Below are 55,451 nucleotides of genomic sequence, written 5' to 3' on the forward strand. Positions count from 1 at the left end.
GCGTGGCCCTGCTGGCCACCTGGGGGGTGGAACGCCGCCTGCCCGCCGCGGGCCCCGCCCCGCGCGAGGTGTCGGACGGCCTGCGCGCCGCCCTCGCCGCCACGTGGTCCGATCCGACCGCGCGGCGGTTCACGGGCTTCGTGTTCCTGTCGATCCTGGCCTTCTACGCCTCCGAGTTGATCCTGGAGCCCTTCGCCGGGCACGTCCACAGCCTGGCCCCCGATGCTTCGACCGCGCTGTCGGGCGCGAAGGACGGGGCCGCGCTTCTGGGCATGGTCTCGGCGGGCGTCCTGGCGACGCTGGGCGTGGGCACCTTGCGCGCCTGGGCCGTGACCGGATGCGCGGTCTCCGCCACGGGACTGATCGCCTTGGCGATGCAGACCCCCATCACGCCCGCCACCCTGACGCTGGGGTTGGGCAACGGCCTGTTCGTCGTGGGCGCCGTGGGCTCCATGATGCGCCTGGCCGCCCGCCGCGCGGGCGCCGCGGGCACCCGCATGGGCGTGTTCGGCGCGGCTCAGGCCGTGGCCGCGGGGCTGGCCGGGCTAATCGCCACCGCCACGGTGGACCTGCTGCGCCTGACGCTGCCCGATGCCACCGCCTACGGCACCGTGTTCGTGGCGGAAGCCGTCCTGTTCCTGGCCGCCGCCGCAATGGCCGCCGCCATCCTGACCCGGTCCGACGACCCGGTCGCCATCCCGGGGGAGTAGAGGGAATGACGCAAGACTACGACGTCGTCGTCGTGGGGGGCGGCCCCTGCGGCGCCACCGCGGCGGAGGATCTGGCCCGCGCGGGACACCGCGTCGCCCTGATCGACAAGGCGGGCCGCATCAAGCCCTGCGGGGGCGCCGTGCCGCCCCGCATGATCCGCGACTTCGCCATCCCCGACGATCAGCTGGTCGCGCGCATCGACACCGCGCGCATGGTGTCACCCACCGGTCGCCACGTCGACATCCCCATCGAGAACGGCTTCGTCGGCATGGTCGACCGGGAGCATTTCGACGAGTTCCTGCGCGCCCGGGCCGCCACCGCCGGCGCCCATCGCCACACCGGCACGTTCCTGCGCGTCGAACGCCCCCAGGGCACGCCCGTCGTCCATTACCGCGACAAGGCCACCGGCGCGGAACGCGCCCTGCCCTGCCGCCTGGTGATCGGGGCCGACGGCGCGCGGTCCGGCGTCGCCCGCGCGGAGGTGCCAGGCGGCAAGGACATCCCCTACGTCATCGCCTACCATGAGATCGTGGCCGCTCCCCCGCGCAGCGCGGACTACGACCCGCATCGCTGCGACGTCGTCTACGACGGGCGCATCAGCCCGGACTTCTACGGCTGGGTGTTCCCGCACGGGGGGCAATGCTCCGTCGGCATGGGCACGGGCCGCGACGGCTTCGACCTGAAGGCCGCCACGGCCGACCTGCGCCGCAACGCCGGCCTGGAGGGGGCGGAGACGATCCGCAGGGAAGGGGCGCCCATCCCGCTGAAGCCGCTGGACCGCTGGGACAACGGCCGCGACGTCGTGCTGGCGGGCGACGCGGCGGGCGTCGTGGCCCCGTCCTCGGGCGAAGGGATCTTCTATGCCATGGCCGGCGGGCGCGTGGCGGCCGAGGCTTGCGACAAGGTCCTGGCCACCGGCCGCGTGGCGCATCTGGCGAAGGCCCGCAAGCGGTTCCTCAAGCAGCACGGCGCGGTGTTCCGCATCCTGGGCGCGATGCAGGACGCGTATTACCGCAGCGACGACCGGCGCGAGCGCTTCGTTACGCTGTGCCACGACGTCGACGTCCAGCGCCTGACCTTCGAAGCGTACATGAACAAGGAACTCGTCCACGCCCGGCCCCTGGCCCACATCAAGATCGGCCTGAAGAACCTGGCGCACCTGTCGGGTCTGGTATCGGCCACCGGACGGGCATGACGACGATCCTCGTCCCGGCCTGGGACGGGGACGCCCTGGTCCCCGTCGAGAAGCTGGAGGTGCATCGCCGCGGCCTGCGCCACAAGGCGGTGTCCGTCTTCGTGCGGGACGGGGCGGGCCGCATCCTGCTGCAGCAGCGGGCCGACGCGAAGTACCATTGCGGCGGCCTGTGGGCCAACACCTGCTGCACCCACCCCGCCTGGAACGAGTCCGGCATCGACTGCGCGCGGCGCCGGCTGGCCGAGGAACTGGGCATCGCCGGCCTGACCCTGCACCCCCGCCCCGCCATCGAGTACCGCGCCCGCGTCGGCCCCGACATGGTCGAGCACGAGGTGGTGGAGGTGTTCACCGCCGAAGCCGCGGCCGACCTGGCACTCGCACCCGACCCGGCGGAGGTGCAGGCCGTTCGGTGGATCGACCTGCCCGCGTTGCACGCCGAACTGTCCGCCTATCCCGACCGCTTCACCCCCTGGATGCGGATCTACATGGCCGACCACGCCCCGGCGATCCTGGGGGAACGGGTCGGCGACCGCCTGACCGGCTGAACCGGGTCAGGCCCCGCGCCGCGTCCATCGGACGCCCGATGCGAGCAGCACGGAACCGGCGATGCAGGCCGCCCCGCCCGACGCCAGGGCCCCGAACCCGGACCCGGCATAGAGCGTGCCCAGACCCAGCGGACCGGCCAGCGCGCCTAGATAGGTGACGGCCGTGTTCAGCCCCAGCACGGCCCCGCGCATCGCCCCGCGATCCGCGCTCAGCCGCAGGACGGTCAGGTTCAACGCGGCGTGGTTCACGAACCCCCACGCGAAGGCCGCGGCGAACGCGCCCACGGGGGCGGTCACGACGAACGGCATCGCGGCATAGACCGCGCCGACGCAGGCCAGCGCCAGGGGCAGCGCGCGTCTCGGATCGATCCGCGTGACGGCGCCGTCCCCCAGCGCGGCCAGGCCGAACCCCACGCCGTAGGCCAGGACGACCGCGCCCGCCGCCGCCGTCGATAGGCCCAGCCCCGTCTGCAGATGATCCCCGAGGAACGCATAGACGCCGTAGAACGCCGCCATGAATAGGAACTGCACCAGCAGCAGGACGGCCACCCCCGGAAGTCGGATGGCCGCGATCGGACCGTCCGCCGCCGCGGCCGACGCGGCGGGACGCGAGCGACGGGGAAGGCGCAGGAAGCCGATCAGGGCGATCGACGCCAGCGCCCCGAGCAGCACGTAGGCCGCGCGCCATCCGAGCTGCGACGCCGCGAAGGCCGACAGCGGCACGCCCGCCACCAGGGACACGGACCATCCCGTCAGGACGCGGCCCAGGATGCGCGCGCCCTCCGCCGGGGTGCCGGTCGTGGTGGCCGACGCGTAGATCGCGGGCAGCATGACGCCCGCCGCCAGTCCGGCCAGGACCTGCCCGGCGGCGAGGATCGTCCAATGCCACGCCGCGGCGCTGCCGAACGTGCCGATCGCCAGAAGGACGGTCCCGCCCGCCAGCGTCGCCCGGACGCCATGACGGTCGACCACGAATCCCAGTGTCGACGCGGACAGGGCCGTCGCCCCGCCATAGGCGGCGATGGCGCGCGCCACGGCCGCGGGCGTCGCATCCAGGGCGGCGGCGACGTCGGGCAGGATGGGGGACAGCACCAACCCGTTCGAACCGATCACGGTCACTCCGAGCATCAGCAGGAGGGTGAGGGAACCATTGGACATCGTTCTCGATACCGGCCTTATGGCATTCGTCGGTGTCGGGATCAGCCGCACGCGGTTCGCTCGCAAGACATGGGGAGCGTCGGAATGTCGGAAACGAACGGGGTTCGACGCAAGGTGGCGCCCGCCCCGGCGCTCGACGACAGGGACCGAACGCTGTTAGCCCTGCTCGCCGAGGACGCGACCCGATCCTACGCAGCGCTCGGCGCCGCCGTCGCCCTGTCGCCGCCCGCGGTGCACGAACGGGTCAAGCGGCTGCGGCGGACCGGCGCCATCGCGGGCACGGTCGCCCGCTTGGACGGACCCGCGATCGGCCGCCCCCTTCTGGCCTTCGTCCATGTCGACACCGCCGGGTGGGGGGCAAAGGGCGCGTTCCTGTCGATGGAGGGGGAGCCCGACGTCGAGGAGGTCCACACCGTGGCGGGCGACGCCTGCATCCTGATGAAGGTGCGCTGCCGCGACGCGCAGGCGCCGGAGGACCTGCTGGCGCGCATCCACGCGATCGAAGGGATCCGCGGTCCTACATCGCGCTCTCGACCTATCTGGAACGCGGCCCCCGGCCCCTGTCCGAGGACTGAGGCGGGGACCGCCGCCCAGCCGGTCGACGCCCCCCGGTCCCGCACGACCTCGCGCCACCGTGAACGCGGCCCCATGCCATATCTGCCGGACGCCACCATATCGGGACCATCGACCCCGTCGCATCCCGCCCATCCGAAAGGACACGCCATGCCCCGACAGACCCGACGCTCGATCCTCGCCACCGGCGCCGCCGCGGTGCTCGCCGCGCCGATGCTGATCCGGCCCGCCGCCGCGCAGACGCTCGCGCCCACGCCGACCATGCGCGGCGGAGCCAACAACTACCGCCCCGGCGCGCCGATTGTGGAGCGCATCGGCGGGGGCGGGTTCTGGACCTCGGGCACCGTGCGCCGCGCGTCCGACGGAGCACCCCTGCCGGGTCGCCGCATCCAGGTCTGGGCGCACACCACCGAAGGTCACGAACGCGACGCCCGCTCCCACGGGGCGACCCGGACCGACGCCGACGGCGTGTTCCGCATCGAGATGCCGCAGATCGTTCCCGCCTTCGGTCAGCCGCACGGGCACCTGGCCTACGACGCCGACTACGACGACGGGGGCTTCCGGACCGTGTTCCTGCGGCCCGTGATGCCGTCGGCCGCCGACACGACCCTGCGGGTCGACTTCGTGCTGGTGCCCGCCTGAACCGGCGCCGCCGCGCTGCCGTGGCGCTGGGCGCGGTCCTGCTGATCGGGGCCGCGCTGTGGCAGGCCGGGACCAGTCCCCTGCTGGCGTGGCGCGATCCGCTCTACGTCGCGGCCGGCCTGGCGGGCGTCGCGGGCCTGGCCCTGCTGCTGGCACAGCCCCTCCTGATCGGCGGGGCCGTGACGCCCCGGCCCGCGCGCCGCCTGCACGCCATGGCGGGTGCGGCGCTGGCCGCGGCCGTGGCGCTGCACGTCGCGGGCCTGTGGGTCACCAGCCCGCCCGACGTGGTGGACGTGCTGCTGTTCCGCTCGCCCACGCCCTTCGGCGCGTGGGGGGCGGTCGCGCTGTGGGCGGCGGTTGCGGCGGCCCTCCTGGCGCTGGCCCGCCACCGCCTGCCCCCGCGCCTGTGGCGGGTGGGGCACGTCGCCTGCGCCGGCGTCCTGGTCGTGGCGACCGTTCTGCACGCCTGGCTGATCCAGGGCACCATGGGCACCGCGTCGAAGGCCCTGCTATGCGTGCTGGCGCCCGCCGCGACGGTGTGGGCGGTGCGCCGCCGGGGCACGTGGCGCCTGCTGATGCGCCCCCGGCGGTCCCGCACCCCCTGACCCCCCGGATGCGAAGCGGCGCGCCCGGTTCCCCGGACGCGCCGCCCCGCGTGCCTCGTCCCGTCGCGTCGACGGCGACCCTACCGGACCACCGCGGCCGTTTCCTCCACCAGGAACGCGGAATAGTCGGGCACCCCCGGCGCCGCCAGCTCCGGCCAGTCGGCGATCGCGTTCAGCCCCTGCATCGGCTTGTGATATCCCTTGTGGCAGGTCTTGCAGGCGGCCTTGGGCGCGTCCGCATAGATCGGGCCCAGACGGACGGGCGGATACACGTCGACCAGCGGTTCGAGATAGATGGTGTTCAGGTCGCGCACCATCTCGATCGCCAGGGACGCGTTGGCCCATTGCGGCGTGTACTGCGACGGGTCGTAGAAGGCACGTGAGTTGTGGCAGAACACGCAGTTCACGCCCAGGCTGTTGGAGAAGTAGTTCATCAGGCTGAACGTCCGCTCCGTGTCCTGCCAGGTCGGGCTGTCGGGATCCGACGGCCAGTCGCCCACGCGGCTCTCCAGGTCGTGCACGCTGATCCGCGCGTCCTCGTAGAGGTAGCGGTACAGCGCGTCCGACGGCAGCGAGGTGAATTGCGACTGCGCGGTGACGCGGTTCTGCACGCCGCCCCACCCTTCCATCACGTCCACGGCCGGGTCGATGCGGAACCAGATCTCCGTCGGCACGGGCTGCCCGCGATGGCAGGAATAGCAGTTCACCCCCACTTCCGCGTTATAGTTCACGTGCCCCGACCACTCGTCGTTGATGGTCTGCGTCATCTGGATCATGCGGCGGCTGACGACCTTCGTGTACAGGTTGTCGTCCGCATAGAGGCCCTCGTCCGCCTGCGCGTGGCAATACGCGCAGCCCTGCTCCGGGCTGACCCACTGGGTGATCGCGTTCATCACGCGAAGGAAGTTGGCCTCCGTCACCGCGCCCAGGACCTGCACGTTCTCGTACACCTCGCCCGCCAGCGGCTCGCCCGGCTCGGGCGGGTACGGCGCTTCGGTGTAGTACTCCGCCAGGGTCGGGTCGGGGCCGCGGAAGTCGAAGTCCGCGACCATCATGCCGATCCCCGGCGGGCCGGTCTGCACCGCCTCCACGCGGTAGGGCGTGCCCCAGCTGACCAGCACCGCGGCCGCGACGACCGCCCCGCCGATGGCCCCGAAGATCACGACCGGCTTGTAGATGTCGACCGGGTTCTCCCGGTTCCACTGGCTGAACCACTTGGGAAACATTCACTCCCCTCCCGCGATCTCGGCACCGCGGAGGTCGAACTCGCCGGTCCCATAGTACTCGTAGCCATAGGGCTCCAGATAGGTCGGCGCGAAGTTGCGCTCCTGGGCCCAGATGAACCAGTTGTCGACGACCGTGCCGGTCAGCAGGATCCCGATGCCGCCCGTGATCGGCGTCAGCACCGCGAACCACCACGCCCAGCGGTGGATCCCCTCCATCGTGGCGTTGAACCCCATGGTCCAGCGCCAGAACAGCGACGCCCGCTCCGTGGCCGTGCCCCGGTCGTAGATCTGCTCCAGCTCCCGGTCGCCGCCATAGCGGGTCACCGCCAGGATCGTGCCGCCGTGCATCGCGAAGAGCAGCACGGAGCCGTACAGGAACACGATCGAAAGGCAGTGGAACGGGTTGTAGTAGAGGTTGCCGTACCGGATCGAGAACGCGGTGGTCCAGTCCAGGTGCGGGAAGATGCCATAGGGCACCATCTCGGACCACGACCCCATCAGGATGGGGCGGAACAGGCCCAGCACCAGGAACAGCCAGATCGCGGCCAGGAACGCCCAGGCGACGTGCTTGCCCATCTTGTGCTGCTTGGCGAGGCTGTAGGACCGCACCCACCAGGACATGACCGACACCAGCAGGAAGAAGGAGGCGATCATGTACCAGCCCCCGTCGTACAGGGGCGGCATCCGCAGCCCGTATTCGGGGCTGGGCGGCTCCAGCGACAGCCAGAACAGCTGGCGGATGAACTCCGGGATCGACCAGTCGACCTGCGCCAGCATGTTGAAGCCGATGATGTTCAGCCACAGCGTGCCCGTGGCCAGGCTGACCACGCCGTAGATCCCCAGATAGATGGGGCCCAGCTGCGCGTTGCCGACCAGGCCGATCAGCGTGCTGATCGACGTGCCGCGCGTGCGGTCGCGGATGTCCATGTCGTCGGGCTGCACGCCCATCTCGGGCGGGCCTGCGACCTGCACCTGGGTGAAGATGTTCTGATATTCGGGCCACCAGCTCATGGCTCAGATCCCCCCTACGGGCAGTTGCTCGCCCGGCCAGATCGGCAGCTGCAGCCACCAGTTCCACCATTCCGGCCAGCCTTCGGCCCACAGGGGCCCGCTGATGATGATGCACACCGCCGACCAGAAGCCCGCGTTGATCGCCAGGAGGAAGCCGAGCCGGTGGATGCCCAGCGTCCCGATCGAGTACCCGATGAAGTCGCGGAAGAACGTGTCCTCCATGTCGGGCAGCTTCGCCTCCTCGCCCTTCTCGGGGTTGGCGGCCGACAGGATCAGCGCGCCGTGCAGCGCCAGCGCCAGCGTGGTGGTGAAGAACAGCGTCACCGCCAGCATGTGCGCCGGGTTGTAGTGGAAGTGCAGGTACGCATAGCCCGTGTTCGACACCCAATCGAGGTGGGAGAAGATGCCATAGGGGAACGCATGCCCCCAGGCCCCCATCAGGATCGGGCGGAACACGTTCAGCGTCACGAAGGCGAAGATCGCCACGCCGAAGGCGAACGGCACGTGATAGCCCATGGCCAGCTTGCGGCAGATCTCCACCTCGCGCAGGGCCCAGGACACGAAGGCGCCGACCGCGCAGATGGTGATGATCTGCCACAGCCCCCCCTCGCGCAGGGGCGCCATGCCCAGCCCGTACGCGATGTCGGGCGCCTGGATGTGGATCAGCCAGGGATTGAACGTGCCCTGCCAGGACGCCCCGATCAGGATCAGGATCGTGCCCAGGGCGGAAAAGAAGATCGTCGTGACCCCGAAGAATCCGACGTAGAAGGGACCGACCCAGAAGTCGAACAGGTCGCCCCCCACCAGGGTCCCGCCGCGGACCCGGTATTTTCTCTCGAAGCTCAGCACCGCCATGGGTGATCCTCCGCTTGGGGACGGCGGGTGGGCCGGCGTTCAGGCGGCGTCCGTCGTCGGGTTGTGATGTCGGATGGTCGCGGGCGGTGCGCCCGCCCGCGACGATGGTCGTGCGGGTGGGTCAGTCCACGATCACGGCTCTCGCACCGGGCAGCGCCCCGTTCGAAAGCTCGAACCAGTTGAAGCCGTCATGCGACAGCAGCACCAGGTGGATCATGACGGCCAGCAGGAACAGGAAGACGCCCTGCGCGACGAAGACGCGGCGCGGGTCGAAGACCAGCCAGATCTTGTAGAATTTTGCCATGATCGATTACCCGAAGCTGAACCAGGGGAACACGATGTACGTCAGGAGGTGCGCGAGCACGGCCACGGCCGTGAACAGCATCGCCCCACTGATGTATACCGCATGCAGTTCCTGGGCCTGCTCATCGGTGAGACCTGTAAAGGACAGGTCGGTTCTGTCAGCCATTGGAATACTCCCATGAAGCCGACGCCGCACACCCTGCGGCCGGGCCCCGACGCGGGCTCATTCCCACGCCGGCCGTCCACCCCCGACGGGGATGAATGTCCGCTCCGCACCGCCCGGCCACGGGGGTGGAGCCTGTCTCGACCCCCGCCGTGTCTGACGTGGCGGGGTATGGGTCACCGCCCCCGCGGGGGACGGATCGGGATCGGCGCGGTCCTCAGACCGAGCAGATGGTCGTCGTCACGTCGCGCGCGCGGGTCCAGGCATCCGCGAGGATGCCGGGGCGCGGGGTCGCGTCGGACCGCACCACCGCCATCGCGGCGCGCAGCGCCGACAGCGGCACGGACACGGCCAGGATGGGCGCGAAGTACATCCAGTATTCCAGACCCGGCTCGCGGCGGTTGCGCGCGAGGGGCGAGTTCGAGGTCATGTCAGACATGGGCGTTCTCCTTCGACTCGGGTGGGGTGGTCGCCCGCGCGTCGGGCGCGGGCGGGGTGCCGCGGGCGGCGGCGGGGTGCAGCCGCGCCATCAGATCCGCGTCCACCGCGTCCGCGCCCGCCGCCAGCGCGGCGCGCTCGGCGGCATCGCGCAACGACTTCGCGGCGGAGATGCGGGTCAGCACGGGGTGGCCGTCCACGATGCGGTCCAGCATCGACTGCGCCGCCGCCGACCAGGGCAGGTCGCGGGTCAGGCGCGCGGGCGTGGCGGCCGCGTCGTCCAGCCGCGTCCCCAGGGGCAGGATGTGGAACAGCGCGTCGAACAGCCCGTTGCAGATCTCCTGCAGCAGATAGGTCGCGCCGGCATAGCCCATGAACGGCGTGCCCGTCGCCCGACGGATCGCGGCGCCGGGGAAGCTGGCGGGGATGAAGGACGGCGCGGGGCCATGCCCGCCTGCCAGCTCGGCCAGGTACATCTTCTCGTTGATCGACCCCAGCACCACGGTCGGCCGGGTCGCGGCCATCGCGTCGCGCACGGCGTCGTTGTCGGTCTTCTTCCCCGCGACGCGCGCGGTGGCGAAGGCGCAGGGCAGGCCCAGGTCGTCCTCCAGGAACATGCGGATCCCGCGGGTGTACGTCTCGTTCGCGACGATGCCGAAGCTCGCCGTGGCGAAGAAGTCCTGCGTCACCGACCGCCACAGGTCCCAGACCGGCTTCAAGGTCGAATGCTTCTCGCGCGCGATGAAGGGCTCCGGGTCCAGGCCCGTCAGCTCGCCCAGCTTGCGCAGGAACAGCGTGGTCGATTCCACCCCGATGGGGGCCTGCAGGTACGGCTTGCCCAGCACCTCGGCCAGGCCGCGCCCGAACTCGCGGTACATCACGACGTTGACGTCCGCGTTCACCAGGTCGCGCATCTCGGCCAGATGGGCGCCCAACGGGAACACCATGTTGACCTCGGCGCCGATGCCTTCGACCAGGCGCCGGATCTCGGCCAGGTCGGAGGGCATGTTGAACGTGCCGTACATCGGTCCCAGGATGTTGACGCGGGGCGGGGCATCCGGGTCGCACTTGGCTTCCCGCGGCATCCGGCCCTTCGTCTGGCCCCATTCCGTGAACAGCCAGGTCATCGCGCGGTCGGCGGCCTGCCACTGATCCTCGTCGATGGTGCGCGGCAGGAAGCGCTGCAGGTTCGTGCCCTGCGGCGTGACGCCCCCTCCGATCATCTCGGCGATGGACCCGGTGACGACGACGGACGGCAGTGCGGGGTCCAGCGTGTTCCAGGCCCGCTTCATGGCGCCTTCGGTCCCGTCGCGGCCCAGCTCCTCCTCGCCAAGGCCGGTCGTGACGATGGGCAGCTCGTGAGGGGGCAGCGCGTCGGTGTAGTGCAGCACGGAGGTGACGGGCAGGTTCTCGCAGCCTACGGGCCCGTCGATGACGACCTGCAATCCCTTCACCGCGCAGAACGCGTACACCGCGCCCCAATAGCCGCCGGCGCGGTCGTGGTCCTGGATCAGCATGGCGCGCCCCCAACCCGTCCGACGGACGTCGCATGCAGGTCGCACGCGGGTCGCGCCGCCGCCGGGGGGCAGACGCGGCGCAGACGGAACGCAGACGCGGTGCAGACACGGGGCCGCACGGGACGGGCGGGCGTCGGACAGCGGGTCATATCATCGCCTCCGCCGCCTTGGCGCGGGCCTGCTTGGCCATCTTCTTGGCGTTCATCGCACGGAAATCCGGCCGCAGGTTCGGGTCGCCCGACCAGATTCCGGCGGTGTCGCCTTCGCCCACGCCTTCGAAGAAGGCGCGCATCCGGCCCATGCGGTCGCGGTTGCCGATGGCGGCGTTCACCACCTGCGCCAGGCTTCCGGCGCCCGCCGCGCCCATCAGGGGGCGGGCGGAAATCAGGTTCGTGAAGTAGAGGCTGGGGATGCCCAGCTCCTTGGCACGTTGGACGACGGGCGTGGTCCCGATGGCCAGGTCCGGCTGCAGCCCTTCCATCGCCGACAGGTCGTCCTCCAGCGAGGCGCGGAACCGCACGGTCGCGCCATGCGCCTCCAACCATTCGGCATCGGCCGTGCTGAACTCGGTCTTCGGGCAGGCGGTGCCGACATACTTGACCCGTGCCCCGCTCTCGATGAGAAGCCGGGCGGTGATCAGTTCGGACCCTTCGTAGCCCGACACCGTGATCACGCCGTCGATCGGCGCGTTGGCCAGAGATTCTTTTATCTGCCGCACCGCAGCATCCTGCGCCGCCGCGACCTGCTTGGCGGGCACGCCGAACGCATCGCCGATCGACGCCAGCCAGGCATGCGTCCCCTCGACGCCCACGGGGGCCGACCCGACCACGTCGCGCCCGGCCGCGCGGAACTCGCGCACGGCGCTCGTGTAGAACGGGTGGATCGCGGCGACGGCGCCGCAATCCAGGGCTGAATATAGCTCGCGCCACTCACGGCAGGGAACGACCGGACCTGCCGCCAGACCGAGTGGCGCGAGCATTCCGGCTATCCCCAAGGGGTCGGCCGGAAACATTTCGCCCAACAGCGTCACCGTCGGGCGATCCGATTTGCCCGCGACGGGGGCGGGCACCGGACCGGCGGCGACCTCCTCGCGGGCGAATTTCAGCATCGCGGCGGCCAGGACGTCCTTGGCCTCCGCGTGGGTGGGGATGCCGAACCCCGGCACGTCGATGCCGATGATGCGCACACCATTGATCTCGTTCGGCAGCAGCCGAAGCGGCACGCCCGACGCGGTGGGCACGCACAGGTTCGTCACGACGATCGCGTCGAACTTCGCCGGATCCGCCATCGCATGGACCGACTCGCGGATGTCCTCGAACAGCTTGCCCGTCACCAGCGTCTCGCTGTCGAAGGGCACGTAGCCCACCGATCGCCGCGCGCCGTAGAAGTGGCTGACGAAGGTCAGGCCATAGACGCAGCAGGCCGACCCCGACAGCACGGTCGCCACGCGGCGCATCCGCAGGCCGGTCCGCAGGCTGCCGAAGGCCGGGCACATGCTCTGCGGCTTGTCGTGGGGACCCACCGGATAATCCTCGCGCAGGCGGTCCATCAACGCGCCCTGCCCCGCGCGACGCGCCGCATCCTCCATCCCGTTGGGATCGGAACAGGCGGCCGCCTCCATATGCGCCAGGTCGTCAGGCATCGTCGTAGACGACCTCCAGGCTGACCTTGGGGGCGGCGTCCTTGCCGCGCATGTCGGCGTCGGTGGCCGGTTCCAGCACGAAGCCCGCACCCGTCTCGGACCCGTCGAACAGAGCCAGCAGCCCGTCCTGGTCCACGGGCGTGGGCCGGACCGGTGGGGCGATGGCGACCGCGTCGCCCAGGCCCGCGAACAGCGCGCCCCACTGCGATTCGGCGGTGCCCACGATCTGGTAGTTCGCCGACTTCTTGCGCAGGTCGTCGTCCTGCGGGATCGACGCCAGGATCGGAATGCCCGCGACTTCCGCGAAGGCCTGCGCCTCGCCCGAGCCGTCGTCCTTGTTCACGACCAGCCCCGCGACGCCGACGTTGCCGCCCAGCTTGCGGAAGTACTCGACCGCGGAACACACGTTGTTCGCGACATACAGCGATTGCAGGTCGTTCGACGCGACCAGGATCACCTTCTGCGCCATGTCCCGCGCGATGGGCAGGCCGAAGCCGCCGCAAACCACGTCGCCCAGGAAGTCGAGCAGGACGTAGTCGAAGTCCCAGTCGTGGAAGCCCAGCTTCTCCAGCAACTCGAAGCCGTGGATGATGCCGCGCCCGCCGCAGCCGCGCCCGACCTCCGGGCCGCCCAGCTCCATGGCAAAGACGCCGCCGCGCTTGAAGCAGACGTCCCCGATGGCGACCTCCTCGCCGGCGAGTTTCTTGCGGGTCGAGGTCTCGATGATGGTGGGGCAGGCCTTGCCGCCGAAGAGCAGCGAGGTCGTGTCGGATTTCGGGTCGCAGCCGATCAGCAGCACGCGCTTGCCCTGCTCGGCCATCATGTGGCTGAGGTTCGCCAAGGTGAACGACTTGCCGATGCCGCCCTTGCCGTAGATCGCGATGATCTGCGTCTTCTTCGTCGCCTCCGTGGGGATGACGTCGGCCAGGTCGGCGTTCGCCTCGTCCCGCAGACGGTCCGAGAAGTCCTTCAGGTCCGGTATGTCCTTCATCGGACGCCCTCCCAGTTCAGGACCATCTTCAGGCAGTCCGGGTCGGTGAACGCGGTCGCATAGGCCGCGCGGGCGTCCGCCGCGGCGCTGCGATGCGTGATCAGGTCGTCCAGCCGCAGAAGGCCCGCCTCGACCAGGTCGCGGGTCGCGCGCAGGTCGTCGCGGGTCCATTCGGCGCTGATGCGCAGCCGTGCCTCGCGCAGGAAGGCGGGCGGGTACGCGAAGGACAGCGGACGGGCGTAGAAGCCGGCCAGCACGATCTCGCCCCCCTTCGTCAGGCGGGGGATCACCGTGTCGAGGATCCCGTCCGCGCCGGAGGCGTCGTAGATGGTGGCATAGGTCGCGTCGTCCGCGCCCGGGTCCCGCACCTCGTAGCCCTGCGCGCCTGCGCGGCGGGCCGGATCGGTGTCCCACACCACGGGGGCGCCCCCGGCGGCGACGGTCAGGCGAGCCAGCAGGCGTCCGAACGCGCCGTGGCCCACGATCAGGTCGGGCAGGGCACGGCCCACGCCCGCGATCGCATGGCGGGCCGTGGCAGCCAGGGCCAGCAGGGCCGCCGATTCGCCGTGTCCCGCGTCGATCCGGACGAGCCGGTCCGCATCCGTCACCGCGGTCGCGGCCGCGGCGCCGAACAGGCCGCGCGCGCCGTCGAACCGATCGGATCCGGGAACGAAGACGGTATCGCCGGCCTTCAGGTCGCCGGCCGCTTCCACGACCTCGCCCACCGCCTCGTAGCCGGGGACCAGGGGATACCCCATTCCGGGGAAGGGCGGCATGTCGCCCGACCAGAGCAGGCGTTCCGTGCCGGCGGAGATGGCGGAATGGCGCATCGCGACCACCGCCTCGTTCGCCCGCGGTGCGTGAAGGCCCACGGTGCGGCGCGCGATGTCATGCGGCCCGGCAAGGATGATCGCTTCGGTCTGCACAGGCGGACCCTTCCTCCCACTCGGCGACGATGTCGCCATCCACCGTCACCTTACCCGGACATCGTATGTTGTCAATCAGGCTGGACACTTATTGTGTAACGCCAGCGGACAGCACGTGGGTGACGAACGGCCTCGCGCTGCCGTGGTCCCGCGGCGCGGCGAACCCCGCCTCCCGCAGCATCGCGGTGATCCGCGACGGCGCGCGTGCACGTCCCGTTCCCATTGCGAGCGTGTAGAACGCGAAGTAAGCGTCGCCCGCCCGGTGCGGCCTGTCCCCCCCGGTCATCGGCTCGGACACGACGACGCGCCCGTCCGGGGGCAATGCCGCGCGGACGGCCTGCAGGAGGGCCATCGCCGTGACGTCGTCGTGGTCGTAGAGGATCCGCACCAGCGTCACCACGTCGGCGCCGGTCGGCAGCGGGTCGTCGCGGAAGCTGCCCGCCGAAACGGTGGCCCGCCCCTCCAGGCCCGCCTCCGCGAAGCGGGCCCGCGCGCCGGGCACCACCGCGGGCAGATCGAACAGGTGGAGCGCGGGTCCCGGATGCGCCCGGCCCAGCGCGATCAGGAACGCGCCCGTCCCACCGCCGACGTCCAGCACGCGGCGGGCCCGGGACAGGTCGACCCGCGCCAGCGTGTCCTGCGCCACGAGGGTCTGGCTGTCGGTCATCAGTTGCGAATAGGTCGCGGCCCGCTGCGGGTCGGCGGCCGCGCCTGCGCCGAACACATAGGGCCAGAAGGCACTCAGTTCGGTATCGGCCCCCTGCAGCAGGGCGACCGGATCCGCCATGTCGCGATAAAGGACGGGGTGGTGCAGGATCATCCCCTCCAGCCCCGGCACGCCCAGAAGCGCCGCGCCGCGCCGGGCGATCGCGTACCCTTTCCTGCGGCGTCGCATCAGGGACAGAGCGCAGGCGGCGTCGCACAGCACGGCCATGCGACGGGCATCGATCCCCGTTCCGTCGGCCAGCGTCGCGGCATCCGCGGGACCATCCATCAACCGATTCAGGAGGCGCAGGCGGACCACGGCCAGGAGGACCTGGCTGTGCACGAACCCCGCCACCAGATCCATCAGGGCGTCCCCGTCCCGCCGCGCGAAGCGGCGCAGGACGGGCACGCGCGCCACCGCGGCCTGGACCCGGGGGTCGGCCACCATGCGCACCCAAGTCGGTCCGCGCGGCGTCCGACGTGGCGGAGGGCCTGCGTCGACGACCGCCACGGCTATTCGGCGGGGGTGCGGCGATGCGCGGGGGTCAGGGCCTGTGCGGTGCGCCGCACCATCGCGGCCAGCGCCGCCTCGCCCGGGCAGGCGGGGATCGACGCGATGGCGCCCGACAGCGTGTCCTCCAACAAGCGGGTGGCGCCGTCGATGCCGTGCTCGACCACAGCCGAGGGGCGGCCCCGACGTTCGTCCTGGCCGGCGGGCTTGCCGGTCTCCGCTTCCGGACGCAGCACGTCCAGCAGGTCGTCGGCGACTTGGAACGCGCGCCCGATGCGGGAACCCAGTTCGGTCCAGGGCTCCGGGTCGTGACCCGCCGCGATGGCCCCCATGCGCGTCGCGGCGATGAACAACGCGCCGGTCTTCGCCTCGTGGTAGGTCGCCAGGTCGATGGCGGGCTCCGATTCCCAGCCCTGGCCCGCGCAGATGCCGCCCGGCATGCCGGTGCGATGCGCCAGCTCCATCACCAGCGGCAGCGCACGGGCAGGCGCCGCGCGGCCCGCCGCCTCGAACCCCGCGACGATAAGGCTGTCGCCGGCCAGCACGGCCAAGGGCTGGCCGAAGGCCACGTGAACGCTGGGCTTGCCGCGACGGACGGAGGCGTCGTCGAAACAAGGCAGGTCGTCGTGGACGAGGGACGCGCAGTGGATCAACTCGATCGCCACGCCAGCGGCGTCGGCATCGGCGCGGTCGGCCCCGCAGGCGGCCGCCACCGACAGGCAGATCGTCGGACGGATCCGCGCGCCGCCGGGCTTAACGGCGTGGATCATCGCCGCCGCGAGACCGGCGGGGGCCCGACGGGCGGTCGCGCGGTCCAACGCGGCGTCGATCGCGCCTTCGATCCGGGTTGACAGGTCGCCTGGAGTCATTCCGTCACCTCCGCCGATATGTCATTGAAAGATGACAGATGGTGTTCCATGATGTTGACACTGGCCTATCCTGTCAACGGGGGTGGACGGCATGACCCGCATCGTCGTCATCGGGGCCGGCATCGGTGGCCTGACCGCCGCCATGCGCCTCGCCCATGCGGGGCTGGACGTCACCGTGCTGGACGCGGCGGAGGCACCGGGCGGCAAGATGCGCACCGTGCCGTCCGCTGCCGGTCCCGTGGATGCGGGACCTACGGTGCTGACGCTACGCGACTACTTCGCGGGGGCCTTCGATGCCTCCGGCGCCTCGTTGGAGGCGGAGGTGTCCCTGACGCCGTTGGACACGCTGGCACGTCACCATTGGAATGACGGATCGCCGCTCGACCTCCATCCGGACGCGGACCGATCGCGCGACGCCATCGGCCTATGGGCCGGCGCGGGGGCGGCCCGCGACTTCGCGCGGTTCGACGCCACCGCCCGCGCCCTGTTCGACGCGTTCGAGGGGCCGATGATGCGCGCGGTGGACCCCGCGCCCCTGCGGGCGGCTTGGCGGTCCGCCGTCCGCCCCGCCACCCTGCCCCCGCTGCGCCCCGGCTTGTCCCTGGCCGCCCTCCTGCGCGCCCGCTTCCGCGACCGGCGATTGCAGCAGTTGTTCGGCCGCTACGCCACTTATGTCGGCGGCGATCCCAGGCAGTCGCCCGCGGTCCTGTCGGTGATCTGGCATGCGGAGTCGCGCGGTGTCTGGGCGGTCGAGGGCGGCATGCACGCCCTGGCCCACGCAATGCGGCGCGTGGCGGAACGGGCGGGGGCGGCGTTCCGCTTCGGCACGAAGGCCGGGCGGATCGTTCTGCGGGACGGTCGCGTGACGGGCGTCCTGACCGACGGGGGCGAGGTGCCGGCCGACGTCGTCGTCCACAACGGCGACCCCAACGCCCTGCGTACCGGCCTGCTGGGGGATGCGGTGGCGGGCGCGGCGCTGGACCGGGGCACGCAGCCGCGCAGCCTGTCGGCCTTCGTGTGGTCCTTCGCCGCGCGCGCGGCGCAGCCCCCCGGACAACGCCATTCCGTGTTCTTCGCCCGCGACCCGGAGGCGGAGTTCGAGGACATCGCCCGCGGCCGCCTGCCGCGGGATCCGACCCTGTACGTCCATGCGCAGGACCACGGACACCCGCCCGGCGCCCGCGCCCGGTACGAGATCATCGTCAACGGGCCGCCCCGCCGCGGCACCACACCCGACCCCGAGGAGGCGACGCAATGCCAGAGGATCACGTTCGACATGCTGGACCGGATGGGGTTGCGCTTCGCGGAACGGCCCGACCCGACCGCGCTGACGGCGCCGGAGGACTTCGGCAGGATGTTCCCGGGGTCTATGGGGTCCCTGTACGGCCGCAGCCCGCACGGAACGCTGGCGCCGTTCCACCGCCCCAGGGCGCGGACGAAGGTGCCGGGGCTGTACCAATGCGGGGGGGGCATCCATCCGGGGCCTGGGATCCCGATGGCCTCCCTGTCCGGCCAGCACGCGGCCGCGGCGATCATGCGGGACCGCGCTTCGACGCGACGGTTCCGCCCGGCGGCTATGGTTGGTGGTACGTCGACGGCCTGAGCGCGGACGGCAGCCGCGCCATATCGGTCATCGCGTTCATCGGGTCCGTCTTCTCGCCCTGGTACGGATGGTCGGGCCGGACGGACCCGACGAACAACGTCTGCGTCAACGTCCTGATGTCCGGCCCCGGCGGGCGGTGGACGATGACGGACCGGGGCCGGGCCGCCCTGCACCAGGCGCCCGAGCGCATCGAGATGGGCCCGTCGTCGCTGCACTGGGACGGGACACGGCTCGCCATCGAGTTGGACGAGGTCGCGACCCCGCACCTGACGCCGATCAAGGGTCGGGTCACGATCACGCCCCGCGGCGTCACGGGGATCGAGGCCGCGCTGAAACCCGATGGCAGCCACGTCTGGCGACCCCTGGCGCCCGCATCGGACATCCGGGTGGAGATCGACCGCCCCGGCTGGACCTGGGACGGCCACGGCTATCTGGACAGCAACTTCGGCACGGCGCCACTGGAGCAGGACTTCGCCTATTGGCATTGGGGCCGGTTCCCCGTGCCCGACGGACGCGTGATCTTCTACGAGTCGGAGCTGCGCGACGGGACCGAGACGCGGATCGCGCTGCACTTCGACGACCACGGCAACGCGCGCGAGATCGAGGCCCCACCGTTGCAAAGGATGCCTCGGTCCGCCTGGGCCCTGCGGCGCGAGACGCGCTGCGACACGGGCCATGCGCCCCGCCCGGTGCAGTCCATGATCTCCGCCCCGTTCTACCAGCGCGCGGTCGTCGATACCGTGATCCACGGGCACCGCACGCAGGGTGTTTGGGAAGCGTTCGACGGCGATCGGTTCCAGGCCTGGTGGATGAAGCCCCTGCTGGCCCTGCGCGTGCCCCGGCGGGCGGGGTGGCGCCGGGACTAGGGCTTCCCATATGGGGTCCTGACGCGAGCGAGGGGCACGACATGGGCGAACACAACGACTTTCCGGGCTGGCACGGGACCACCATCGTCGGGGTGAAGCGCGGGGGCCGGGTCGTGATCGCGGGCGACGGTCAGGTCACGCAGGGCCAGGCCACCGTGATGAAGGGCAACGCCCGCAAGGTGCGTCGCCTGTCACCGGGCGGCCACGACGTCGTGGCGGGCTTCGCCGGATCGACGGCCGATGCCTTCACCCTGCTCGAGAAGCTGGAGGCGAAGCTGGAAGCGCATCCGGGCCAATTGCAGCGCGCCTGCGTGGAGCTGGCGAAGGATTGGCGCACGGACAAGTACCTGCAGAAGCTGGAGGCCATGCTGATCGTGACGGACGGCACCGAGCTTCTGGTCGTGACCGGCGCGGGCGACGTCCTGGCGCCCGAGCACGACGTGGCCGCCATCGGGTCGGGCGGAAACTACGCGCTGGCCGCCGCGCGCGGGCTGATGGCCACCGACCTGGATGCCGAAGCCGTGGCCCGTCGGGCCATGGCGATCGCCGCCGAGATCTGCGTCTATACGAACGGCACCCTGACGATGGAGGCGATCGGCGGATGATCGACCGCGACGACCTGCGTGCCGCCGTGGCCGCGGGCACGATCACGGAAGCGCAGGCCGCCCGCATCGTCGACCTGTCCGCCATGCGGCGCGACGCGCGCGTGGGCGCGTCCGGCGCGGACGAACCCTTCGCGCTGTTCCGTGGGTTCAACGAGATCTTCATCCTGGTGGGACTGGCGATCCTGGGCTTCGGCTGGCTGGGCTTCTGGGCGATCGCGGCGGGCACGTCGAACGGCTTCGGCGCGGTATGGACGATCGGCACGCTCTGCACTTTCGTGGTGGTCGGCCTGCTGTCGGAATACTTCGTACGCCGCCGCCGCATGGTGGCCCCCGCCATAGCACTGTCTATCGCCTGGACCGTCGCGGCCGGCTGGCTGTGGCTGGTGCAGCTCGAGTCCTTCACCATCCTCGGCGGCATCAGGCCGGGACGGGTCGCCCTGGTCGCCGCGCTGACGGGGGCGACGGTATTCGCGTACTGGCTGCGCTACCGCGTGCCCTTCGCGATGGCGCTGATCGCGCTCGCCGCCTTCGCCACGGTGCTGTTCTTGCTGTCCGCCGTCTCGGGCGAGACCATCGCGTCGGCCGAGGTCTTCCTGCTGTCGGGAACGGGACCCTTCGCGTGGGGCACCATCCTGCTGGGGATCGGCCTGTTCGCGATGGCGATGCGGTTCGACATGTCCGACCCCCACCGGATGACCCTGCGTTCGGCCAACGGCTTCTGGCTGCACGTCGTGGCCGCCCCCGCCATCGTGAACACCGTCGCCATCACCCTGCTGGCGGGGGGCGAGGGCGATCCGGCGGCGTGGCGCATGCTGGTCCTGTCGGCGTTCCTCGTGGCGATGGCGCTGATCGCGGTGATCATCGACCGGCGCTCCTCCCTCGTATCGAGCGCGGGCTACATCGTGGTGCTGGCAGGCATCGCGGGATCCGGCATCGGGGTCGTCACGTCCGTGCTGGCGATCGGTGTCGCCCTGTTGATCCTGGGCGCGCAGTGGGTCCGCATCCGCGCCGCCCTGCTGCGGCGGGTGGGGGGCTGGCTGCCTCTCGACCGCCTGCCCCCCGCCCATTTCACGGAATGACGGATCAGCCGCCCAGCTTGGCGACGCCCAAGGGCACGTTGTACTGTTCGCACCAGATCCAGACCTCGTTGTACTCGGAAGGATCGATGCCCGCGGGGATGGTGTAGCTGGACGCGCCCTGGGTGTTCTTCAGCAGGCCCATCAGCGTATTCGGGTCGTAGCCGTCGCGGCCCAGCGCGACCTTCGGGTCCGGCGCGCTGCCGAAGCGAAAGTCGTCAAGCAGGTTCACCTGGTTGCCCGCGACCTCCGCGGTGCCGCCGATGCCGTAGCGCGCGGCCCCGGTGAAGGTGCCCAGGCGCCCATGGCCTCCCGCCATGGCGGGTAAGGTGACGTGGGCGGCGGCCAAGGCCGTGCCGAGGGTGGACATGCGGGTCAGGAAGGTTCTGCGGTCCATCGGGTATCCTCCGAAGCGATGGTTGTGTCTTCCCGACGATGCGCCGCGACGATCCGTCTGGCTACCCGCCGCACGCCGATGTGACGGACGTTGCGTTTCCGTGAACGCCGCTTATCTGCGCCCCATGACCGACCTGACCCCCCGCGAGATCGTCTCCGAACTCGACCGCTTCGTCATCGGACAGGCCGACGCCAAGCGTGCCGTCGCCGTTGCCCTGCGCAATCGTTGGCGGCGCCAGCGGCTGGACGACGACCTGAAGGACGAGGTCTATCCCAAGAACATCCTGATGATCGGCCCGACCGGCGTCGGCAAGACCGAGATTTCGCGCCGGCTGGCCAAGTTGGCGCGCGCACCCTTCCTGAAGGTGGAGGCGACGAAGTTCACGGAGGTCGGCTATGTCGGTCGGGACGTCGAGCAGATCGTCCGCGATTTGGTCGAGGCCGCGATCACGATGGTCCGCGACCGCATGCGCGACGAGGTGAAGACGAAGGCCCACGACGCCGCCGAGGAGCGCGTGATCACGGCCCTGGCCGGACAGGATGCCCGCGACGGGACCCGCGAGGCGTTCCGCCGCAAGTTGCGGACGGGCGAGTTGGACGACAAGGTGATCGAGTTGGAGTTGCAGGACACGTCCAACCCCATGGGCATGGCGATCCCCGGTCAGCCCGGGATGGATCAGATGGCCAATCTGGGCGAGTTGTTCGGAAAGGCGTTCCAGCGCACCATCAAGCGCCGCATGACGGTCGCCGCCAGCTACGAGGCGCTGATCGACGAGGAGGCCGACAAGCTGCTGGACGACGAGACGGTGAAGCGCGAGGCCATCCGTGCGGTGGAGCAGGACGGCATCGTCTTCCTGGACGAGATCGACAAGGTCTGCGCCCGGTCCGATGCGCGGGGCGCGGATGTCAGCCGCGAGGGGGTGCAGCGCGATCTGCTTCCCCTGATCGAAGGCACCAGTGTCAGCACGAAGCACGGCACCGTCAAGACGGACCACATCCTGTTCATCGCATCGGGCGCGTTCCACGTCGCGAAGCCCAGCGACCTGCTGCCCGAGTTGCAGGGCCGCCTGCCGATCCGGGTCGAACTGCGGCCGCTGACCGAGGCCGACTTCGTCCGCATCCTGACGGAAACGGACAACGCCCTGACCCGCCAGTACGCCGCCTTGATGGGCACGGAGGACGTGTCCGTCACCTTCACCGAGGACGGCATCGCCGCCTTGGCCCGCGTGGCCGCGCAGGTGAACCAATCGGTCGAGAACATCGGGGCGCGGCGGCTCTATACCGTGTTGGAGCGGGTGTTCGAGGACCTGTCCTTCGATGCCCCCGACAAGGGCGGAGCGGAGGTGGTGGTGGACGCCGCCTTCGTGGACGGCCAGGTGGCGGAACTCGCGCAATCGGCGGACCTGTCCCGCTACGTCCTGTAAGGAAACGGAACGTCGACCCAGGCGGTTCCTCGGGCAGATCTTCAGGGTGACGGTTCTCCCCGCCTAGCGTCGCAGATAGACGTAGTACGCACCTTCCCCGCCGTGGCTGCGATGCGCCTGCGCGACCTGCAGGATCATCGGCGACAGGGGTGGCATCCGCAGCCATTGCGGGACCTGGTGCTTCAGCACGCCGAACCGCGTCGGGATGGGACCGTCGTCGGCGCGGCGCTTTCCCTTCCCCGTCACGACCAGCAGCAACCGCTTGCCCCGTGCACGGCAAGACTGCACGAAATCGATCAGTTCGGGGTGAGCCACCTCCAGCGTCATCCCGTGCAGGTCCAGCTTCGCCTCCGGGCGCAGCTTGCCCGCCTTCAGGCGATGGAACGCCTTGGCGTCCATCGTCACCGGCTGCGCGGCCAACCGTTGCGCGAGCGGGGCCATGACGTCGTGGGTGGACCGTGTGCCGCCTGCCGCCTGGGCGATGCGGAACCGTGGCACCGTCGCGGGTGCCGGGCGCGGGGCGGGCGCGGGCCGCGCGGGATCGGAGTCCGGATCGGGGCGCACGTCCCGCATGCCCCGGCCCAAGGGATCCGCCGTCTTACGATAGGCGTTCCACGCCGCGCGGTCCGCCTCCGACAGGCGCCTCATGGCCGCGCCAGGATCGTCATGCGCCCCCGCGCGTTCAACCGTCCGGCCCGGTCCCCCGCGGCATCGCCCGTTCCGCAGAACAGGTCGATCCGCCCCGGGCCGGTGATCGCGCTGCCGGTGTCCTGGGCCACGCAGATCCGGCGGATCGGATCGGGACCGTCGATCGACAACCACACCAGGGATCCCAGGGGCACATGAGCGGGATCGATGGCGATGCTGCGCAGGGACGTCAGCGGAACGCCCGCCGTGCCGATGGGGCCCAGCGCCGGATCGGTGTCCAGGAGGCGGAACATGACGTAGGATGGGTTGCGCCGCATGGTCGCGCGCCCGCCATCGGGCTGCGCCCGCAACCAACCTGCCACCGCCCGGGCCGTGATCGTGTCGGCATCCAGATGCCCCGCCTCGATCAACAGCCGGCCCAGTGAAACATAAGGGTGCCCGTTTCGACCGGCATAGCCGACGCGCAGGTCGCTGCCGTCCTCCAATGCTATGCGTCCCGATCCCTGCACCTGCAGGACGAAGCGGTCCACGGGATCCCGCAGCCAAAGCAATTCGCGCCCGGCCAGCAGGTCGCCGTCCTCGATGGCGGCGCGGGACGCCGTGATGCCGCCCGGGGGCACGGCGTGAATGGGAACGGGATAGGCGTCGGACCGACGACGGGCGCCCCGCAACTCGGGCTCGTAGTAGCCCGTCACATGGACGACGACCGTCCGTTCCGGCCGGATCCCGGGGGGAAGGCGATCGATCCAGGGGTCCGTTCCGTCCCAGCCGTCCAGGTCCGACGGAGCATGCACCGCGGTCGCGGCGCACATGTCATTCGCCCGTCGCGACGAGCTTCCAGTTGGGATCGTCGGCGCCCATCACGCGAGCGAAGGTCCACACGTCACGCTGCTTGCGGATCTCGTTGGGGTCGCCTTCGACGATCTCACCCTCCGCGTCGCGCACCACGGAGGTCAGCTCGCCGACGAAGCGCAGGGTGATCTGCGCGGTGTCGGTGGCGCGGTCGAACTCCGCATCCACGAGCGTCGTCTCGCGCACGCCGATGAAGCTGGCATCCACCTTCAGGCCCTGATCCTCACGGTCCGAGACGACGGACAGGAACGCCTCGTAGACGTCCTCATCGAGGAAGGGCTGCACGGGGGCCAGGTCCCCGTTCTCGAACGCCATCAGGATCATCTCGTACGCCCCGCGCGCGCCGCCCACGAACTCCGTCACGGAGAAGCCCGGCTCGGCCAGCTTCATCGCCGCCAGCGCCTTGGCCGCGGGGCTGCCGTCGTCGACGTGATCGGTGATGTCGCGATCGGGCCCGCCCTCGATCACCTCAAAGTCGCGGCGCACGGCGGGGCCACGCGGCGGCGTGCCCTCGACGGACGGGGGTTTCTCGAACCCCGTGCGGGTGCCCAGGACGTTCTTCAGCCGGATGATCAGGAACAGCGCGATCGCCGCCAGGACAAGAAGTTGTATCACTGTATCGTCCATCCCTGTCCGAAGGCCCCGCCTTGGTATCGCACGGAGGGCACATATGTAACCCGCCAGACGGGTCAAGGCGCCCGTCCAGTGCGGAGGTGCGGCCATGTGGCTGTTCGCGTTGTTCGTGGCAGTCCCCATCCTGGAGATTGCGCTGTTCATCCAGGTGGGCGGATGGCTGGGCCTGTGGCCGACGCTGCTCATCGTGGTGCTGACCGCGCTTGCCGGCACCTATCTGGTGCGGCGCCAGGGGTTGGCGCAGCTGCGGCGGATCCAGTCGTCCTTCAACACCCTGTCGGACCCGACGAAGCCACTGGCTCACGGAGCGATGATCCTCGCGTCCGGCCTGCTGCTGCTGACGCCCGGCTTCTTCACCGACGTCGTGGGCTTCGCGCTGCTGATCCCGGGGATCCGGGATGCGGTCATGCGATACGTCGCGGCGCGCGTGACGGTCGCGGCGTTCAGCGGACCGGGACGGCACGACCACCCGACGCGGCGACCGCCCGCGCGCGACGACGTGCTCGAAGGCGAGTATGCGGAAGTGCCGCGCGATGGCCGTCCGACCGGTCCGTCGGGTTGGACACGCGACCCGGACGGCCGGTGAACGGGGGTTAGCCCCCGTTGTGAGTGGGAGGCCGGTTTGATATCGCACGCCCGATTTCCATGACGGAGCGACCCATGGCCGACGATACAGACACGACGACCGCCCCCGCCGCCGCGCAGAACGGTCAGGCGAACGGCGCTCAGCCGCAGCAGCAGCAGCTTCCGCAGATGCAGGTGCTCGGACAGTTCATCCGCGACATGTCCTTCGAGAACGTCGCCGCCCAGAAGGGCCGAGCCGCCGAAGGCCAGCCCGAGATCGCGGTCCAGGTTGGGCTGGATGCCCGCAAGCGAGGGCAGGACGGCCAGTACGACGTGTCGATCAAGCTGAACGTCACGTCGAAGGCCAAGGAATCCGGCGACGTGATCTTCGGGATGGAGATCGACTATGCCGGTATCTTCGCGATCAAGAACGTGCCGGACAATCAGTTGCATCCCTATCTGCTGATCGAATGCCCGCGGATGCTGTTTCCGTTCCTGCGCCGGATCGTCCACGACGTGACCCGCGACGGCGGCTTCCCGCCGCTGAACCTCGAGCAGATCGACTTCGTGTCGCTGTACCGCAACGAGATCCAGCGCCGCGCCCAGGCCGAAGCCGCGGACGCCCCTAAGTCGTAACCTCATCGGACGTGGGGATTCCGGTTCGATCCGGGATCACGATGGAGACGATTCCGCCGGGCATCCCAACGCTGGTTCATGCCCCGGGCGCGTCCCGTTCGGGCCACTGCACCCATAGTGCCCCGTCCCCCATTCCCGCGACGAATGCATCGTGCGCTGACCGCTCCGCGTCGGTCAGGCGCGGCGTCAGGGGCGTCGGGCGGGGGCCGGGCCGCCAGTGGCCCGCATCGGCTATGGCGGTGCTGGTGCGCGTCGCGGCAAGCGTCAGGCTTGATTGCCGCCCGCCGATCAGTTCCAGGTAGACCTCCGCCAGGATCTCGGAGTCGAGCAACGCGCCGTGCTTCGTGCGCGATGCGTTGTCGACGCCGAACCTGCGGCACAACGCGTCGAGCGATGCGGGCGAGCCGGGGAACTTCGATCGCGCGATGGCCAACGTGTCCAGCGCCCGGTCGGAAGGCAGGCGCGGCAGGCCCATCCATTCCAGTTCCGCGTTGAGAAACTTCATGTCGAAGGCCGCATTGTGGATCACGAGGCGAGCGTCGCCGATGAAGTCGAGGAACGCCTGGCCGACCTCCTTGAAGACGGGGAAGTCCTTGAGGAAGTCGTCACCCAGTCCATGGACCTCGAAGGCGCCCGCTGGCATGGTCCGTTCGGGATTAACGTATTGGTGATAGGTCCGGCCCGTGGGAACGTAGTTCTCCAACTCGACGGCGCCGATCTCGACGATGCGGTCGCCCTCGTCCGGCTCGAAACCGGTCGTTTCCGTGTCCAGCACGATCTCGCGCATCAGGTCAGCTCCGCCATGATCCGGTCCACCATCGCACGCGCCGTCGCCGGCGTCGACGTGTCGATCACGTAATCCGCCCGCGCCCGCTTGTCCGCGTCCGGTATCTGCCGCGACAGGATCGCATCGAGTTCGGCGCCAGTCATGGTGCCCCGCGACAGGATGCGGTCCCGCTGCGTCGTGGCGTCGGTGGATACGACCGCGACGCGGTCTACCCGGGCATCCAGCCCCATCTCGAACAGCAGCGGGACGTCAAGGACGACCAGCGGATCGTCGCGGCCCATCAGGAAGGCCTCGCGGTCCCGCGCCACCAGCGGATGCACGATGGCGCTTACGCGGTCCAGCACTGCGGGATCGGCCGCAACGTGGGCTCGAAGAATCGACCGGTCCACGCCGCCGTCTGATGCGACGATGTCGGGGAAGGCCTCCACCAAGGGCGGGACCGCGGCTCCGCCGGGCCCATAGAGTGCGTGCACCACCGCATCGGCGTCCCAGACGGGCACGCCCCGGTCACGGAACATCCCGGCGGTCGTCGTCTTGCCCATGCCGATCGACCCCGTCAGTCCCAAACGGATCATTCAAGGACTGCGTCGCGCAGAGCACCGTCCACCCGCGGCTCGACCCCGAACCAGGCGCGGAAGCCCGGCACCGCCTGGTGCAACAGCATCCCCAAACCGTCCACCACCGGATTGCCCCGTGCGCGTGCGGCGGCCAACAGGTCGGTCTCGAGAGGGGTATAGACGATGTCCGTCACCACGGCATCGCCGGGCAGCTCGGACAGGTCGATGTCGAGGGACGGCTGCCCCACCATCCCGAGCGCGGTCGTGTTCACGAGGAGACCCAATCCCTGGAGGTCCGGCCCCCATTCGACGGCACGCGTTCCGGGGAACGCGTGGGCAAGCGCATCGGCGCGCGCGCGTGTCCGGTTGGCCACCCGGACGTCGCGAGCGCCCGCGCGGGACAGGGCATCGATCACGGCACGGGCGGCACCCCCCGCACCCAGGATCAGAACGGGTCGTGCGGGATCCCACCGGGCCCCCGCCGCCAGATTGGCGAGGAACCCGTATCCATCGGTGTTATCCGCGTGAATGACGCCATCGGCGAAGACCAGCGTATTGGCCGCGCCAATCCGCCGCGCGCGGTCGGTGGCGGTGTCGGCCAATGCCAGGGCCGCCTCCTTGTGGGGGATGGTGACGTTGCAACCCGCGAAGCCCAGCCCGGGCATCATGCGGAGGAGATCCGGCAGGACGACCGCCGTTACCCGCAACGGTACGTACGCCCCATCGATCCCGTGGTGTCGCAACCAGTGCCCATGCAGCGCGGGCGACCGGGAATGGCTGATCGGATCCCCCAGGACGGCGGCGAGGATCACGTGGCCACCACGCCGCGATCCGCGAGGAACCCGATCACCTGCAACAGCGGCAGCCCCAAGACGGCGAAGTAGTCGCCCTCGACCCGGTCGAACAGCCGCGCGCCCTCCGCCTCCAGCTGGTAGGCGCCGACGGCATGGCGGATCTCGTTCCAGTTCCGCTCGACGTAGTTGGCCACGTAGGCATCGGACAGCGGACGCATCGTCATCCGCACCTCCGCCACGTGACGCCAGACGGGGCGGCCGTCCTCCGCGATCACGGCCGCGGACAGCAGCCTGTGCTGCTTGCCCCGCAGCCCGTACAGTTGCGTTACCGCATCCGACCGATCGCGCGGCTTCGACAAGAGCACATGTCCATGGGTCAGGACCTGATCGCAACCCAGACACAGTCCAGGCACGGCCCCCTTGGTGGCCTTCATCTCGGCCAACGTATCCGCCACGTCGCGCGCGGAGGCGTCCTCCGCCGACAGGGAAAGCTTCACCGCCTCCTCGTCCAAACGAGCGGGACGAATCGTCACCGGGATTCCGGCGGCTTCGAGCAGGCGCGCGCGCGTCGCGGAGGCGGAAGCCAGCGTCAGCCTGTGGGAAAGCCCGGGGGAAACCCTGTCCATGACCCGCGGGATAGAACTGTGAACCGATTTCCGCAAACGATGCGTCCCCCGTCCTCCGCAGGCTGTCGCATGATTCCCGCACCGGAGTCGGACCTGTGGCAGCCCTGTGCGATGGTTGGGGATGAACGTCGGACCGTGTCGTCCGTCCCCAATCGTATGCGCGATCGACAGGACAGTGGAGACTGGGATGCCGGTCGCTTATCCCCGAAGTTCACACGAAGGTGCCCGTCTGAGCTTCCCGTCGTCGTGGACCTGGGGACGAACCGATCCATCCCCGTTCTTCCATACCCCTAAAACTGCTTCATCCCTTAGAATCCCTTCTTATATGGAGAGTTGACGGAGGCGTGCCGGACGCATAGCCACTGTTCCAAAGGCGGGGTCGTCCTGACCCGGATTGCCGACCTCACAATTTCCACCATGTCGCGGGCCGTACGATACGTGCCCGCCGGAGTGCGACCCATGCGTGACGACCACGATCCCACCCAGACGGATGCCCCCGAGGCGGCCGAGAAGCTCAACCTGCGTGACCTGAAGCTGACCAGTCCCAAGGACCTAGTCGACATGGCGGAAGGGTTGGAGATCGAGAACGCTTCCACCATGCGCAAGGGGGAACTAATGTTCTCCATCCTGCGCGAGCGTGCCGACGAAGGATGGGAGATCTCCGGTGAAGGGGTGCTGGAGGTCCTGCAGGACGGCTTCGGCTTTCTGCGCGCGCCGGAGGCGAACTATCTACCCGGTCCGGACGACATCTATGTCAGCCCGGACGTGATACGGCAGCACAGCCTGCGGACCGGCGACACGGTCGAGGGCGTGATACAGGCGCCCGACGACAACGAGCGCTACTTCGCCCTCACGAAGGTGGCCGTGATCAACTTCGAGGATCCGGAACGAGCACGACACAAGGTCAGCTTCGACAACCTGACGCCACTCTATCCCGACGAGCGGTTGAACATGGAGATCGAGGATCCGACGATAAGGGACCGCTCCGCTCGGATCATCGATCTCGTATCGCCGATCGGGAAGGGGCAGCGGTCGCTGATCGTCGCGCCGCCGCGGACTGGCAAGACGGTCCTGCTGCAGAACATCGCCAAATCGATCGAGACGAACCATCCCGAATGCTATCTGATGGTCCTGTTGATCGACGAGCGCCCCGAGGAGGTGACCGACATGCAGCGGTCCGTAAAGGGGGAGGTCATATCGTCTACCTTCGACGAACCCGCGACGCGCCACGTCGCCGTGAGCGAGATGGTGATCGAGAAGGCCAAACGCTTGGTCGAGCACAAGCGAGATGTTGTTATTCTTCTCGATTCGATCACAAGACTTGGTAGAGCATTCAATACGACCGTGCCGTCGTCGGGCAAGGTCCTGACCGGTGGCGTCGATGCGAATGCCTTGCAGCGCCCTAAGCGTTTCTTCGGCGCGGCGCGGAATATCGAGGAAGGGGGATCGCTGACGATCATCGCCACTGCCCTGATCGATACCGGCAGTCGCATGGACGAAGTCATCTTCGAGGAGTTCAAGGGCACGGGTAACTCCGAGATCGTGCTCGACCGGAAGGTCGCCGACAAGCGGGTCTTCCCGGCGATGGACATCCTGAAGTCGGGTACCCGGAAGGAGGAGCTGCTGGTCGATTCGAAGGACCTGCAGAAGACGTTCGTCCTGCGCCGGATCCTGAATCCGATGGGCACGACGGACGCGATCGAGTTCCTGATCTCGAAGCTGAAGCAGACGAAGACGAACTCCGACTTCTTCGACTCGATGAACTCCTGACTAGGCGATGGCCGATACGATCCATGCCGTCGCGACGGCACGGGGCCGTGCGGGCGTCGCGATCGTTCGGGTGTCCGGCCCGAATGCCGACGCGATCTGCGAAGCCGTTTGTCGTGGGCTGCCGAACCCTCGTGTCGCATCCCTCCGCTCCATCTGGTCCCCCGATGGCGGACTGATCGACCGAGGCTTGGTCCTCCGGTTCTCGGTGGATGCGAGCTTCACGGGTGAACCGGTGGTGGAGTTCCACGTTCATGGCGGGCCTGCCATCGTTGATGCCACCATGCGGGCGATCGAAGGGACAGGGTGGTCTCGGCAAGCCGATGCGGGCGAATTCACCCGACGGGCCTTTCAAAACGGTCGGATGGACCTGACACAGGTTCACGGCCTTGCCGATGCGATCGACGCCGAGACTGAGATGCAGCGCAAGGCCGCAGTTGCCCGCATGACCGGTGCGTCGGGGGACCGTATCCGAAACTGGCGGCGCGAGATGATCGAGATCGCCGCGCGTTACGAGGCGACGATCGATTTCGCCGATGAAGATCTACCACCCGACGTGTCGAAGGCGCTGGGTCGTCGGATTGCCGAGCTCGAACGGACCTTGAAGGCGGAACTGGGACGATCCGAAGGGGTACGGGCACTACGCCGAGGTTTCCGCATCGCCATCGTGGGCGGTCCGAACGTTGGAAAGTCGAGCCTGTTCAACACGTTGGTGGGGGAGGAGGCGGCGATCGTCGCAGACATTCCCGGTACGACCCGGGACGTAATCGAAGCCCGGATCGACATTCACGGCTTTCCCATCAGTCTGTTCGATACGGCCGGCATCCGTGAGACGACCGATCCGGTCGAGCGGATCGGTATAGATCGGGCCATCGAGTGCGGAGCTTTGGCCGATATCCGTATTGTCGTCGGGCCTCTTCCACGGTCGGCCGGGATCGATATCGGTAAGGAAGACATCAGGGTTCCTGCCCGCTCTGTGGACGATTCCGTCCTGCCGGAGGACAACGGACGATCTGTGGCCGATAGCATTGCTACTATCCTGCATGCTAGGACGAACGATGACAGCGCCATCTCTCGACGTTGGGAGCAGAAGGTGGTCCGAGATGCTATAGAGGCCCTAGGCCGCACTCGGCTTGCAACAGACGGTGAACTTGCGGCATATCATCTACGAACCGCGATGAACGCGTTGTCGAGCATCTTGGGCGAAGTGGGTGTCGAGGATCTACTCTTTGAAATATTCTCGAGTTTCTGCATCGGTAAGTAGGGATGTTTCACGTGAAACATGATTTCGATGTGATCGTCGTTGGGGCGGGACATGCTGGTGCCGAGGCAGCAGCTGCGGTTGCCCGGATGGGTCTGCGTGCAGGCCTAGTCACGATGGCGCGGTCTGATCTCGGCGTCATGTCTTGCAACCCGGCCTTCGGAGGTCTTGGGAAGGGCCATCTCGTTCGAGAAGTCGATGCATGTGATGGCCTGATCGGGCGGGGCGCGGATTTCTCCGGGATTCAGTTCCGGCTGTTGAACCGGCGGAAGGGTGCCGCTGTGCAAGGTCCCCGATGTCAATCGGATCGACGTCTGTTTGCACAGTGGATGGCTACCCATCTGCTCGATATGTCCAATCTCTCAGTCATCTTCGCTGAAGTCGTCGATCTGTTGATGGATAGCGATAGGATCGAGGGCGTCGTCCTTTCGAATGGCGAAACTATATCCGCTTCGAAAGTCATCCTTGCGACGGGAACGTTCCTGAATGGGCGTCTCCATGTAGGCAAGAGCATGACCGAGGGTGGACGCGCTGGAGATCGCTCCTCCACCTGGATGGGGGATCGACTTCGCGACCTGCTTCCGCAGATGGGTCGTTTGAAGACCGGGACGCCACCCCGCCTGCGTCGCAGCACGATCGCCTGGAACGTCCTGGAATCCCAGCCGAGCGATAGCTCGCCCGTCATGCTTTCGTTCGAGAACCATACGCCCTCGCAGCGTCTCATCGATTGCGCGATCACGCATACCAACGTCGCGACCCATGAGATCGTCCGAACGAACATCGGACAATCTGCGATGTATGGAGGGCACATCGAAGGTGTGGGACCGAGGTACTGTCCATCAATCGAAGACAAGGTGCTGCGCTTCGCCGACAAGGATTCCCATCAGATATTCCTCGAACCGGAGGGCCTCGAGAGCGACCTCGTCTATCCCAACGGCATCTCGACGTCCCTGCCTGCGGAAATACAGCTTGAGTACATACGAACTATAACCGGGCTGGAGAACTGTGAGATCGTTCAACCCGGATACGCAGTTGAATACGATTATATCGATCCGCGCCAACTTCGTTCGACTATGGAGGTTCGGGACGTCCGAGGCTTGTACTTGGCTGGTCAGGTAAACGGAACGACCGGGTACGAGGAAGCGGCGGCCCAGGGATTGGTCGCTGGAATGACGGCGGCTTGTGCCATCCTTGGACGGAATCCACGTCTTTTCGATCGTACCAATAGTTATATAGGGGTCATGCTAGACGACCTCACGACCCGGGGCGTGACGGAGCCGTACCGTATGTTCACGTCGAGGGCGGAACATCGTCTCCATCTCCGGTGTGACAACGCCGACCGTCGCCTTACTCCGATGGCCCGTGAGATCGGGTTGGTCGCCGACCGACGCTGGGACATTTTCGAACGAAAGCAGTCGACGATCACGAAGGTCGAATCCCTTGCGGAAAGTATGTCTCTGTCCGGCAGCGAACTCTCCGATCTCGGTATCGAAGTCGCGCCAGATGGAACACGCCGGAGCGGGCTCATCGCCCTTGGACTCGGTGTCCGGTCGATCGACGACGTCGCGGATCGTCTGGGCCTGGCGGGATACCCGCGTGAGATCGTTCAGACGGTTGCAAACGATGCATTCTATCGTCCGTATGAAGAACGGCAGCTACGAGAAAGGCAGCGATCAGAGCGGGATCATGACCTCGAGATACCTGCGAGTGTACAGTTCGCCGACATTCCAGGTCTATCGGTCGAACTGGTCGAAAGGTGTTCGCGAATCCGTCCGCGGACGATCGGACAACTCGGTTCGATGGAGGGGATCACACCGTCGACCATGATCGTCGTGTCTCGGTACGTGAGGGCTACATCGTCCGAAGAGGTGGCATGAGTGTTTCACGTGAAACATCTCGAGATTTGTCAGCCTATGTTGCGCTCATAACGAAATGGTCGTCGGCCATCAATCTCTTATCCAGGAACGATCGCGCGATCGTTTGGGAACGCCATATTGCTGATGCGATCCAACTCAGCGAAGTCGCTCCGGCAGGCGTCGACTGGATCGACCTCGGTAGCGGGGGCGGCTTCCCAGCGGTTCCGGTAGCGATCCACCGGAAAGGCTCAGACACGTGTCTGACTCTGGTGGAGGCTGATACGAGGAAGGCTGCGTTCCTCCGCACCGTTCGAAGGGAACTCGGCCTCGAATACGAAGTGATCAACGACCGCATCGAACATCTTCGCACCGAACGGTTCGAGGTCGTCACCGCCCGTGCCCTATCGTCCCTACATCGCCTTCTGGATCATCACTATGACCTAGTAGCAAATAACGGCCTCGGCCTCTATCCTAAAGGGCGTACGTGGCATAGGGAGGTGGAGGCAGCACGTCGGACATACGAATTCGATTTTCAGCCGATAACCAGTGTGGCAGGAGAGGGATCCATCATACTGAAAGTCGAGAACGTACGCAGGCGGGCGGATGCGGGCTGAAATCGTTAGCGTGGCGAATCAGAAGGGTGGTGTCGGAAAGACGACGACCGCCATCAATTTCGGGGCTGCCCTCGCTGCCCGTGGCCTGAAGGTACTGATCGTGGATCTGGACCCGCAGGGTAATGCCTCGACGGGACTTGGTATCGACAGGACGGCGCGGACCCAATCGGTCTACGATGTCCTTCTGGACGGTGCCCCGGTGGACGACGTCGCCCGCTCGACTGGTTTCGATGGTTTGGACATCATACCGGCGACAACGGATCTGAGTTCGGCGGACACCCAGTTGATCGCCAGCCCGCGACGGGTGACACACCTGAAATCTGCGCTGACGCGATCGAACCGCAAAGACGATGTCGTTCTGATCGATTGTCCGCCCGCATTGAACTTACTGACCATCAATGCCCTCGTCGCGTGTCGATCGGTCCTAGTCCCACTGCAGTCGGAGTTCTTCGCCTTGGAAGGGCTGTCGCAGCTGCTCCTCTCGATAAAGAACATCCGACAAACGGCGAACCCGGAACTTCGGCTCGGAGGGGTGGTCCTGACGATGTTCGATGCGCGGAACAACATATCGCGGCAGGTGGAAGCCGATGTCCGCGGAACGTTGGGTGACCTCGTCTTCCAAACGCGGATCCCGCGCAACGTCCGTTTGAGCGAAGCGCAAAGCTATGCGATGCCGATCCTCGCATTCGATCCATCGTCGCGGGGGGCCATCGCGTACAAGACGCTCGCTGGGGAGTTCTTGCGTCGTATTCAACCTACGCAGGAGGTTCAGCATGCCGGATGACACGAAACGTCGCGCTTTGGGTCGTGGTCTGTCGGCCCTCATGGCGGACCTGGAACCGGCCACCACCTCCGGGGACGGAATGCGCATCGTCCCGATCGATCTCATCCGTCGGAACGAGAAGCAACCGCGACGCACGTTCGATCCGGATCGCATGGAGGAGCTTGCGGGATCGATCCGCGACAAGGGCTTGCTGCAGCCCATCGTCGTGCGCCCAGATCCGAACCGTACCGACGGATATGAAATCGTGGCAGGGGAACGCCGTTGGCGGGCGGCGCAACAGGCGCGGCTGCACGACGTGCCGATCGTGGTCCGCGACATCGACGACCGCGAGATGCTGGAACTCGCGATCGTCGAAAACATCCAACGCGTGGACCTGGACCCGATCGACGAGGCTTGGGGCTTCCAACAACTGATCGACCGGTTCGATCACACGCAGGAGCAGATCTCGAAGGCGCTCGGGAAGAGCCGCAGTCACGTCGCCAACCAGCTGCGTCTTCTGAAACTGCCCGATGCCGTTCAGGGCATGCTGCGGGATGGAAAGCTATCCGCAGGCCACGCCCGCGCCCTTCTAACCGCCCCAGATTCCGTCGGACTGGCGCATCAGGTCGTTGCGAAGGGTCTGTCCGTGCGTGAAACGGAACGATTGGCTAAGACGGTGACCCGGGCAGATGGAAGCCAAGGCTCCGACATGGCGACCGCGGTCCCGAGCGGTTCGGATGCCGATACGATCGCCCTGCAGCAGGACATCGGTGCCGCCCTCGGGATGGTCGTCACGATCAAGCACGGTCGCGACGGCGGGGGGACCGTGTCGATACGGTACAAGTCTTTGGATCAGCTGGATAATTTATGCGAAGCCCTATCACAGGTCGGTTCGGACCTAGCCGCTAGATAGGCGATAATGCTGTCGCACAGGGCGCGGCCGCGTGCGGTCGGTCGCAGGACCGTCCCATGGCAACTGGCCAGCCCTTCTTCCATCAGCGTGTCGAGGGCATCGAGCCGGACGATCGATCCCAAACGGTTCAGTCGTGCCAGGTCCAGGCCCTTGCGCAGTCGCAAGGCGCCGATGAGGTATTCGTCGGCGTGAGCATCGCTTGGCAGGGTCGATTGCTCGATCAATCCGTGACCGTTGGCATCCACCGCCCCGAGCCAGGCCTCCGGCATCGATACGGCTCGGGTCGCCCGGCGCTCGGTTCCCCACGTCAAGCGTCCATGCGCGCCGGGTCCCACCCCGACCCAATCGCCGGCCCGCCAATAGGTCAGGTTGTGTCGGCATTCCCGTCCCGGCACGGCATGGTTGGACACCTCGTAGGACGGCATTCCGCACCGTTCCAGGATCTGATCGGTTGCGAGGTACAAGTCGGCCTGCACGTCGTCATCCGGCAATCCGGGCAGCCGGCCGGCATCGTGACGGCGGGCGAACACGGTCCCCGGCTCGATCGTCAACTGATAGACGGACAGATGATCCGGTTGCAGGGCTACGGCATCGCCCAGTTCGGAACGCCAGTCGTCCAGCGTTTGACCTTGCCGGGCATAGATCAGGTCGAAGGATGTCCGATCGAACACATCGCGGGCCAATTGAAGCGCCCGCAGGGCCTGCGCCACGTCGTGCGTGCGTCCCAGCGCGCGCAAGTCGCGGTTGCGCAAGGATTGCACTCCCAGCGACACGCGATTGACGCCGGCATCGCGGAACGCGTGGAAGCGTCCCGTCTCCACCGAGGTCGGATTGGCCTCCAGCGTGATCTCCAGGTCGTTGGCTGGCGTCCACAGACGCCGCGCCTCCGCTATGATGGCGGCCGCGATGTCCGGGGGCATGCGCGAAGGGGTGCCGCCCCCGAAGAAGATGGACCCCAGCCGTCGGTCCGGCAGGCAGGCCGCCTGATGGCGGAGGTCCGACAACAACGCATCGCGCCAGCGGGTCTCGTCCACATATCCCGTGACGTGACTGTTGAAGTCGCAATAAGGGCATTTCGCCTCGCAGAAGGGCCAGTGGACATAGAGGCCGAAGCCCGCTTCCTGCCAGTTCTCCGTCACCGCGGGCTATAGGCCGTGACCTCGATCTCGATCAAATCGGTCGGGTCGATCAGCTTCGCCTCGATCACCGTGGCGGCGGGCGGGTTGTCGCCGAACGCACGACGCAATGCGGGCCAGCACAGCTCGAACTGCGCGATATCGGTGACGTAGTACGTCGCGCGCACGACGTCGGTCAGTCCCGATCCGGCGTCCCGCAGGGCCATGTCGATCCGGGCCAGGGCGCTGTCGCATTGCGCCACGATACCGTCCGGTACCGGTTCCGACGCGACCGTTCCCGCGACGTAGACGGTGTCGCCCGCGCGCACGGCGCGGCAATAGCCGACCTTCGCCTCGAACGGGCCGCCGGAACGGTAACGCGTGATGCCGGTCATGGTCGATCCACCAACGCCGCCTTCAGCTCGGCCGTCGCCAATGCCCGATGGCTCAGGCCGTTCTTCTCGTCCGGCGTCATCTCGCCCAGCGTGCGGGCGTGGCCATCGGGCACGAAGATCGGATCGTAGCCGTGCCCTCGCGCGCCACGCATCGGCCAAACGACGCGACCCCGCAACGTGCCGTCGAACACAGCTTCCGTGCCATCGGGCCAAAGCAGCAGCAGGGTGCAGCGGAACTGCGCGCCGCGAGGTTCGGGCACGTTCCGATCCTCCAGCGCGTCCCAGGCCCGGCGCATCGCCAACGCGAAGTCGCGGCCAGCGGGCGTTTCGGCCCAATCGGCGGTATGGACGCCGGGCGCTCCGTCCAGGGCGTCGATCTCGATACCGGAATCGTCGGCCAGGACGGGCAGGCCGGTCGCCTGCATCGCGGACCGCGCCTTGATGCGCGCGTTGCCGACGAAGGTATCCTCCGTCTCCTCGGGTTCGGGCAGGCCAAGTTCGCCCGCGCCCTTCACGGAGACGCCCAGGGGGGCGAACAGAGCGCGGAACTCGTCCAGCTTGCCCGCATTGTGCGTGGCGATCAGCAGCGTGTCGCCTAGCGGCTTCACGACGTCGCAGCCTTCTGCGCGGCGACCAGTTCGGCCACGCCTTTGTCCGCCAGTTCCAGCAGAGCATCGAACTCGTCCCGCCGGAACGCCGAACCTTCGGCGGAGGCCTGGACCTCGATCATGCGGCCGCTCCCGGTCATCACGAAGTTGCCGTCCGTCCCGGCCTGGCTGTCCTCCGGATAGTCCAGGTCCAGCACCGGTTGGCCCGCATAGATCCCGCACGACACGGCTGCGACGTGGTCGAGGATCGGGTCGCTGGTGATCGCGCCCTTGTCCAGCAACGTGTTCAGCGCCAGCCGCAGCGCGACCCATCCACCGGTGATCGACGCGCAGCGCGTGCCCCCATCGGCCTGGAGGACGTCGCAGTCGATCGTGATCTGGCGTTCGCCCATCGCCTGTCTGTCGACGCCCGCACGCAGGCTGCGTCCGATCAGGCGCTGGATCTCCTGCGTGCGGCCGGACTGCTTGCCAGCCGCCGCCTCCCGCCGTCCACGGGTGTTGGTCGCACGGGGCAGCATGCCGTATTCCGCCGTGACCCAGCCCTGTCCGCCCCCGCGCAGGAAGGGTGGGACGCGATCCTCCACCGATGCGGTGCACAGGACATGCGTGTCGCCGCAGCGGATCAGGCAGGACCCTTCGGCATGACGACTGAACCCGGTCTCGATCTGGATGTCCCTCATCTGGTCCAGCGCGCGTCCCGACGGTCTCATATCAACGTTCTCCGGTAAGGTCCGCCCTCCAATGGCGCGCGCATCCGCGACGCGCAAGCGATTGACGCGGGGCGGACGGCCCCATAGATCCCGTCCGCCCATGAGACACGACCCTTCCGATAACGCCCGCGTCCTGGCCGAGATGACGGACCGCTCGCGCGAGGTATTCCGCCGCGTGGTCGAGGGGTATCTGGGCAATGGGGAACCGGTGGGCAGCCGAACCCTGTCGCGCGAAATGACGGACAAGGTGTCAGCGGCCACCATCCGCAACGCCATGCAGGACCTGGAACTGATGGGTCTGTTGCAGGCCCCGCATGTCAGCGCCGGCCGCGTGCCCACGCAGGCCGGCTTGCGCATGTTCGTGGACGGCCTGCTGGAAGCGCAGTTGGGCGACGACGACCGCGAGCGGATTGAAGCCAGCATGGGTGCGACCGATGCCGATGTCTCCGCCGTGCTCGATCGGGTAGGGGAGGCGCTGTCGGGCATCACGCATGGGGCGTCCCTGGTGCTGGCACCCAAGCACGAAGCCCCCATCAAGCATATCGAGTTCGTGCAACTGGCCCCCGACCGGGCCCTCGTGGTCCTGGTCTTCGCCGACGGGCACGTTGAGAACCGCGTCTTCGTCCCGCCGCCCGGCCAGACGCCGTCTGCGATGCGCGAGGCCGCGAACCTCCTGAACGCGATGATCGAGGGGCGGACCCTGTCGGATCTGCGCACCACGGTACAGGCCGACATCCAAGCCCGACGGCGCGAGATCGACACCCTGGCCCACGCCCTGATCGAGAAGGGCCTGGCCGCTTGGCAGGACGAAGGGGAACGGACCGAGCGTCTGATCGTGCGCGGCCGGTCCAACCTCCTGGACGGGGGCGCCGCGCCGGAGGAGCTGGACCGGATCCGCACCCTGTTCGACGACCTGGAGCGCAAGCGCGACATCAGCGACTTCCTGGCCCTGACCGAGCAGGGGGAGGGCGTGCGCATCTTCATCGGGTCGGAGAACACCCTGTTCTCACTTTCCGGTTCAAGTCTGGTCGTGTCGCCTTATATGAACGCCGACCGACGAATCGTGGGTGCCGTGGGGGTGATCGGGCCGACGCGGCTGAATTACGGGCGCATCGTGCCCATCGTGGACTATACCGCACAATTGGTGGGTCGGATGTTGTCCGGCCCCGGAACGACGAGGTAAGCAATGGGCGAGCCCAAGGAACAGCCGTTTCTCGACGACCCCGAGGACGAGGCGATGGAGTTCGACCTCGACGCCGCCATGGAGGAGGAGCCGGACGCCGAGGACGATGCCCCGTCCCCCGCCGTGGAGGCCATCGTGGCCGAGCGCGACGAGCTGCGGGATCGCTTGATGCGGTCCCTCGCGGAGGCGGAGAACGTGCGCAAGCGTGCCGCCCGCGACCGTGTGGAGGCCGAGCAGTACGGCGGATCGAAGCTCGCCCGCGACCTGCTGCCGGTCTACGACAACCTGAAGCGTGCCCTGGACGCGGTGAGCGAGGGGCAGGACGCGATTGCCGAGGGGATCCAATTGACGCTGAAGGAGCTGGCGTCGGTGTTCGAGAAGCACGGGGTCAAGATCGTCTCGCCGGCGGAAGGCGACCGCTTCGATCCCCAGATGCACCAAGCCATGTTCGAAGCGCCCCTCCCTGGCACGAAGGCCGGCGACGTGATCCAGGTCATGTCGGAGGGCTTCGTGCTGCACGACCGCCTGCTGCGCCCCGCGCAGGTCGGCGTCAGCAGCACGCCGGCGAGTTAGGACGTCGTCATCCCCGGGCTCGACCCGGGGATCTTTTGCACCCGGCACAGGCAATGCAGCATCCTGGGGTCCAGTCCGAGATCGACGGCTCCTATTCCCTCGTCATTCCGCGCAACTCGTACACCAACTCCAACGCCTCCCGCGGGGTCAGCGCGTCGGGCGAGACGGCTTTCAACCGTTCCTCCACCGCGCTGTCCTTCGTCACCGGGGCAGCCACGGACATCGCCGCGTTGAACAGCGGCAGGTCGTCGATCACCGCCTTCGGGCGCGCCCCGCCTTCGCGCTCGCCTGCCTCCAGGGCTTCCAGAACGGCCCTCGCGCGTTCGACGGCCACGGGCGGCAAGCCCGCCAGCTTCGCCACCTGCACGCCATAGGACCGGTCGGCCGCGCCGGGGCGGACCTCGTGCAGGAACACGACGTCGCCCTTCCACTCCCGCACCGCGACGGTGCAGTTCTCCACCCCGTCCAGGCGGGCGGCAAGCGCCGTCATCTCGTGGTAATGCGTGGCGAAGAGCGTGCGGCAGCGATTCACGTCGTGCAGATGCTCCATCACGGCCCAGGCGATGGATAGGCCGTCATACGTCGCCGTGCCGCGGCCGATCTCGTCCAAGATCACCAGAGCGCGGTCGCCCGCCTGATTCAGGATGGCGGCCGTCTCCACCATCTCCACCATGAACGTGGATCGCCCCCGTGCGAGGTCGTCGCTCGCGCCCACGCGACTGAAAACTTGGGCCACGCGTCCGATATGCGCGGATCGGGCGGGAACATAGGAGCCCGACTGCGCCAGGATCGCCAGCAGGGCGTTCTGACGCAACCATGTCGACTTGCCTGCCATGTTGGGTCCGGTCAGCAGTCGGATGGCGGCGCCGTCCTCCGCCGTCAGATCGGCGTCGTTCGCGACGAAGGGCTGGCCCCCGCGGCGCAGCGCGGCCTCCACCACCGGATGCCGCCCCGCCTGGATCGTGAAGGCGCGGCTGTCATCCACGCGGGGGCGGCACCAGTCGTGGGCACGGGCCAGATCCGCCAGGGCGCAGGCCACGTCCAGATCCGCCAGGGCTGCCGCAGCCGCAGCAACCGCGTCGGCAGCGGCCAGGACGGTCTCGCGCAGGCGGGCGAAGATGCGCGCCTCCTGCTCCTGCGCCAGGCTGGCGGCGTTCAGGATGCGCGTCTCCAACTCCGACAGCTCCAGGGTGGTCCAGCGCAACTGGCTGGCCGTGGTCTGGCGGTGGATGAAGGTGTCGGGCAGGGCACGCATCGTGGCGTCGTGGATGGCTGTCGTCTCAACGAAGTAGCCCAGGACGTTGTTGTGCTTGACCTTCAGCGACGCGATCCCCGTCAGATCCGCGTACTTAGCCTGCAGGCCCGCGATCACGCTCCGCCCCTCGTCCCGCAGGCGGCGCGTGTCGTCCAGTTCGGCGTCGAACCCCGTCGCCACCACACCCCCGTCACGCAGCAGCAGGGGCGGTTCCGCCACCAGCGCGGCGTCCAGGAGGTCGGACAGGGCCGCGTCCCCCGCCAGGCCCGCCAGGTCCAGCGGCGGTGGGTCGTCCGCCAAGGCATCCGCCAACGCGGATGCGGCACGCAGGCCCGCGCGGATCGCCGCCAGGCCGCGCGGGCCGCCCCGATCCAGGGCCAGCCGCGACAGCGCGCGGTCCATATCCGCCGCGCGACGCAGCCCGTCGCGGATCCCGTCCGCGCGAGCGGGCGCGTCCACGGCCCAGGTAACCGCGTCCAGACGGGCCGTGATCACGTCCAGGCGGGCGGATGGCGCGGACAGTCGGCGTTCCAACAACCGCGCGCCGCCGGCGGTGACGGTACGATCGACGGATGCCAGGAGCGATCCGGTCCGGGTCCCGTCGGCACCGCGGACCAGTTCCAAGTTCCGCCGCGTGGCCGTGTCGATTTGTACGGCGTCGTCTGCGGCCTCCCGCACTGGGGGGCGCAGCAGGGGCAGGGCGCCGCGCTGGGTCAGTTCGACATAGGCCACCAGCGCGCCCATCGCGGACAGGTCCGCTCGACCGAAGGCGCCGAAGGCGTCCAGCGATGCCACCCCGAACACGTCGCGCAACCGTCGCGCCGCGCCGTCGCTGTCGAAGGCGGCGGGGGCCATGTCGGCGATCGTCACGCCCGCTTCGCTTGCAACCGGTTGCAAGGCGTCCCCGTCGGGCAGCACCAGTTCCCGCACGCCCAGCCGGGCCAAGTCGGCACCCAACCGCTCGGGCGGGCAGGGCGACACACGCAGATCCCCGGTGGAGATGTCGGTCCACGCCAGCGCGCCCTCGTCCCGTATGCGGGCGAAGGCGGCCAGATGGTTGCTGGTCCGCGCGTCCAGGAGCGTGTCCTCGGTCAACGTGCCCGGCGTGACCAGACGCACGATGCCACGCTTCACGACCGCCTTCGAACCGCGCTTCTTCGCGGCTTCGGGCGGTTCCAGCTGCTCGCAGACGGCGACGCGGAAGCCCTTGCGGATCAAGATCATCAGATAGGATTCCGCCGAATGGACGGGCACGCCGCACATGGGGATCGGCTGGCCCAGATGCTCGCCCCGCTTGGTCAGCGCAATGTCCAGGGCCGCCGCCGCCGACACAGCGTCGTCGAAGAACAGCTCGTAGAAGTCGCCCATGCGGTAGAACAGCAGGGCGTCCGCAGCCTCTTCCTTGATCTCCAGGAACTGCGCCATCATGGGCGTCACGGACATGGGCCTACCCTTTCCCCCGACGGGGCAGGGCTAGCGGCAGGGGGGCAGGGATGGAAGTCGTCGTCGCGGGCGCGGGCATCGTGGGTGTCGCCACCGCCATATGGTGTCAGCGGGCAGGGCACCGCGTCACCCTCGTGGACCGTGCCGGCCCGGCTGCGGGTACCAGCCACGGGAACGCGGGCGTCCTGGCGGCGGGCGGGCTGATCCCCGTCTCGACCCCCGGCTTGGCGCGGCGCGCGCCTGTGATGCTGGCTGACCCGGACGCGCCGCTGTTCCTGCGCTGGGGCTACCTGCCGCGCCTGCTGCCGTTCCTGCGGCGGTACCTGGGATACGGAACGGCCGCGCATCTGGCGCACTATGCCGAGGCGATGCATCGCCTGCTGGGGGATGCGCACGCGCAGCACATGGACCTCGCGCAGGGGACGGGAGCCGAACGGTTCGTATCCGCCGCCGACTATGCGTTCGGCTACGCGGACCACGCCGCACGGCGGGCGGAGGATGCGGCCTGGGCCACGCGGGATCGCTATGGCGTGCGGTTCGAGGACAGGGCCGGCGACGCCTACGACGACCCGGTGTGGCGAGGGAGGTTCGGGCACGTCGTGGTGTGCCGGGACCACGGAAGCGTCACGGATCCGGGGGCCTATGTCGCCGCGCTGTTCGACCATTTCCGGGCGGAGGGCGGCGCGTTCCGCCGGGCCGACATCCGCAACGTCGCGATGCACGACGGGGCCTGCACGGCGCTGGATACATCGGACGGGTTGGTGTCGGGGGACGCGGTCGTCCTGTGCCTGGGTCCGTGGTCCGCGCCGATGGCGCGCAAGCTGGGCGCGGCACGGCTGAGCTTCGAGTCCGAGCGCGGATACCATCTGGACCTCGTCGGCGCGTCCCTGCGCCCCCGCGACAGCATGATGGTGGCCGCCGGCAAGTTCGCCGTCACCCCGATGGAGGGTCGGGTCCGTGCCGCGGGCATCGTCGAGTTCGGAGGGCTGGTCGCGCCGGCGAGCCCCAAGCCGTTCGCCTTGCTGCACCGGCAACTGTGCGCGCTGCTGCCGGACCTGACCTGGTCGGAAGCGCGCGAATGGATGGGCCACAGGCCCGCCCCCGCAGACAGCCTGCCCCTGATCGGCCCGGCCGCCCCCGGAAGCTGGCTGGCCTTCGGGCACCAGCACGTCGGCTTGACAGCGGGGCCGAAAACGGGACGCATCGTGGCGGAAATGATCGGGGGTGAACGCGCAGCACGAGATTGGGCGGCCTTCGACCCCATGCGCCATTCGCGGCGCCCACCAGGGAGAAGACCATGAAGACGATCACCATCCTCGCGACCACGACGATGCTGGCCGCCCCCGCCCTCGCGGACGGCCACGCGCAGGCCTGGGACATGCCCATGGCGTATGCGGCGAGCAACTTCCATTCGGAGATGGGGGAGGTCTTCGCCGACCGCGTGCGCGAGTACACCGACGGGGCCATCGACATCACCGTGCATGCGGGCGGCTCGCTGTTCGGCGGCGGCGACATCAAGCGCGCCGTGCAGACGGGCCAGGTGCCGATCGGCGAACGCCTGATGTCGGCGCACAGCAACGAATCCGCGCTCTTCGGCTGGGACAACGTGCCCTTCGCCGCGACCACGTTCGAAGACAACGAGGCGATGTGGCAGGCCGCCAAGCCGGTCGTATCCGAGGAGTTGGAGGCGCAGAACCTCCATGTCCTCTATACCTGCCCCTGGCCGGGCCAGGGCTTCTATTTCAACAAGGCGGTCGAAAGCAGCGACGACACGCAGGGCGTCAAGTTCCGCTCCTACAACACGGCGACCGCGACCTTTGCGGAGGAGTTGGGCATGGTCCCCGTCCAGGTCGAGGCGGCGGAACTGTCGCAGGCGCTGGCGACCGGCGTGGCCGAGGCCTTCATCTCGTCGGGGGCCACGGGCTACGATCGCAAGGTGTGGGAACATCTGACCCACTACTACAAGGTCGAGGCTTGGATGCCGCGCAACTACGTGCTGGTGAACAAGGGCGTCTGGGACGGCCTGGACGCCGCCGTGCAGGATGGCCTGACCCGGGCCGCCGAGGAGACGGCCGCCGACTGCATGGCCCGGTCGGAGGAACTGACGAACTTCTATTACGACGAGTTGGAAGCGAACGGCATGACCGTGACCGATGCGTCCGGCACGTTCGCCGAAGAGCTGCAGGCGATCGGCGTCAAGATGACCGAGCAGTGGCTGGCCGACACCGGCGAGCAGGGTCAGGCGATCATGGACGCGTATCGCAACTGATCCATGCGGGGGACGTCTCGGCCCCGCGGGGCCGGGGCATCCTTCCGTTCTGGATTGATCGTCTGTTATGACCGACTGGTCCCCCTTCCTCGGCCTGCCGCTCTGGGTCTGGCTGTTCGCCCTTCCGGGTGCCTTCGCCCTGTCGGCCGTCTTCGCTGGTGATGCCCTGCGTCCCGTCCTGGCGCCGGTCTGGCGCGCGCTCGACGCGCTGTACCTAGCGGCGGGTGTCGTCGCAGCCGGCTTCCTGATCGCCATCCTTCTGCTGATCGTGGCGCAGATGGTGTCGCGGTGGACGGGTACGGCCTTTCCCGGTTCCACCAACTTCGCGGGCTACGCCATGGCCGGTGCGTCCTTCTTCGCGCTGGCCCACGCGCTGACCCGGGGGGCGCATATCCGCGTCGGCGTGTTCCTGGGCCTGAACGGCTGGACACGGCGTTGGCTGGATGTGGGTGCCTTGGCGGTCGGGGCAGTGACGGCCACGTACTTCGCGCGGTTCGCGGTGAAGGCGAACGGCTTCTCCGCGATGCTGAACGACCGGACGCAGGGCCAGGATCGCATCCCCGGCTGGCTGGTGGAAGCGCTGGGCGGGCGGGGCGGGGACGACTGGGTCTATACGCCGCTGTGGATCCCGCAGCTGGTCATGTCCGCGGGGACCGTCCTGCTGGCGATCTGCCTGTGGGACATGCTGATCCGCACGCTGGTCCTGCGCCGGCCGCAGATCGTGTCGGAGGCGGTGGAATGACCGAGGTCTGGGCCACGGTCATCTTCCTGTTCACCCTGTTCCTGCTGCTGGGCGGGTCCGTCTGGGTCGGCCTGGCGCTGATGGGAGTGGCCTGGGTCGGGATGGAGCTGTTCACTACGCGGCCCGCGGGCGACGCGATGATCACGGTGATTTGGGCCTCGTCCTCGTCCTGGACGCTGACGGCCCTGCCCATGTTCATCTGGATGGGCGAGATCCTGTTCCGCACGCGCCTGAGCCAGGACATGTTCCGCGGTCTGGCGCCGTGGCTGCGCGGCCTGCCCGGCGGCCTCCTGCATACCAACATCGCGGGCTGCACGCTGTTCGCCGCCGTGTCGGGCTCGTCGGCGGCCACGCTGACCACCGTGGGCAAGATGTCCATTCCGGAACTGCGCGCACGGGGCTATCCGGAACACATGATCATCGGCACGCTCGCAGGCGCCGCCACGCTGGGGCTTATGATCCCGCCGAGCCTTGCGCTGATCGTCTACGGCGTGTCGATCAACGAGAGCATCACGCAGCTCTTCATCGCGGGCGTCATCCCCGGCCTGGTCCTGGCGGGGCTGTTCGCGTCCTACATCGTGGCGATGCACTTCCTGCGTCCCGGCGACCGCGCCGCGCCGGAACCCCGCATGCCGTTCCGGGACAGGCTGTCGGAAAGCCGGTTCCTCCTGCCCGTCCTGTCGTTGGTGGTCGTCGTCATCGGATCGATGTTCGGGGGCTATGCCACCGCGACGGAGGCGGCGGCCGTGGGCGTCATCGGCGCGCTGATCCTGGCCGCGGCGCAGGGGTCGCTGAGCTGGGGGACGTTCGCGGCGGCGCTTATGGGGGCCACGCGAACCTCGGCCATGATCGCGCTGATCCTGATGGGCGCGGCGTTCCTGAGCCTCGCGATGGGGTTCACTGGCCTGCCGCGCGCGCTGGCCAACTGGATCGAGACGCTCGACCTGTCGCCCGTCACGTTGATCTTCGCGCTGACGGTGTTCTACATCATATTGGGCATGTTCCTGGACGGGATCTCGTCCATCGTGCTGACCATCGCCATCGTGGAGCCGATGGTCCGGGCGGCGGGAATCGACCTGATCTGGTTCGGCATCTTCGTCGTCGTGGTGGTCGAGATGGCGCAGGTCACCCCGCCCATCGGCTTCAACCTGTTCGTGCTGCAGGGCATGACCACGCACGACATCGGCTACATCGCGAAGGTCGCCCTGCCGATGGTGGGGCTGATGCTGGTGATGGTCGTCCTTCTGGTCTTCTTCCCGGAGCTGGCGACATGGCTGCCCGACGTGCTGCGCCCCACGACCGCCCCCGGCTGACAATCCTGCAACTGGACACGCACTTCGCCCGCATCCCCGGCGACGTGGCGTGCCCGGACAGCTACGCTGCGGCGATCGAAATCCTGCGCGTACCGGCCACCGTCCGCGACGTCGTCCACGACGCGCCGGAGGACATCGACATCGCCCCGTTCGAGGACGCCCTGCAACGGGCCCGGGGCGACGTGATCACGACGTCCTGCGGCTTTCTGGCGCCGTGGCAGGACCACCTGTGCTCGCTCGTGGACCGCCCCGTCCTGGCGTCGGTCCTGAACGGGCCGCCGGTCGCGGACGCCCTCGTGATGACCTACGACGCCGCGGCGTTGGGTCCCGCGCATCTGTACGGGTGGGGCGATGCCGCGATCGTCGGCCTGTCCCGCGGCCTCCACCTGCGCGACGTCATCGGACGGAACGCCCCCCTGTCGTTCGCCCGCGCGGAGGCGGAGGTGGTCTCCCTGGGGCACGTCGCCCTCCGCGACCGATCCGCGATCGTCCTGGAATGCACCAACTTGCCGCCCTATGCCCCCGCCCTGCGCATGGGCCTGGAACGACCGGTCCACCATATCCTGACCGCCCTGGAAGCGCTGTCCCCCGGCTTGGTGCGTCCGGCCTATCTGACCGCCTCTTGAGTCTTCGGCGGGAAACCGCGACCGTGCGTTCCAGGAGAGATCCAACAGGAGAGACAACAATGAAAAAGACCATCCTCGCCACGGCCCTCATGGCGGCCACGGCCCTGACCGCGACCAGCGTTTCCGCCGAAACCCTGCGCTGGGCCCGCGCGGGCGACAGCCTGACGCTGGACCCCCACGCCCAGAACGAGGGGCCGACCCATACGCTGGCACACCAGATCTACGAACCCCTCATCATCCGGGACACCGAGGGGAACATGCAGCCCGCGCTGGCGACCGACTGGGCCGTGTCGGAGGAGGACCCCAACATCTGGGTCTTCAACCTGCGCCAGGGCGTGACCTTCCACGACGGGTCCGACTTCACCGCCGAGGACGTGGTGTTCTCCTTCGAGCGGGCGAAGTCCGAGACGTCCGCGATGAAGGAGCTGCTGACCTCCATCACGGAGGTCCGCGCGGTGGATGACCACACGGTCGAGTTCGTCACCGACGGACCGAACCCGATCCTGCCCAACAACTTCACCAACCTGTTCATCATGGACAAGGACTGGACGGAGGCGAACGACACCGTCACCGTGCAGGACATCGCCAACGGCGAGACGAACTTCGCGGCGACCAACGTCAACGGCACCGGGCCGTACCGCTTGGTCAGCCGGGAGCCCGACGTGCGCACCGTGTTGGAAGCGAACGAGGATTACTGGGGCGTGGGAGAGTTCCCCCTGGAGGTGACGCGCATCGAGTACACGCCGATCCAGAACGCCGCCACGCGGGTCGCCGCGCTGTTGTCGGGCGAGGTCGACTTCATCCAGGACGTGCCGGTGCAGGATCTGGGCCGCGTCGCCGACACGGACGGGCTGGAGGTCAAGACCGCGCCGCAGAACCGTACGATCTTCCTGGGCATGAACGTCGGCGCCGACGACCTGGAGCGCGACGACGTCGATGGCGCCAACCCCCTGGCCGACGTCAACGTGCGCCGGGCGATGAACATGGCCATCAACCGCGACGCCATCCAGCAGGTCGTGATGCGCGGCCAGTCGCAGCCCACCAACGTCATCATGCCGCCCTTCGTGAACGGCTGGACCGAGGAGCTGGACGCCCTGCCCGCCGACGGCATGGCCCAGGCGCAGGAACTGATGGCCCAGTCCGACTTCGCCGACGGGTTCTCCATCCAGCTGGACTGCCCCAACGACCGCTACGTCAACGACGAGGCGATCTGTCAGGCCGTCGTCGGCATGCTGGGTCAGATCGGCATCGACGTGAACCTGAACGCGCAGGGCAAGGCGCTGCACTTCCCCTTGATCCAGAACGGAACGACCGACTTCTACATGCTGGGCTGGGGCGTCCCGACCTACGACTCGGAGTACATCTTCAACTTCTTGACCCACACGAAGGGCGGCGACCGAGGGTCCTGGAACCCGACCGGCTTCTCGGACCCGGAGATGGACGCGAAGATCGTCAGCCTGGCCTCCGAAACGGACCTGGACGCGCGCAATCAGACCATCGCCGAGATCTGGGAGGAGGTGCAGGACGAGCAGATCTACCTGCCGCTGCACCACCAGGTCCTGAACTGGGGCATGGCCGACAAGGTGGGCATCGAGGTGTCGCCCGAGGACGACCCCAAGATGAAGTTCTTCGAGATGAACTGATCGGGTCCAATGCCCGACACGACGCGGGGGCGGCCTTCGGGCCGCCCTCCTTCGTGACGGTCCCTCGCGTTGCGCGGGGACCTCCCTCGGCCCGGAGGGCGACGATGTGGCCCTGCGGACTAGCCCCATGCAGGGGTGGAAAGTTACTTAAACCCGAAACCACCCACCCTCGAACGTCACGCCGGTCACGTTCGCCAGCTTGGCGGTGCGCGCCAGCGCCCCCTCCAGGCGCGCCTGCCGCCCCGCGCCCCAACGCACCCCCCGCTCCGGCCAGAGCGCGCGGACGTGCAGGCGTCCGTCGACCCGCTTCGCGTCGATCCGTCCCACCAGCCGGTCCCCTTCCAGGATGGGAAACACGTAGTAGCCGTACCGGCGCTTGGCCTCCGGCACGAAGATCTCGATCCGATAGCGAAAGCCGAACAGGCGTTCCGCACGGTCGCGTTCCCGCAGGACGGGGTCGAAGGGGCTGAGGATCCGCAACCGTGGGGTGACGGTGGGGACGGGTGAGTCCGGAAGTTCCGGCGGGGCGACGTGGCGACGCAGGCGGCCGTCATGTCCCGCCACGTCCACGTCGATCACCGTCCCGTCCGCCCGAGCGCCCGTGACCCAGTCCTTCGCCTCCGCGGGCGTGACCAGATCCCAGAACGCCGCAAGCTCTCCGGATGTCGCGAAGCCCAGCCGATCCAACGCCGACCGGCAGGCCCTGTCCACCGTCTCCGCCTCCGGGACGCGCGCGTTCAGCCGTTCGGGCGGGATCACGTTCTCGGTCAGATCATAGACCTTCACGAACCCATCGCGTCGCGTCACCGATAGCTCGCCCGTATGCCACAGGTATTCCAGTGCCGTCTTCGACGGATGCCAGTCCCACCAGCCGCCCTTCGAGCGAGCCTCCCCCTCGCCCAGTTCGGCCGACGAACGGGGACCATCGTCCGCGATGAGGCGCAGGATATCCTCGCACAGGGCGGGAAAGCCGTCTCGGTCGACTGCTGTCCACCGTCGTGCCAACCGATCGCGGGACCGTGCGAAGCGCAGGCGCCAATGCGGGAACACGTCCATGTCGATCGCGCTGGCATCGTGAGTCCAATGCTCGAACACCGCCCGGTCGCGATCGTGCAACCGATGCAGGGCCGATTGCACATAGGCCGGGCGCCGCGCGTGCAGGATCATGTGCTGGGCCCGCGCAACGGTGTCGATGCTGTCCAACTGCACGAAACCCAGCCGCGCGATCGTACGGGCCAGGTCCGCCCCCTTGCCCGGCCCCGCGGGCGGTTCGGCCAGGCCGTGGTGGTCCAGGAAGATCGCGCGCGCGGCACGGTTGTCGATCACGGGCACCATGGGACCGGCCTAGCCTGCCGCCGCGACCATCGCGAGGCGTGATTTGACACCGCGGCCCTGCACGTCATCCTGCCCCCGACACAACGGGAGACATCCATGCGTTCCATCCTGCCCCTGCTGGCCCTGTCGGTGGCCCTGCCCGCCGGGGCCGCCGAACTTCGCTATGCGTCCACCACCGATCCGAACACGCTGGATCCACATGCGGGCAACTCCGCGCCGAACTTCAGCCTTCTGGGCAACGTGTACGAAGGGCTGGTCCGCCGGGGCCGCGACATGTCCATCGAACCCGCATTGGCGACGTCGTGGGAGCCGATCGGCAACGGCGAGGGCTGGCGCTTTACCCTGCGCGAGGGGGTGACCTTCCACGACGGCGAGGCGTTCGACGCCGACGACGTGATCTTCAGCTACGAGCGCGCGTCGAGCCCGGAATCGGACGTGGCCAGCTGGTTCGCACCCGTCAGCGAGGTCGTGAAGGTCGACGACTACACCGTCGACATCCTGACGAGCGCGCCGAACCCGATCTTTCCCGATAGCATCGCCAACTGGATGATCCTGGACAGCGGCTGGGCCGAGGCGAACGACGTGGCGCGCCCGAACATCGAACAGGGCAACTTCGCGACGACGAATGCCAATGGGACCGGCCCCTATCGCGTGACCGAGCGCCAGCCCGGCCTGCGCACCGTGCTGGAGGCGCATGATGGCTGGTGGGACGACGACATTGGCAACGTGGACCGCGCTGTGTTCCAGCCGGTGCAGAACGCGGCCACGTCGGTCGCCGCGCTCCTGTCGGGCGAGCTGGACCTGATCGAACCCGTGCCCGTGCAGGACGCTGCGCGCGTCGAGCAGGCGGACGGCGTGGACGTCGTCCGAGGGATCGAGGCCCGGGTCATCATGCTGGGCTTCCCGCACGACGCGGACGGCCTGTATGGTGGAGACGTCGAGGGGAACCCGTTCCAGGACGCCCGCGTCCGTCGTGCCGTGGCACAGGCGGTCAACGTGCCCGCGATCCTGCAGACGGTGATGCGCGGATCCGCCGAGCCCGTTGCGCAACTGGTCGGACCCGGGATGCGTGGCTTCACCGAAGGGCTGGACCCCTACGCCTACGATCCCGACGCTGCGCGCGTCCTGCTGGCGGAGGCCGGGTATCCGGACGGGTTCCAGTTCAGCCTGCGATGTCCCAACGACCGATACCTGAACGACGAGGCCGTGTGCACCGCGATCAACGCGATGCTGGCCCAGGTCGGCCTGCAGCCGCGACTGGAGACGATGCCCGTCGCCAACTATTGGCCCACGCTGCGGGCGGAGGAGCACGACGTCTATCTGTTGGGCTGGTCGCCCGGCACGTTCGACGCCGAACACCCGATCCGTTTCCTGGTCGCCACCCCCGACGAGGAGGCAAAGCTGGGGTCCTGGAACTTCGGCGGCTATTCCAACGATCGCGTGGACGAGCTGCTTCCGCGAATTCAGTCCGAGATCGACGACGGCGCGCGGCAGGCCATGCTGGACGAGGTGGCGAACATCGTGAAGGACGAGGCGGTCTACGTGCCCCTCTACGTCCAACCGCTCATCTGGGGCGTGAAGGACGGGGTGGATCTTGTGCAACGCCCCGACAACTTCGTCGTCCTGCGTTGGATGGAGGTTGCGGGCTAGAACGAACCGCACGGAGGGGCGGTGCGTTGGGCGGCATGCCGAACGCACGCCCTCACATTCCTCGCATCCTCCTGGCTTTCGACTTCGACCGGACGCTGGCCTCCGACTCCATCAATGCGATATGCGCCGCCTATGGTGTGGATCGGTCGGATTGGGAACGGGACTACGAGGAACCACTCGGCTCGCACTGGGACGAAATCGTCCGAAGGGGACAGGCCCTGATCAACATGGGTCACGCGCGGGACAATCCGCTGTCCAACGCGATGTTCGACGAGGCGGCTGATCACATCGAACTGTTTCCCGGCGTGATGGATATGCCGGATCGCCTGCGATCCGCCGTCGACGCCATCGCGGATGGGATCGACCTGGACTTCGTAGTCCTGTCCTCCGGTTATGACGAACTGATCTCCCGCACACCGGTCGCGCAGGCGTTCGACCGTATCCTAGCCTCCGGGTTCGAAGGCGGCGACGACGGTGTGATGAGTTGCGTCAAGCGCGTCGTCGGCCATCCCGCCAAGGCCCTCTACCTGGAGGCGCTGGGCAAAGGGGCCGACGTGGACGGTCAGAACGGCCCCGAACGCGCGGCTGACTACGTCGGGCCCGATGACATGTACGTCCCGTTCGATCAGATGATCTATCTCGGCGACGGGCTGTCCGACTTGCAGGCATTCGAGTTCCTGCATCGCGTGGGTGGTCTGACCATAGCCGTTGCCGCAGGGGGATCCTTCGATCCGGGCGACATCACGGCCCCGCAGCGCGTCGATGCCGCCCCGCCGCCCGATTAACGGGACGGTCGCCCGTTGATGCACGCGCTGGAGCATGCGGTCGCCGCCTGCGCCCACCGGATCGCCCTACGGCGCATCGGCGCCGCTTGACCGCACCTCCCCGTGCGGACAGAGGTAGGCGATGGTCGCCTACATCGTCCGCCGCATGCTGCAATCGATCCTCGTCCTGCTGGTCGTGGGGCTCGTCGCGTTCTCGATGTTCCGCTTCGTCGGCGATCCGATCGAGCAGTTGCTTGGGCAGGAACGCACGCAGGCCGACGTGGACCGGCTGCGTGAAGCCCTGGGCCTGAACGATCCGTTCCCGGTCCAGTACTTCGACTTCCTCGTCCGCGCGGTCCAGGGCGACTTCGGCATCAGCTATCGTCAGTCGCGCCCCGTGGCGGACATCATCGCCGAACGCTTGCCCGCCACGCTGGAACTGGCATTGATATCAGGGCTTTTGGCCGTGACGCTGGGTATCGCGCTGGGCGTCTTCACCGCGATCCGCAGGCGGGGCGTGGCGGCCAACGTCATTATGTCTACCTCGCTGATCGGGGTCAGCCTGCCGACTTTCCTGATCGGCATCCTCTTGATCTACGTCTTCGGAGTGCAACTGCGCTGGCTGCCCACCTTCGGGCGGGGAGACGTCGTGGATCTGGGCTGGTGGAGCACCGGCCTGCTGACGGAATCGGGTTTGAAATCGCTGATCCTGCCCGCGATCACGCTTGGCCTGTACCAGATGACCCTGATCATGCGCCTGGTTCGGGCCGAGATGCTGGAGGTCTTGCGCCAGGACTACATCCGCTTCGCGCGCGCGCGGGGCCTGCGGTCGCGGGCGATAAACTTTCGTCACGCGCTGAAGAACACGATGGTCCCCGTCATCACGGTGACGGGCCTGCAACTGGGCAGCATCATCGCCTTCGCCATCATCACGGAAACGGTGTTCCAATGGCCCGGCGTGGGCTTGCTGTTCATCAACGCGGTGCAGTTCGTCGACATACCCGTGATGGCCGCCTACCTGATGCTGATCTCCGTGATGTTCGTGCTGATCAACCTGATCGTCGACCTCCTCTATGTCTGGGTCGATCCCCGCCTCCGCATCGATGGGAAGACAGCATGAGCGATCTACCGGACGCCACGCGCCAGGGCGCCAAGCCCCTGGGTCGGTTGGAAGCCGCGGAGGTCACGCGCCCGTCGCGCTGGCATGCGGCCTGGGACAGCGACCTGTCCTACAACTTCCGCCGCTCGCCCGTCGCGATGGTGGCTGCCGCGGTGACCCTGCTCCTGGTCCTGTCCGCCGTCTTCGCACCCCTTATCGCGCCCACGAATCCGTTCGATCCGGCATCGCTGAACTTGATGAACGGCTTCTCGCAGCCGGGGGTGGCGAACCAGTTCACCGGCGACACGTTCCTGATGGGTACCGACGACCAGGGGCGCGACGTCTTCTCCACCATCCTCTACGGCATGCGGATCTCGCTCTTCGTCGGCGTCATGGCCGTGCTGCTCGCGATGGTGCTGGGCATCTCGCTCGGATTGATCGCGGGCTATGTCGGGGGTCTGACTGACGCGGTCATCATGCGCGTGGCCGACGTGCAGCTGACCTTTCCGTCGATCCTGGTGGCGCTTCTGATCTTCGGCATCGCGCGGGGCGTTATTCCCATCGAGTACCGCGACCAGATGGCGATCTGGGTCCTGATCTTGGCCATCGGCCTGTCGGACTGGGTGCAGTTCGCCCGCGTCGTGCGCGGCGCCACCCTGGTGGAACGGGGTAAGGAGTACGTGCAGGCCGCCCGCCTGATCGGGCGGGGATCGGGGGCCATCATGGTCCGCCACATCCTGCCCAACGTCCTGTCGCCGGTTCTGGTCATCGCGACCATCAGCCTGGCGCTCGCCATCATTGCGGAGGCCACGCTGTCCTTCCTGGGCGTCGGCGCCCCGCCCACGCAGCCCAGCCTGGGAACGCTGATCCGCATCGGCCAGGATTTCCTGTTCTCGGGCGA

At 68.3% G+C, this 55,451-nt stretch carries 57 protein-coding genes and 1 pseudogene (2 of these 58 cut by a window edge); 31 read left to right on the forward strand and 27 right to left on the reverse strand.

Annotated elements, in window-relative coordinates; all coding sequences use genetic code 11:
• The 3 genes in view from P0084_RS07735 to idi are tightly spaced (at most 5 nt apart) and all read left to right on the forward strand, a layout consistent with a single transcriptional unit that may run on beyond the window.
• Nucleotides 1-710, forward strand: the 3' portion of a protein-coding gene (locus P0084_RS07735; RefSeq protein WP_308916244.1) for an MFS transporter. Its footprint begins 541 nt before the window's first position; only the last 710 of its 1,251 coding nucleotides appear in the window; its start codon lies off the left edge, out of view; it ends in the stop codon at nt 708-710.
• 5 nt (nt 711-715) lie between these two features.
• Nucleotides 716-1,906, forward strand: coding sequence for a geranylgeranyl diphosphate reductase (locus P0084_RS07740; protein WP_308916245.1), 1,191 nt, complete (start codon nt 716-718; stop codon nt 1,904-1,906).
• Entirely contained in the window at nt 1,903-2,451 is a 549-nt protein-coding gene (gene idi / locus P0084_RS07745; protein ID WP_308916246.1) for an isopentenyl-diphosphate Delta-isomerase, read from the forward strand. The genes P0084_RS07740 and idi overlap by 4 nt, the downstream gene beginning before the upstream one ends.
• Nucleotides 2,452-2,457: 6 nt before the next feature.
• Here the strand turns inward: idi and P0084_RS07750 are convergent, their stop codons facing one another.
• A complete protein-coding gene (locus P0084_RS07750; RefSeq protein ID WP_308916247.1) occupies nt 2,458-3,609 on the reverse strand; it encodes an MFS transporter in 1,152 nt (383 codons plus the stop codon).
• A gap of 84 nt (nt 3,610-3,693) precedes the next feature.
• Between P0084_RS07750 and P0084_RS07755 the strand changes: the two are divergent.
• The 3 genes and pseudogenes from P0084_RS07755 to P0084_RS07765 form a co-directional block, all read left to right on the forward strand.
• Nucleotides 3,694-4,062 (forward strand): annotated as a pseudogene (locus P0084_RS07755) (Lrp/AsnC family transcriptional regulator); the annotation flags it as partial.
• Nucleotides 4,063-4,332: 270 nt separating this feature from the next.
• Complete coding sequence (locus tag P0084_RS07760; protein ID WP_308916309.1) at nt 4,333-4,824, forward strand: Twin-arginine translocation pathway signal; 492 nt, start codon at nt 4,333-4,335, stop codon at nt 4,822-4,824.
• Between the two features lie 20 nt (nt 4,825-4,844).
• On the forward strand, nt 4,845-5,429 hold the full coding sequence (locus tag P0084_RS07765; protein ID WP_308916248.1) for a ferric reductase: 585 nt from the start codon (nt 4,845-4,847) through the stop codon (nt 5,427-5,429).
• An 80-nt stretch (nt 5,430-5,509) separates the two neighbouring features.
• On the opposite strand, the gene pufC is transcribed toward P0084_RS07765, so the two are convergent.
• From pufC to P0084_RS07825, 12 genes are all read right to left on the reverse strand, one after another.
• Nucleotides 5,510-6,655, reverse strand: a complete 1,146-nt coding sequence (gene pufC / locus P0084_RS07770) for a photosynthetic reaction center cytochrome PufC (RefSeq protein ID WP_308916249.1) — start codon at nt 6,653-6,655, stop codon at nt 5,510-5,512.
• Nucleotides 6,656-7,666 carry a photosynthetic reaction center subunit M gene (gene pufM, locus P0084_RS07775; RefSeq protein WP_308916250.1) on the reverse strand — a complete coding sequence of 337 codons (1,011 nt, stop codon included), beginning with the start codon at nt 7,664-7,666 and terminating at the stop codon, nt 6,656-6,658. It lies immediately after the preceding gene.
• Between the two features lie 3 nt (nt 7,667-7,669).
• Nucleotides 7,670-8,521: a photosynthetic reaction center subunit L gene (gene pufL, locus P0084_RS07780; RefSeq protein ID WP_308916251.1), complete on the reverse strand. Its 852-nt coding sequence runs from the start codon at nt 8,519-8,521 to the stop codon at nt 7,670-7,672.
• A 121-nt stretch (nt 8,522-8,642) separates the two neighbouring features.
• Nucleotides 8,643-8,825, reverse strand: a complete 183-nt coding sequence (pufA, locus tag P0084_RS07785; protein WP_308916252.1) for a light-harvesting antenna LH1, alpha subunit — start codon at nt 8,823-8,825, stop codon at nt 8,643-8,645.
• A gap of 6 nt (nt 8,826-8,831) precedes the next feature.
• Nucleotides 8,832-8,990, reverse strand: coding sequence for a light-harvesting antenna LH1, beta subunit (gene pufB / locus P0084_RS07790; protein ID WP_308916253.1), 159 nt, complete (start codon nt 8,988-8,990; stop codon nt 8,832-8,834).
• 214 nt (nt 8,991-9,204) lie between these two features.
• Nucleotides 9,205-9,426 (reverse strand): cytochrome PufQ, encoded by a 222-nt coding sequence (gene pufQ / locus P0084_RS07795; RefSeq protein ID WP_308916254.1) that lies wholly within the window; start codon nt 9,424-9,426, stop codon nt 9,205-9,207.
• Nucleotides 9,419-10,942, reverse strand: coding sequence for a chlorophyllide a reductase subunit Z (bchZ, locus tag P0084_RS07800; RefSeq protein WP_308916255.1), 1,524 nt, complete (start codon nt 10,940-10,942; stop codon nt 9,419-9,421). Before bchZ ends, pufQ begins: the two co-directional genes overlap by 8 nt.
• 145 nt (nt 10,943-11,087) lie before the next feature.
• Nucleotides 11,088-12,584: a chlorophyllide a reductase subunit Y gene (bchY, locus tag P0084_RS07805; RefSeq protein WP_374213621.1), complete on the reverse strand. Its 1,497-nt coding sequence runs from the start codon at nt 12,582-12,584 to the stop codon at nt 11,088-11,090.
• Nucleotides 12,577-13,575, reverse strand: a complete 999-nt coding sequence (locus tag P0084_RS07810) for a chlorophyllide a reductase iron protein subunit X (protein ID WP_308916256.1) — start codon at nt 13,573-13,575, stop codon at nt 12,577-12,579. Before P0084_RS07810 ends, bchY begins: the two co-directional genes overlap by 8 nt.
• Nucleotides 13,572-14,501 carry a chlorophyll synthesis pathway protein BchC gene (bchC, locus tag P0084_RS07815; RefSeq protein WP_308916257.1) on the reverse strand — a complete coding sequence of 310 codons (930 nt, stop codon included), beginning with the start codon at nt 14,499-14,501 and terminating at the stop codon, nt 13,572-13,574. Before bchC ends, P0084_RS07810 begins: the two co-directional genes overlap by 4 nt.
• An 88-nt stretch (nt 14,502-14,589) precedes the next feature.
• Nucleotides 14,590-15,654 carry a methyltransferase gene (locus P0084_RS07820; RefSeq protein WP_308916258.1) on the reverse strand — a complete coding sequence of 355 codons (1,065 nt, stop codon included), beginning with the start codon at nt 15,652-15,654 and terminating at the stop codon, nt 14,590-14,592.
• A gap of 65 nt (nt 15,655-15,719) precedes the next feature.
• A complete protein-coding gene (locus P0084_RS07825; RefSeq protein WP_308916259.1) occupies nt 15,720-16,586 on the reverse strand; it encodes a polyprenyl synthetase family protein in 867 nt (288 codons plus the stop codon).
• A 91-nt stretch (nt 16,587-16,677) separates the two neighbouring features.
• Here P0084_RS07825 and crtD point away from each other — a divergent pair, with 91 nt between their 5' ends.
• Genes crtD through P0084_RS07845 form a run of 4 tightly spaced genes read left to right on the forward strand, consistent with a single transcriptional unit; the run spans nt 16,678 to nt 20,739 of the window.
• Entirely contained in the window at nt 16,678-18,189 is a 1,512-nt protein-coding gene (gene crtD / locus P0084_RS07830) for a 1-hydroxycarotenoid 3,4-desaturase CrtD (protein WP_308916260.1), read from the forward strand.
• Nucleotides 18,190-18,227: 38 nt separating this feature from the next.
• A complete protein-coding gene (gene crtC, locus P0084_RS07835) occupies nt 18,228-19,055 on the forward strand; it encodes a carotenoid 1,2-hydratase (protein ID WP_374213626.1) in 828 nt (275 codons plus the stop codon).
• 41 nt (nt 19,056-19,096) lie between these two features.
• Nucleotides 19,097-19,660 carry an ATP-dependent protease subunit HslV gene (gene hslV / locus P0084_RS07840; protein ID WP_308916262.1) on the forward strand — a complete coding sequence of 188 codons (564 nt, stop codon included), beginning with the start codon at nt 19,097-19,099 and terminating at the stop codon, nt 19,658-19,660.
• Complete coding sequence (locus P0084_RS07845; protein ID WP_308916263.1) at nt 19,657-20,739, forward strand: hypothetical protein; 1,083 nt, start codon at nt 19,657-19,659, stop codon at nt 20,737-20,739. Before hslV ends, P0084_RS07845 begins: the two co-directional genes overlap by 4 nt.
• Nucleotides 20,740-20,743: 4 nt before the next feature.
• Here P0084_RS07845 and P0084_RS07850 read toward each other — a convergent pair whose 3' ends face one another.
• A complete protein-coding gene (locus P0084_RS07850) occupies nt 20,744-21,133 on the reverse strand; it encodes a DM13 domain-containing protein (protein ID WP_308916264.1) in 390 nt (129 codons plus the stop codon).
• 124 nt (nt 21,134-21,257) lie between these two features.
• Between P0084_RS07850 and hslU the strand changes: the two genes are divergently transcribed.
• The gene (gene hslU, locus P0084_RS07855) at nt 21,258-22,556 is read left to right on the forward strand and encodes an ATP-dependent protease ATPase subunit HslU (protein WP_308916265.1); all 1,299 of its coding nucleotides are present in this window, start codon (nt 21,258-21,260) and stop codon (nt 22,554-22,556) included.
• A gap of 63 nt (nt 22,557-22,619) precedes the next feature.
• Here the strand turns inward: hslU and P0084_RS07860 are convergent, their stop codons facing one another.
• Genes P0084_RS07860 through P0084_RS07870 form a run of 3 tightly spaced genes read right to left on the reverse strand, consistent with a single transcriptional unit; the run spans nt 22,620 to nt 24,683 of the window.
• A complete protein-coding gene (locus tag P0084_RS07860; protein WP_308916266.1) occupies nt 22,620-23,204 on the reverse strand; it encodes a Smr/MutS family protein in 585 nt (194 codons plus the stop codon).
• A complete protein-coding gene (locus P0084_RS07865; RefSeq protein ID WP_308916267.1) occupies nt 23,201-24,016 on the reverse strand; it encodes an MltA domain-containing protein in 816 nt (271 codons plus the stop codon). Before P0084_RS07865 ends, P0084_RS07860 begins: the two co-directional genes overlap by 4 nt.
• Before the next feature lies 1 nt (nt 24,017).
• Nucleotides 24,018-24,683: a Tim44/TimA family putative adaptor protein gene (locus P0084_RS07870; RefSeq protein WP_308916268.1), complete on the reverse strand. Its 666-nt coding sequence runs from the start codon at nt 24,681-24,683 to the stop codon at nt 24,018-24,020.
• Nucleotides 24,684-24,777: 94 nt separating this feature from the next.
• Between P0084_RS07870 and P0084_RS07875 the strand changes: the two genes are divergently transcribed.
• Nucleotides 24,778-25,275 (forward strand): FxsA family protein, encoded by a 498-nt coding sequence (locus P0084_RS07875; RefSeq protein ID WP_308916269.1) that lies wholly within the window; start codon nt 24,778-24,780, stop codon nt 25,273-25,275.
• Between the two features lie 74 nt (nt 25,276-25,349).
• The gene (gene secB, locus P0084_RS07880; protein WP_308916270.1) at nt 25,350-25,889 is read left to right on the forward strand and encodes a protein-export chaperone SecB; all 540 of its coding nucleotides are present in this window, start codon (nt 25,350-25,352) and stop codon (nt 25,887-25,889) included.
• 76 nt (nt 25,890-25,965) lie between these two features.
• Here the strand turns inward: secB and dnaQ are convergent, their stop codons facing one another.
• Genes dnaQ through P0084_RS07900 form a run of 4 tightly spaced genes read right to left on the reverse strand, consistent with a single transcriptional unit; the run spans nt 25,966 to nt 28,653 of the window.
• The gene (gene dnaQ, locus P0084_RS07885) at nt 25,966-26,676 is read right to left on the reverse strand and encodes a DNA polymerase III subunit epsilon (RefSeq protein ID WP_308916271.1); all 711 of its coding nucleotides are present in this window, start codon (nt 26,674-26,676) and stop codon (nt 25,966-25,968) included.
• Nucleotides 26,676-27,251, reverse strand: coding sequence for a dephospho-CoA kinase (coaE, locus tag P0084_RS07890; RefSeq protein WP_308916272.1), 576 nt, complete (start codon nt 27,249-27,251; stop codon nt 26,676-26,678). Before coaE ends, dnaQ begins: the two co-directional genes overlap by 1 nt.
• Nucleotides 27,248-28,045 (reverse strand): shikimate dehydrogenase, encoded by a 798-nt coding sequence (locus tag P0084_RS07895; protein ID WP_308916273.1) that lies wholly within the window; start codon nt 28,043-28,045, stop codon nt 27,248-27,250. The genes coaE and P0084_RS07895 overlap by 4 nt, the downstream gene beginning before the upstream one ends.
• Nucleotides 28,042-28,653 carry a Maf family protein gene (locus tag P0084_RS07900; protein ID WP_308916274.1) on the reverse strand — a complete coding sequence of 204 codons (612 nt, stop codon included), beginning with the start codon at nt 28,651-28,653 and terminating at the stop codon, nt 28,042-28,044. Before P0084_RS07900 ends, P0084_RS07895 begins: the two co-directional genes overlap by 4 nt.
• A 459-nt stretch (nt 28,654-29,112) precedes the next feature.
• Here P0084_RS07900 and rho point away from each other — a divergent pair, with 459 nt between their 5' ends.
• The 6 genes from rho to P0084_RS07930 are packed head-to-tail and all read left to right on the forward strand — an operon-like array spanning nt 29,113 to nt 35,827.
• Complete coding sequence (rho, locus tag P0084_RS07905) at nt 29,113-30,423, forward strand: transcription termination factor Rho (protein ID WP_308916275.1); 1,311 nt, start codon at nt 29,113-29,115, stop codon at nt 30,421-30,423.
• A gap of 7 nt (nt 30,424-30,430) precedes the next feature.
• Nucleotides 30,431-31,684 (forward strand): tRNA uridine-5-carboxymethylaminomethyl(34) synthesis GTPase MnmE, encoded by a 1,254-nt coding sequence (gene mnmE / locus P0084_RS07910; RefSeq protein WP_308916276.1) that lies wholly within the window; start codon nt 30,431-30,433, stop codon nt 31,682-31,684.
• 11 nt (nt 31,685-31,695) lie between these two features.
• Nucleotides 31,696-33,558: a tRNA uridine-5-carboxymethylaminomethyl(34) synthesis enzyme MnmG gene (mnmG, locus tag P0084_RS07915; RefSeq protein ID WP_308916277.1), complete on the forward strand. Its 1,863-nt coding sequence runs from the start codon at nt 31,696-31,698 to the stop codon at nt 33,556-33,558.
• A complete protein-coding gene (rsmG, locus tag P0084_RS07920; RefSeq protein WP_308916278.1) occupies nt 33,555-34,151 on the forward strand; it encodes a 16S rRNA (guanine(527)-N(7))-methyltransferase RsmG in 597 nt (198 codons plus the stop codon). Before mnmG ends, rsmG begins: the two co-directional genes overlap by 4 nt.
• Complete coding sequence (locus tag P0084_RS07925) at nt 34,141-34,935, forward strand: ParA family protein (RefSeq protein ID WP_308916279.1); 795 nt, start codon at nt 34,141-34,143, stop codon at nt 34,933-34,935. The genes rsmG and P0084_RS07925 overlap by 11 nt, the downstream gene beginning before the upstream one ends.
• Nucleotides 34,925-35,827 carry a ParB/RepB/Spo0J family partition protein gene (locus P0084_RS07930; RefSeq protein ID WP_308916280.1) on the forward strand — a complete coding sequence of 301 codons (903 nt, stop codon included), beginning with the start codon at nt 34,925-34,927 and terminating at the stop codon, nt 35,825-35,827. The genes P0084_RS07925 and P0084_RS07930 overlap by 11 nt, the downstream gene beginning before the upstream one ends.
• Here the strand turns inward: P0084_RS07930 and hemW are convergent.
• From hemW to rph, 4 genes are read right to left on the reverse strand one after another with little or no spacing between them, the layout of a single operon-like run.
• Nucleotides 35,767-36,966 carry a radical SAM family heme chaperone HemW gene (hemW, locus tag P0084_RS07935; protein WP_308916281.1) on the reverse strand — a complete coding sequence of 400 codons (1,200 nt, stop codon included), beginning with the start codon at nt 36,964-36,966 and terminating at the stop codon, nt 35,767-35,769. The genes P0084_RS07930 and hemW overlap by 61 nt on opposite strands.
• A complete protein-coding gene (locus P0084_RS07940) occupies nt 36,963-37,337 on the reverse strand; it encodes a RidA family protein (protein WP_308916282.1) in 375 nt (124 codons plus the stop codon). The genes hemW and P0084_RS07940 overlap by 4 nt, the downstream gene beginning before the upstream one ends.
• On the reverse strand, nt 37,334-37,945 hold the full coding sequence (locus P0084_RS07945) for a non-canonical purine NTP pyrophosphatase (RefSeq protein ID WP_308916283.1): 612 nt from the start codon (nt 37,943-37,945) through the stop codon (nt 37,334-37,336). Before P0084_RS07945 ends, P0084_RS07940 begins: the two co-directional genes overlap by 4 nt.
• Entirely contained in the window at nt 37,942-38,655 is a 714-nt protein-coding gene (rph, locus tag P0084_RS07950) for a ribonuclease PH (RefSeq protein WP_308916284.1), read from the reverse strand. Before rph ends, P0084_RS07945 begins: the two co-directional genes overlap by 4 nt.
• Before the next feature lie 100 nt (nt 38,656-38,755).
• On the opposite strand from rph, the gene hrcA reads away from it, so the two are divergent.
• Nucleotides 38,756-39,838: a heat-inducible transcriptional repressor HrcA gene (gene hrcA, locus P0084_RS07955; RefSeq protein ID WP_308916285.1), complete on the forward strand. Its 1,083-nt coding sequence runs from the start codon at nt 38,756-38,758 to the stop codon at nt 39,836-39,838.
• A 3-nt stretch (nt 39,839-39,841) separates the two neighbouring features.
• The gene (locus tag P0084_RS07960; RefSeq protein ID WP_308916286.1) at nt 39,842-40,411 is read left to right on the forward strand and encodes a nucleotide exchange factor GrpE; all 570 of its coding nucleotides are present in this window, start codon (nt 39,842-39,844) and stop codon (nt 40,409-40,411) included.
• 91 nt (nt 40,412-40,502) lie between these two features.
• Here P0084_RS07960 and mutS read toward each other — a convergent pair whose 3' ends face one another.
• Nucleotides 40,503-43,109 (reverse strand): DNA mismatch repair protein MutS, encoded by a 2,607-nt coding sequence (gene mutS / locus P0084_RS07965; protein WP_308916287.1) that lies wholly within the window; start codon nt 43,107-43,109, stop codon nt 40,503-40,505.
• A gap of 50 nt (nt 43,110-43,159) precedes the next feature.
• Here mutS and P0084_RS07970 point away from each other — a divergent pair, with 50 nt between their 5' ends.
• From P0084_RS07970 to P0084_RS07995, 6 genes are all read left to right on the forward strand, one after another.
• Nucleotides 43,160-44,410, forward strand: coding sequence for an NAD(P)/FAD-dependent oxidoreductase (locus P0084_RS07970; protein WP_308916288.1), 1,251 nt, complete (start codon nt 43,160-43,162; stop codon nt 44,408-44,410).
• Nucleotides 44,407-45,378 (forward strand): TRAP transporter substrate-binding protein, encoded by a 972-nt coding sequence (locus P0084_RS07975; protein WP_374213623.1) that lies wholly within the window; start codon nt 44,407-44,409, stop codon nt 45,376-45,378. The genes P0084_RS07970 and P0084_RS07975 overlap by 4 nt, the downstream gene beginning before the upstream one ends.
• A 67-nt stretch (nt 45,379-45,445) precedes the next feature.
• Nucleotides 45,446-46,120, forward strand: coding sequence for a TRAP transporter small permease (locus P0084_RS07980; RefSeq protein WP_308916289.1), 675 nt, complete (start codon nt 45,446-45,448; stop codon nt 46,118-46,120).
• Complete coding sequence (locus P0084_RS07985; protein WP_308916290.1) at nt 46,117-47,433, forward strand: TRAP transporter large permease; 1,317 nt, start codon at nt 46,117-46,119, stop codon at nt 47,431-47,433. The genes P0084_RS07980 and P0084_RS07985 overlap by 4 nt, the downstream gene beginning before the upstream one ends.
• Nucleotides 47,391-48,059, forward strand: coding sequence for an aspartate/glutamate racemase family protein (locus tag P0084_RS07990; protein WP_308916291.1), 669 nt, complete (start codon nt 47,391-47,393; stop codon nt 48,057-48,059). Before P0084_RS07985 ends, P0084_RS07990 begins: the two co-directional genes overlap by 43 nt.
• A 59-nt stretch (nt 48,060-48,118) precedes the next feature.
• Complete coding sequence (locus tag P0084_RS07995; protein ID WP_308916292.1) at nt 48,119-49,702, forward strand: ABC transporter substrate-binding protein; 1,584 nt, start codon at nt 48,119-48,121, stop codon at nt 49,700-49,702.
• 147 nt (nt 49,703-49,849) lie between these two features.
• On the opposite strand, the gene P0084_RS08000 is transcribed toward P0084_RS07995, so the two are convergent.
• On the reverse strand, nt 49,850-51,037 hold the full coding sequence (locus tag P0084_RS08000) for a winged helix-turn-helix domain-containing protein (RefSeq protein WP_308916293.1): 1,188 nt from the start codon (nt 51,035-51,037) through the stop codon (nt 49,850-49,852).
• Between the two features lie 96 nt (nt 51,038-51,133).
• Between P0084_RS08000 and P0084_RS08005 the strand changes: the two genes are divergently transcribed.
• The 4 genes from P0084_RS08005 to P0084_RS08020 all read left to right on the forward strand — a co-directional run.
• The gene (locus tag P0084_RS08005; protein ID WP_308916294.1) at nt 51,134-52,687 is read left to right on the forward strand and encodes an ABC transporter substrate-binding protein; all 1,554 of its coding nucleotides are present in this window, start codon (nt 51,134-51,136) and stop codon (nt 52,685-52,687) included.
• Between the two features lie 35 nt (nt 52,688-52,722).
• A complete protein-coding gene (locus P0084_RS08010; protein WP_308916295.1) occupies nt 52,723-53,472 on the forward strand; it encodes an HAD family hydrolase in 750 nt (249 codons plus the stop codon).
• A gap of 121 nt (nt 53,473-53,593) precedes the next feature.
• On the forward strand, nt 53,594-54,571 hold the full coding sequence (locus tag P0084_RS08015) for an ABC transporter permease (protein WP_308916296.1): 978 nt from the start codon (nt 53,594-53,596) through the stop codon (nt 54,569-54,571).
• Nucleotides 54,568-55,451, forward strand: the 5' portion of a protein-coding gene (locus tag P0084_RS08020; protein WP_308916297.1) for an ABC transporter permease. It continues 109 nt past the right edge of the window; 884 of the gene's 993 nt are visible here — the first part of the coding sequence; the start codon lies at nt 54,568-54,570; the stop codon falls past the right edge of the window. Before P0084_RS08015 ends, P0084_RS08020 begins: the two co-directional genes overlap by 4 nt.

Source organism: Jannaschia maritima, from assembly GCF_030973515.1.
Lineage (GTDB): Bacteria > Pseudomonadota > Alphaproteobacteria > Rhodobacterales > Rhodobacteraceae > Jannaschia > Jannaschia maritima.

What these genes read in the sequence shown, in the direction of transcription:
- P0084_RS07740 (WP_308916245.1), top strand. Translation starts at nt 716, where the DNA reads ATGACGCAAGACTACGACGTCGTCGTCGTGGGGGGCGGCCCCTGCGGC.
- idi (WP_308916246.1), top strand. Translation starts at nt 1,903, where the DNA reads ATGACGACGATCCTCGTCCCGGCCTGGGACGGGGACGCCCTGGTCCCC.
- P0084_RS07750 (WP_308916247.1), bottom strand. Translation starts at nt 3,609, where the DNA reads ATGTCCAATGGTTCCCTCACCCTCCTGCTGATGCTCGGAGTGACCGTG.
- P0084_RS07760 (WP_308916309.1), top strand. Translation starts at nt 4,333, where the DNA reads ATGCCCCGACAGACCCGACGCTCGATCCTCGCCACCGGCGCCGCCGCG.
- pufC (WP_308916249.1), bottom strand. Translation starts at nt 6,655, where the DNA reads ATGTTTCCCAAGTGGTTCAGCCAGTGGAACCGGGAGAACCCGGTCGAC.
- pufM (WP_308916250.1), bottom strand. Translation starts at nt 7,666, where the DNA reads ATGAGCTGGTGGCCCGAATATCAGAACATCTTCACCCAGGTGCAGGTC.
- pufL (WP_308916251.1), bottom strand. Translation starts at nt 8,521, where the DNA reads ATGGCGGTGCTGAGCTTCGAGAGAAAATACCGGGTCCGCGGCGGGACC.
- pufA (WP_308916252.1), bottom strand. Translation starts at nt 8,825, where the DNA reads ATGGCAAAATTCTACAAGATCTGGCTGGTCTTCGACCCGCGCCGCGTC.
- pufB (WP_308916253.1), bottom strand. Translation starts at nt 8,990, where the DNA reads ATGGCTGACAGAACCGACCTGTCCTTTACAGGTCTCACCGATGAGCAG.
- pufQ (WP_308916254.1), bottom strand. Translation starts at nt 9,426, where the DNA reads ATGTCTGACATGACCTCGAACTCGCCCCTCGCGCGCAACCGCCGCGAG.
- bchZ (WP_308916255.1), bottom strand. Translation starts at nt 10,942, where the DNA reads ATGCTGATCCAGGACCACGACCGCGCCGGCGGCTATTGGGGCGCGGTG.
- bchY (WP_374213621.1), bottom strand. Translation starts at nt 12,584, where the DNA reads ATGCCTGACGACCTGGCGCATATGGAGGCGGCCGCCTGTTCCGATCCC.
- P0084_RS07810 (WP_308916256.1), bottom strand. Translation starts at nt 13,575, where the DNA reads ATGAAGGACATACCGGACCTGAAGGACTTCTCGGACCGTCTGCGGGAC.
- P0084_RS07820 (WP_308916258.1), bottom strand. Translation starts at nt 15,654, where the DNA reads ATGGTGGCCGACCCCCGGGTCCAGGCCGCGGTGGCGCGCGTGCCCGTC.
- P0084_RS07825 (WP_308916259.1), bottom strand. Translation starts at nt 16,586, where the DNA reads ATGACTCCAGGCGACCTGTCAACCCGGATCGAAGGCGCGATCGACGCC.
- crtD (WP_308916260.1), top strand. Translation starts at nt 16,678, where the DNA reads ATGACCCGCATCGTCGTCATCGGGGCCGGCATCGGTGGCCTGACCGCC.
- hslV (WP_308916262.1), top strand. Translation starts at nt 19,097, where the DNA reads ATGGGCGAACACAACGACTTTCCGGGCTGGCACGGGACCACCATCGTC.
- P0084_RS07845 (WP_308916263.1), top strand. Translation starts at nt 19,657, where the DNA reads ATGATCGACCGCGACGACCTGCGTGCCGCCGTGGCCGCGGGCACGATC.
- P0084_RS07850 (WP_308916264.1), bottom strand. Translation starts at nt 21,133, where the DNA reads ATGGACCGCAGAACCTTCCTGACCCGCATGTCCACCCTCGGCACGGCC.
- hslU (WP_308916265.1), top strand. Translation starts at nt 21,258, where the DNA reads ATGACCGACCTGACCCCCCGCGAGATCGTCTCCGAACTCGACCGCTTC.
- P0084_RS07860 (WP_308916266.1), bottom strand. Translation starts at nt 23,204, where the DNA reads ATGAGGCGCCTGTCGGAGGCGGACCGCGCGGCGTGGAACGCCTATCGT.
- P0084_RS07865 (WP_308916267.1), bottom strand. Translation starts at nt 24,016, where the DNA reads ATGTGCGCCGCGACCGCGGTGCATGCTCCGTCGGACCTGGACGGCTGG.
- P0084_RS07870 (WP_308916268.1), bottom strand. Translation starts at nt 24,683, where the DNA reads ATGGACGATACAGTGATACAACTTCTTGTCCTGGCGGCGATCGCGCTG.
- P0084_RS07875 (WP_308916269.1), top strand. Translation starts at nt 24,778, where the DNA reads ATGTGGCTGTTCGCGTTGTTCGTGGCAGTCCCCATCCTGGAGATTGCG.
- secB (WP_308916270.1), top strand. Translation starts at nt 25,350, where the DNA reads ATGGCCGACGATACAGACACGACGACCGCCCCCGCCGCCGCGCAGAAC.
- dnaQ (WP_308916271.1), bottom strand. Translation starts at nt 26,676, where the DNA reads ATGCGCGAGATCGTGCTGGACACGGAAACGACCGGTTTCGAGCCGGAC.
- coaE (WP_308916272.1), bottom strand. Translation starts at nt 27,251, where the DNA reads ATGATCCGTTTGGGACTGACGGGGTCGATCGGCATGGGCAAGACGACG.
- P0084_RS07900 (WP_308916274.1), bottom strand. Translation starts at nt 28,653, where the DNA reads ATGGACAGGGTTTCCCCCGGGCTTTCCCACAGGCTGACGCTGGCTTCC.
- rho (WP_308916275.1), top strand. Translation starts at nt 29,113, where the DNA reads ATGCGTGACGACCACGATCCCACCCAGACGGATGCCCCCGAGGCGGCC.
- mnmE (WP_308916276.1), top strand. Translation starts at nt 30,431, where the DNA reads ATGGCCGATACGATCCATGCCGTCGCGACGGCACGGGGCCGTGCGGGC.
- rsmG (WP_308916278.1), top strand. Translation starts at nt 33,555, where the DNA reads ATGAGTGTTTCACGTGAAACATCTCGAGATTTGTCAGCCTATGTTGCG.
- P0084_RS07925 (WP_308916279.1), top strand. Translation starts at nt 34,141, where the DNA reads ATGCGGGCTGAAATCGTTAGCGTGGCGAATCAGAAGGGTGGTGTCGGA.
- P0084_RS07930 (WP_308916280.1), top strand. Translation starts at nt 34,925, where the DNA reads ATGCCGGATGACACGAAACGTCGCGCTTTGGGTCGTGGTCTGTCGGCC.
- P0084_RS07940 (WP_308916282.1), bottom strand. Translation starts at nt 37,337, where the DNA reads ATGACCGGCATCACGCGTTACCGTTCCGGCGGCCCGTTCGAGGCGAAG.
- rph (WP_308916284.1), bottom strand. Translation starts at nt 38,655, where the DNA reads ATGAGACCGTCGGGACGCGCGCTGGACCAGATGAGGGACATCCAGATC.
- hrcA (WP_308916285.1), top strand. Translation starts at nt 38,756, where the DNA reads ATGAGACACGACCCTTCCGATAACGCCCGCGTCCTGGCCGAGATGACG.
- P0084_RS07960 (WP_308916286.1), top strand. Translation starts at nt 39,842, where the DNA reads ATGGGCGAGCCCAAGGAACAGCCGTTTCTCGACGACCCCGAGGACGAG.
- mutS (WP_308916287.1), bottom strand. Translation starts at nt 43,109, where the DNA reads ATGTCCGTGACGCCCATGATGGCGCAGTTCCTGGAGATCAAGGAAGAG.
- P0084_RS07970 (WP_308916288.1), top strand. Translation starts at nt 43,160, where the DNA reads ATGGAAGTCGTCGTCGCGGGCGCGGGCATCGTGGGTGTCGCCACCGCC.
- P0084_RS07975 (WP_374213623.1), top strand. Translation starts at nt 44,407, where the DNA reads ATGAAGACGATCACCATCCTCGCGACCACGACGATGCTGGCCGCCCCC.
- P0084_RS07980 (WP_308916289.1), top strand. Translation starts at nt 45,446, where the DNA reads ATGACCGACTGGTCCCCCTTCCTCGGCCTGCCGCTCTGGGTCTGGCTG.
- P0084_RS07985 (WP_308916290.1), top strand. Translation starts at nt 46,117, where the DNA reads ATGACCGAGGTCTGGGCCACGGTCATCTTCCTGTTCACCCTGTTCCTG.
- P0084_RS07990 (WP_308916291.1), top strand. Translation starts at nt 47,391, where the DNA reads ATGGCTGCCCGACGTGCTGCGCCCCACGACCGCCCCCGGCTGACAATC.
- P0084_RS07995 (WP_308916292.1), top strand. Translation starts at nt 48,119, where the DNA reads ATGAAAAAGACCATCCTCGCCACGGCCCTCATGGCGGCCACGGCCCTG.
- P0084_RS08000 (WP_308916293.1), bottom strand. Translation starts at nt 51,037, where the DNA reads ATGGTGCCCGTGATCGACAACCGTGCCGCGCGCGCGATCTTCCTGGAC.
- P0084_RS08005 (WP_308916294.1), top strand. Translation starts at nt 51,134, where the DNA reads ATGCGTTCCATCCTGCCCCTGCTGGCCCTGTCGGTGGCCCTGCCCGCC.
- P0084_RS08010 (WP_308916295.1), top strand. Translation starts at nt 52,723, where the DNA reads ATGCCGAACGCACGCCCTCACATTCCTCGCATCCTCCTGGCTTTCGAC.
- P0084_RS08015 (WP_308916296.1), top strand. Translation starts at nt 53,594, where the DNA reads ATGGTCGCCTACATCGTCCGCCGCATGCTGCAATCGATCCTCGTCCTG.